The 57671-nt window shown below is 41.4% G+C and carries 44 protein-coding genes and 1 other RNA gene (2 of these 45 cut by a window edge); 27 read left to right on the top strand and 18 right to left on the bottom strand.

The features are described from left to right. The 6 genes from H6G41_RS09910 to H6G41_RS09885 all read right to left on the bottom strand — a co-directional run. Positions 1-1037 carry the 5' end (the start) of a PAS domain-containing protein gene (locus H6G41_RS09910; RefSeq protein ID WP_190745953.1) on the bottom strand. It extends 2611 nt beyond the left edge of the window, so 1037 of the gene's 3648 nt are visible here — the first part of the coding sequence; its start codon is at positions 1035-1037; its stop codon lies beyond the left edge, outside the window. A 208-nt stretch (positions 1038-1245) separates the two neighbouring features. Next, a complete protein-coding gene (gene radC, locus H6G41_RS09905; RefSeq protein WP_190745951.1) occupies positions 1246-1974 on the bottom strand; it encodes a DNA repair protein RadC in 729 nt (242 codons plus the stop codon). Positions 1975-2311: 337 nt separating this feature from the next. Further along, entirely contained in the window at positions 2312-4879 is a 2568-nt protein-coding gene (locus tag H6G41_RS09900; RefSeq protein ID WP_190745949.1) for a CHAT domain-containing tetratricopeptide repeat protein, read from the bottom strand. Between the two features lie 334 nt (positions 4880-5213). Beyond that, complete coding sequence (locus H6G41_RS09895; RefSeq protein ID WP_190745947.1) at positions 5214-5417, bottom strand: hypothetical protein; 204 nt, start codon at positions 5415-5417, stop codon at positions 5214-5216. A 2-nt stretch (positions 5418-5419) separates the two neighbouring features. After that, on the bottom strand, positions 5420-5665 hold the full coding sequence (locus tag H6G41_RS09890; RefSeq protein ID WP_190745945.1) for a hypothetical protein: 246 nt from the start codon (positions 5663-5665) through the stop codon (positions 5420-5422). Between the two features lie 201 nt (positions 5666-5866). Continuing rightward, complete coding sequence (locus H6G41_RS09885) at positions 5867-8311, bottom strand: tetratricopeptide repeat protein (protein ID WP_190745943.1); 2445 nt, start codon at positions 8309-8311, stop codon at positions 5867-5869. A gap of 566 nt (positions 8312-8877) precedes the next feature. On the opposite strand from H6G41_RS09885, the gene H6G41_RS09880 reads away from it, so the two are divergent. From H6G41_RS09880 to H6G41_RS09840, 9 genes are all read left to right on the top strand, one after another. Continuing rightward, complete coding sequence (locus tag H6G41_RS09880) at positions 8878-9324, top strand: hypothetical protein (protein WP_190745941.1); 447 nt, start codon at positions 8878-8880, stop codon at positions 9322-9324. Between the two features lie 43 nt (positions 9325-9367). Further along, entirely contained in the window at positions 9368-9856 is a 489-nt protein-coding gene (locus tag H6G41_RS09875) for a pentapeptide repeat-containing protein (protein ID WP_190745939.1), read from the top strand. Then, entirely contained in the window at positions 9853-11013 is a 1161-nt protein-coding gene (locus tag H6G41_RS09870; RefSeq protein WP_190745937.1) for a 5-(carboxyamino)imidazole ribonucleotide synthase, read from the top strand. Before H6G41_RS09875 ends, H6G41_RS09870 begins: the two co-directional genes overlap by 4 nt. A 59-nt stretch (positions 11014-11072) precedes the next feature. Beyond that, positions 11073-11254, top strand: a non-coding RNA gene (gene ssrS, locus H6G41_RS09865) — 6S RNA. A 391-nt stretch (positions 11255-11645) separates the two neighbouring features. Next, positions 11646-12887: a pitrilysin family protein gene (locus tag H6G41_RS09860; RefSeq protein WP_190745984.1), complete on the top strand. Its 1242-nt coding sequence runs from the start codon at positions 11646-11648 to the stop codon at positions 12885-12887. Positions 12888-13093: 206 nt separating this feature from the next. Then, positions 13094-14377, top strand: a complete 1284-nt coding sequence (locus H6G41_RS09855) for a pitrilysin family protein (RefSeq protein WP_190745935.1) — start codon at positions 13094-13096, stop codon at positions 14375-14377. A gap of 180 nt (positions 14378-14557) precedes the next feature. Continuing rightward, positions 14558-15376, top strand: coding sequence for a peptidoglycan-binding protein (locus H6G41_RS09850; RefSeq protein ID WP_308796173.1), 819 nt, complete (start codon positions 14558-14560; stop codon positions 15374-15376). Between the two features lie 25 nt (positions 15377-15401). After that, the gene (locus H6G41_RS09845) at positions 15402-15527 is read left to right on the top strand and encodes a histidine kinase (protein WP_190745931.1); all 126 of its coding nucleotides are present in this window, start codon (positions 15402-15404) and stop codon (positions 15525-15527) included. A gap of 13 nt (positions 15528-15540) precedes the next feature. Continuing rightward, positions 15541-15894, top strand: a complete 354-nt coding sequence (locus H6G41_RS09840; protein WP_190745929.1) for a phage holin family protein — start codon at positions 15541-15543, stop codon at positions 15892-15894. 73 nt (positions 15895-15967) lie between these two features. Here H6G41_RS09840 and H6G41_RS09835 read toward each other — a convergent pair whose 3' ends face one another. From H6G41_RS09835 to H6G41_RS09820, 4 genes are all read right to left on the bottom strand, one after another. Beyond that, positions 15968-16483: a cobalamin biosynthesis protein gene (locus H6G41_RS09835; protein WP_308796171.1), complete on the bottom strand. Its 516-nt coding sequence runs from the start codon at positions 16481-16483 to the stop codon at positions 15968-15970. A 752-nt stretch (positions 16484-17235) separates the two neighbouring features. After that, a complete protein-coding gene (locus H6G41_RS09830; RefSeq protein ID WP_190745927.1) occupies positions 17236-17898 on the bottom strand; it encodes a class I SAM-dependent methyltransferase in 663 nt (220 codons plus the stop codon). A gap of 66 nt (positions 17899-17964) precedes the next feature. After that, a complete protein-coding gene (locus H6G41_RS09825; protein WP_374939417.1) occupies positions 17965-18306 on the bottom strand; it encodes a hypothetical protein in 342 nt (113 codons plus the stop codon). Positions 18307-18380: 74 nt separating this feature from the next. Next, on the bottom strand, positions 18381-18593 hold the full coding sequence (locus H6G41_RS09820; RefSeq protein WP_190745923.1) for a hypothetical protein: 213 nt from the start codon (positions 18591-18593) through the stop codon (positions 18381-18383). A 132-nt stretch (positions 18594-18725) separates the two neighbouring features. Between H6G41_RS09820 and H6G41_RS09815 the strand changes: the two genes are divergently transcribed. The 9 genes from H6G41_RS09815 (at position 18726) to H6G41_RS09775 (ending at position 31021) form a co-directional block, all read left to right on the top strand. Continuing rightward, complete coding sequence (locus tag H6G41_RS09815; protein ID WP_190745920.1) at positions 18726-19148, top strand: CoA-binding protein; 423 nt, start codon at positions 18726-18728, stop codon at positions 19146-19148. Positions 19149-19582: 434 nt separating this feature from the next. Further along, positions 19583-20521 (top strand): phosphoribulokinase, encoded by a 939-nt coding sequence (locus H6G41_RS09810; RefSeq protein ID WP_190745980.1) that lies wholly within the window; start codon positions 19583-19585, stop codon positions 20519-20521. A gap of 505 nt (positions 20522-21026) precedes the next feature. Continuing rightward, positions 21027-23219, top strand: coding sequence for an Hsp70 family protein (locus H6G41_RS09805; RefSeq protein ID WP_190745918.1), 2193 nt, complete (start codon positions 21027-21029; stop codon positions 23217-23219). 2 nt (positions 23220-23221) lie between these two features. Next, positions 23222-23731: a LysM peptidoglycan-binding domain-containing protein gene (locus H6G41_RS09800; protein ID WP_242037862.1), complete on the top strand. Its 510-nt coding sequence runs from the start codon at positions 23222-23224 to the stop codon at positions 23729-23731. Next, the gene (locus H6G41_RS09795; protein ID WP_190745914.1) at positions 23728-26457 is read left to right on the top strand and encodes a peptidase M, neutral zinc metallopeptidase site; all 2730 of its coding nucleotides are present in this window, start codon (positions 23728-23730) and stop codon (positions 26455-26457) included. The genes H6G41_RS09800 and H6G41_RS09795 overlap by 4 nt, the downstream gene beginning before the upstream one ends. A gap of 226 nt (positions 26458-26683) precedes the next feature. Further along, positions 26684-27298 (top strand): molecular chaperone DnaJ, encoded by a 615-nt coding sequence (locus H6G41_RS09790; RefSeq protein WP_190745912.1) that lies wholly within the window; start codon positions 26684-26686, stop codon positions 27296-27298. Beyond that, positions 27291-27872: a nucleotide exchange factor GrpE gene (locus H6G41_RS09785; RefSeq protein WP_190745910.1), complete on the top strand. Its 582-nt coding sequence runs from the start codon at positions 27291-27293 to the stop codon at positions 27870-27872. Before H6G41_RS09790 ends, H6G41_RS09785 begins: the two co-directional genes overlap by 8 nt. Positions 27873-28493: 621 nt before the next feature. After that, the gene (locus H6G41_RS09780; protein WP_190745908.1) at positions 28494-28817 is read left to right on the top strand and encodes a hypothetical protein; all 324 of its coding nucleotides are present in this window, start codon (positions 28494-28496) and stop codon (positions 28815-28817) included. Positions 28818-29428: 611 nt separating this feature from the next. Then, entirely contained in the window at positions 29429-31021 is a 1593-nt protein-coding gene (locus H6G41_RS09775) for an alkaline phosphatase (RefSeq protein ID WP_190745906.1), read from the top strand. A 297-nt stretch (positions 31022-31318) separates the two neighbouring features. On the opposite strand, the gene H6G41_RS09770 is transcribed toward H6G41_RS09775, so the two are convergent. Together H6G41_RS09770 and H6G41_RS09765 are read right to left on the bottom strand one after the other, a co-directional pair. Beyond that, positions 31319-33997, bottom strand: a complete 2679-nt coding sequence (locus H6G41_RS09770) for a DUF4114 domain-containing protein (protein WP_190745904.1) — start codon at positions 33995-33997, stop codon at positions 31319-31321. 612 nt (positions 33998-34609) lie between these two features. Continuing rightward, positions 34610-36526, bottom strand: a complete 1917-nt coding sequence (locus tag H6G41_RS09765) for a GTPase family protein (RefSeq protein ID WP_190745902.1) — start codon at positions 36524-36526, stop codon at positions 34610-34612. Between the two features lie 193 nt (positions 36527-36719). On the opposite strand from H6G41_RS09765, the gene H6G41_RS09760 reads away from it, so the two are divergent. The 3 genes from H6G41_RS09760 to H6G41_RS09750 all read left to right on the top strand — a co-directional run bounded on the left by H6G41_RS09760 (position 36720) and on the right by H6G41_RS09750 (position 38582). Then, a complete protein-coding gene (locus H6G41_RS09760) occupies positions 36720-37082 on the top strand; it encodes a hypothetical protein (RefSeq protein ID WP_190745900.1) in 363 nt (120 codons plus the stop codon). Continuing rightward, the gene (locus tag H6G41_RS09755; protein WP_190745899.1) at positions 37079-37480 is read left to right on the top strand and encodes an HNH endonuclease; all 402 of its coding nucleotides are present in this window, start codon (positions 37079-37081) and stop codon (positions 37478-37480) included. Before H6G41_RS09760 ends, H6G41_RS09755 begins: the two co-directional genes overlap by 4 nt. 121 nt (positions 37481-37601) lie before the next feature. Then, the gene (locus H6G41_RS09750) at positions 37602-38582 is read left to right on the top strand and encodes an aldo/keto reductase (RefSeq protein WP_190745897.1); all 981 of its coding nucleotides are present in this window, start codon (positions 37602-37604) and stop codon (positions 38580-38582) included. A gap of 64 nt (positions 38583-38646) precedes the next feature. Here the strand turns inward: H6G41_RS09750 and H6G41_RS09745 are convergent, their stop codons facing one another. Then, positions 38647-40026, bottom strand: a complete 1380-nt coding sequence (locus H6G41_RS09745; protein ID WP_190745895.1) for a GTPase — start codon at positions 40024-40026, stop codon at positions 38647-38649. 687 nt (positions 40027-40713) lie between these two features. Here H6G41_RS09745 and H6G41_RS09740 point away from each other — a divergent pair. Beyond that, entirely contained in the window at positions 40714-41922 is a 1209-nt protein-coding gene (locus H6G41_RS09740) for a GUN4 domain-containing protein (RefSeq protein ID WP_190745893.1), read from the top strand. Positions 41923-42223: 301 nt separating this feature from the next. Further along, positions 42224-42802: a hypothetical protein gene (locus H6G41_RS09735; RefSeq protein WP_190745891.1), complete on the top strand. Its 579-nt coding sequence runs from the start codon at positions 42224-42226 to the stop codon at positions 42800-42802. Between the two features lie 251 nt (positions 42803-43053). On the opposite strand, the gene H6G41_RS09730 is transcribed toward H6G41_RS09735, so the two are convergent. Then, the gene (locus H6G41_RS09730; protein ID WP_190745889.1) at positions 43054-45048 is read right to left on the bottom strand and encodes a tetratricopeptide repeat protein; all 1995 of its coding nucleotides are present in this window, start codon (positions 45046-45048) and stop codon (positions 43054-43056) included. Positions 45049-45628: 580 nt separating this feature from the next. On the opposite strand from H6G41_RS09730, the gene H6G41_RS09725 reads away from it, so the two are divergent. After that, positions 45629-45991 carry a hypothetical protein gene (locus tag H6G41_RS09725; RefSeq protein WP_190745887.1) on the top strand — a complete coding sequence of 121 codons (363 nt, stop codon included), beginning with the start codon at positions 45629-45631 and terminating at the stop codon, positions 45989-45991. A gap of 80 nt (positions 45992-46071) precedes the next feature. On the opposite strand, the gene H6G41_RS09720 is transcribed toward H6G41_RS09725, so the two are convergent. Then, complete coding sequence (locus H6G41_RS09720) at positions 46072-47634, bottom strand: glycerol-3-phosphate dehydrogenase/oxidase (RefSeq protein ID WP_199316109.1); 1563 nt, start codon at positions 47632-47634, stop codon at positions 46072-46074. Between the two features lie 86 nt (positions 47635-47720). Next, positions 47721-49205: a glycerol kinase GlpK gene (glpK, locus tag H6G41_RS09715; protein WP_190745885.1), complete on the bottom strand. Its 1485-nt coding sequence runs from the start codon at positions 49203-49205 to the stop codon at positions 47721-47723. Positions 49206-49283: 78 nt separating this feature from the next. Here glpK and H6G41_RS09710 point away from each other — a divergent pair, with 78 nt between their 5' ends. After that, a complete protein-coding gene (locus H6G41_RS09710; protein ID WP_190745883.1) occupies positions 49284-49475 on the top strand; it encodes a hypothetical protein in 192 nt (63 codons plus the stop codon). Here the strand turns inward: H6G41_RS09710 and H6G41_RS09705 are convergent. Further along, entirely contained in the window at positions 49448-51700 is a 2253-nt protein-coding gene (locus H6G41_RS09705; protein ID WP_308796165.1) for an HDIG domain-containing metalloprotein, read from the bottom strand. The genes H6G41_RS09710 and H6G41_RS09705 overlap by 28 nt on opposite strands. A 291-nt stretch (positions 51701-51991) precedes the next feature. On the opposite strand from H6G41_RS09705, the gene H6G41_RS09700 reads away from it, so the two are divergent. Next, positions 51992-52897 carry a DUF3267 domain-containing protein gene (locus tag H6G41_RS09700; protein ID WP_242037861.1) on the top strand — a complete coding sequence of 302 codons (906 nt, stop codon included), beginning with the start codon at positions 51992-51994 and terminating at the stop codon, positions 52895-52897. A gap of 549 nt (positions 52898-53446) precedes the next feature. Here the strand turns inward: H6G41_RS09700 and H6G41_RS09695 are convergent. After that, positions 53447-53821, bottom strand: coding sequence for a hypothetical protein (locus H6G41_RS09695; RefSeq protein WP_190745881.1), 375 nt, complete (start codon positions 53819-53821; stop codon positions 53447-53449). An 844-nt stretch (positions 53822-54665) separates the two neighbouring features. On the opposite strand from H6G41_RS09695, the gene H6G41_RS09690 reads away from it, so the two are divergent. Further along, positions 54666-57671, top strand: the 5' portion of a protein-coding gene (locus tag H6G41_RS09690; protein WP_190745879.1) for a tetratricopeptide repeat protein. Its footprint extends 2574 nt past the window's final position; the window shows 3006 of its 5580 coding nt (coding positions 1-3006); its start codon is at positions 54666-54668; its stop codon lies beyond the right edge, outside the window.

Here is a 57671-nt window from a genome sequence, read left to right as displayed (position 1 = left end):
TAAATATCTGATTTGGCTGTTACTAGACCTTGTTGAAAGGGTTCAATGTATTTTTCGCTAAAGCAAGGATCGGAGATATTCGTAGATAATATGGCTCTCAAATTAGCGGTAACCGATTCGACAACTACAGTACCGCTGCCATTGGGCTGTAACTGAAAGATAATAACGCGATCGCACTCCAAAAATTGCCGGACTTCATCGACAGTAGTTTGCAAGATATCTGCTAAATTTAGCGATCGCCGGATGCGCTGGGTGATATCCATGACTAAGCGTTGTTGCTCAAATTGCTGTTGCAATGTGATTTGCGCTTGTTTGCGTTCGTCAATCGCCATCACAGTTCCCACCATGCGCACAGGCTCGCCGACAGTGTTAGAAAATACATCCCCTCTGCCTTCTAGCCAGTGGATGCTACCATCTGCCCAAACTGCTCGAAACTCGCAATGGAAGGGGCTATGAGTTTGTAGCGCTTGTTCTATGGTGCGGTGAATCAAAGCGCGATCGTCAGGATGCAAGCAAGCTATAAAAGTTTCCTGTTTGCCATCAAAACTACCAACCCTAAATCCAAATAACTCCTCATGCTCTGGCGACAATTTAATTTTTGCTGCTGCTATATCCCAGTCCCACATTCCCATGCGCGCCGCCGCTAAAGCCATTCTCAGTTGCTCGGCATTCTCCTGAGCCAATTTTTGGCTAAGTTGCACAATCTTTTGTCTGCTGTGGTAAAAATTGGTAGTAATCAGGTTAATCGTCAACGCCACCAGCAAGAAAAGACCGATCCGCAATAAATCTTCTGGTTGGGGAATCGCAATTTGATAGCGAGGGTAAATCAAGAAATAATCTATTGCCAGGGTTGACAGAATAATTGTCACTATCCCCGGTTTGAAGCCACCATACCAAGTACTGACAATGACAGCTATATAGAAAAGCGCACCAATTGGTTGAGACAGCACAAGTTCTAGCCAAAGCGACAGCAACAGAGCGATCGCTGTTGAGCCAATTGCCAAACAGTAGGGTAATAACCGCCGATAAATCCTCATAATGCTTTACTTCTCCCTGGCTGTAACTCCCTGGAACTGCAAGCTTACTTGCTTCATGGGGCTGAGTACCTGTGCCACAACTTTTCAACATAAGCATTTCTCAATCTAGCACCACTCAATTTAAGGATGTTCCTATAATTACTTTGCACAGTTGCTGTAGCTACCACACAAGTGCGCTCTCTAGATTTTTCGCAACAACAAAGAATTTTTAATCACCTTGAGGATACTCATCCCATAAAGTAGTGATTTCTCGTAAACTTTGATGATTGCCATTGCCTAAAATCAGATGATCTAGCAGGGGAATTCCTAAAAACTGCGCTCCTGCTAATAACTGGCGTGTCAATTCGATATCTTCTTGACTGGGTTCAATATTTCCTGAAGGATGATTATGGGCGACAATCACCCGCGTTGCACCTTGACGAATCACTTCGCGAAAAATTTCCCGGGGAGAAGCTAAGGTTTCCGTCGCCGTACCAATTGTAATCACCTTGGTTCCTAGCAAACGATTCTTCACATCTAAAAGCAAAACCCCAAAATGTTCTTGGGTTTGCCACATTAAATTTTGACTCAGCGCCGCCGCCGCCGCCATTGGACTATCGATAGTTGCACCTTCGGGACGAGATTGAAAAGCACGTTTACCTAATTCTATTGCCGCTAAGATAGTAGTTGCTTTCGCCGGGCCGATACCGGGAATTTGCATTAATTCCGCAGGTGTCAGCTCGCGCAACGCTGTCAAAGGATCGCGCTGATGTTTGCTGAGTTCACTTAAAATATATTGTCCTAATCCTACAGCAGATAATTTCCCCGGCCCTTGACCAGTACCTAACAAAATTGCAATTAACTCAGCCGTAGCTAAAATCTTCGGGCCATGAGCCATTAACCGTTCGCGCGGACGCTCAGTCTCAGGCATGTCAGCAATTCTGAGGCAATATGTCATAGAGTAACTGCGAAAATATCTACCATAGTTGGAACTATATTTAGTTATCCCTTGTTTACTCGCCAAATTATGCTGACTAGAAAAAATCTTTAATTTTGTGGCGATGAGGCGATCTATATTGTTCTCTCATTTACCCGATATACCGCCCGCAGGCTCAAAGCCTGGGGCTAATTGAACATGAGCTTACTTACGTGGGCTGAATTTTCTGATACCAATTGGCAAAAAGAATGCGACAGATTGTAGGGGCACTGGCACCGCCATGCCCTCTAGAATATTTTGATGTATCGCTATTAGCCGCACCCGGAGGTGACAGCGTTAGATTGGGGTAAATAAACCATCACCGTTCCCCAATCAGCGTAAACGCCGCCCAATTCACAGGGTTCGGAAATTTCTCCTTCGTCTTCAACATCGCCTGACGCAAAGCCAACGCCTTATCAGGCTGAGTTTGCAAACTCTGATAAAACTCCACCATTAAATATTGTGTCGGTTCATCCGGTACTTGCCACAACGACACCAACACGCTAGGAACCCCCGCAGAAATCAACGAACGCGACAACCCAATCACCCCATCACCGGAAAGTTTACCTTTCCCCGTTTCACAAGCACTTAAAACTACTAATTGCGCTTTTAATTTTAAATCTAAAATTTCCTCAGCCTTGAGTAAACCATCATCTTTAAGAGATGGTGCAAAAGCAATCCAGCTACCCAAACCCCGGTTATCATCCGCCCAACCATGTGTAGCTAGGTGAATTACATCGAATGAAGATAAGCGTTGTAATATATTGGCTTTCGTCGCATCCTTACCCACAATCGGCTGAATTTTTAACATCTGAGCGATCGTCTTTGCTTCCAGTTCCGCCCCTGGTAGTGAACTTAACTGTGTTGCAGGTTTGCCCGGTTCAGTAGACACTAAAGGCATGGTAGGATTACCGACAATCAAAGCGTTATTATAATTAATTTGTCTCCCAGACCCTAATTTATTAGTAAAATCTAACACCTGAATTGCTGGGGCAGTCATGATGGTATGTTTTTCAATTAAATACTTACCTTGTTCATCGCGCAAAGCTGGAAAAGGTGCAAGAAATAAAGAACTTTGGGGAATGAAAATAACTCTATCGCTCTTGTTTTTTGGGAGCAAATCGGCGATATCTTTAATTAAAATGTCATGCAGTTTTTGTAATGGTTTTTGAACGTTTGCAGCATCAGGATTTTGCTGAGCGATAATACCACCAGCACGCGCACCTCTAACCACACCAATACCTAGACGGCTTTGAGTGACTAATTCTGCTAAAGTTGTATTATCTTTTTGCCACAGGGGTTTAAGGTCAACTTTGCGGAATGTGACTTCACCCGTAGGTTTGACAACCCAAATATAAAGGTCTGATTCTTTAGTTTGTTGTTTACCAGCAACTTTGAAATCATCATAAATAAGAGAATATTGCACGAGAGTGGCATTTTGCTGTTTAGCAATTTGTTTAATCTCAGCAATTGTTGGTGGTTGCGGTGATTTATCCGCCTGTTTATTATTAGTAGATACGCGAGATGCTAACAACTCAACAAATGCCCTAGCGCGACCGCGTTCGGCAATTTCTAAAGCAGCATCAGTTTTATTTTGAGCAATGAGGACTTTTTGTAAAGTTATGTAGATGCTGCGTTGGGTGTCAAAAAGAGAGACTTTGTTAGTATCAGCTAAGTTTTTACCTCGCAGAGATTCATAAACCTTAATTCCTTCATATAGGGTTTTCTCTGCGGCGCTCTTATTACCTTGTTTGTAGAAAGCCGCTCCTAGATTGTTTAAAGACTGTCCCTCCCCTAATTTATCTTTAATTTCACGGGCGATCGCTAATCTTTTTGAGTAGTACTCAATGGCTTTTGGGTAGTCTCCTAATGCATAGTAAGCAACACCGAGATTACCCAAAGACTGTCCCTCTCCGAGTCTATCTTTGATTTCACGGGCGATCGCTAAGTGCTGCTGCTGGTACTCAATGGCTTTTGGGTAGTCTCCTAAAGAATAGTAAGCATTACCAAGATTACCCAAAGACTGTCCCTCCCCTAATTTATCTTTGATTTCACGGGCGATCGCTAATCTCTGTTGGAGGTACTCAATCGCTTTTGTGTAGTCTCCCAAAGAATAGTAAGCAATACCAAGATTACCCAGAGACAATCCCACCTCTAATGGGTTTTTACTTTCTTTGGCGATCGCTAATGTCTGTTGGAGGTACTCAATGGCTTTTGGGTAGTCTCCTAAAGCTAAGTAAGCATTACCAAGATTACCCAAAGACTGTCCCTCCCCGAGTCTATCTTTGATTTCACGGGCGATCGCTAATCTTTGCTGATGGTACTCAATGGCTTTTGGGTAGTCTCCCAATGCATCGTAAGCAATACCGAGATTACCCAGGGACAGTCCCTCCCCTAATCTATCTTTAATTTCACGGGCGATCGCTAAGTGCTGCTGGTGGTAATCAATTGCTTTTGGGTAGTCTCCCAAAGAATAGTAAGCAAGACCGAGATTACCCAGCGCCGTTCCCTCCCCGAGTCTATCTTTAATTTCACGGGCGATCGCTAATCTCTGCTGCTGGTAATCAATCGCTTTTGGGTAGTCTCCCAAATAATAGTAAGCTCCTCCGAGATTACCCAGCGCCGCACCCTCGCCTTGACGGTCTTTAATTTCTCGGTAAATAATCAGTGCTTGTTGCCACGATCGCAATGCTGCTTCAAATTGACTAGTATCAAACTGCTGAATACCTTGCTTAAACAGTCTATCAGCTTCGGCTTTCCTAGCTTGTGGTGTTTGCGCCAGTACTCGTAACTCTCCTGGCGTTCCCCAAAGGTTGAAAGTTATCGGTGTGGAAGCTGTGGCGATAACTAGGGCGAGGAAACTTAGACCAATTTTGTGAAAACGCATAAGGAATTATGAATGATGAATTATGAAGTTAGGACTGGATGGGGCTTAAGTAATTAAGTTATGCTTTTTGGCTAGGTAAAAATGCTAAAGATTTGATGAATTTGCCTAAGTTTTGGCATAAATTAACTGCAATCCCCCCCTTATTTGATAGCTTACTGTTATGTAGCTCTCAGCACGGTAGGGGTATGCAGTTTTCCAGTGAAGCCAAGGTAATATAGTTACAGCGAATTGCAAGTTGGCGAGGTACAGATCATCGTTGATTGTAGGGGCATTGGCACTGCCATGCCCCGAAGCGCTCTCAGGGGTCAGGGAGTATGCAATCAGAAAAATATTTTCAAATTTCCAGCGCAGCTAAAACTAAAATCCGCAACTCTGTTACTCGTTGTAACGCCACATCATTAGTTAAAAATGCATCACAACCCGCTACTAAAGCGGTTGCTACCTGCAATGCATCTAGTAACTTTAAACCATAGTAAATGACTGGAGCCGTATCCAAAAAAACTTTATTTATCCCTTGGAAAGCATCAGCAATCTTCATAGTTATTGTCTGAACATACCTTCACGTTCATCCCATTCAGAACGCAGTTGGTCAACCCAAACTTGAGCATCAATTCCCGATAATAAATTGGGCGCAACTCCATAAAACTCAGTTACTTTACGCTTTGGTTTGGCTGGAGTTTCTGGCTGGGTAGAAACTTGCTCTGTTAAATGTTGAATTAACTCTAGCTGTTCCTCTCGTGACAACCCTTGGGCTTGCTTTAATATTGCTTCTAACAGAGAACTCATCAGCATTTTCCCATAATGACCAAGATGAATATCAATATTTTACGTTAGATATACAGTGTATTTCAGATAAATCGGGTACGCAGTTAGGGGCATGGCAATGCCATGACCTCTAAAATATATTGTCAGGACACAGCAAAACCCCGTCTCCTCACAAAAAATCTATCGATATTAGAGATTCCTTAAATAAGGACAAATTACGAATTATCTTTCCCCAATTAATGTAAACGCCGCCCAATTCACAGGGTTCGGAAACTTCTGTTTCGTCTTCAACATCGCCTGACGCAACGCCAACGCCTTATCAGGCTGAGTTTGCAAACTCCGATAAAACTCCACCATTAAATATTGTGTCGGTTCATCCGGTACTTGCCACAGGGAAACCAACACACTCGGAACACCCGCAGAAATCAAAGAACGCGACAACCCAATCACCCCATCACCGGAAAGTTTACCTTTCCCCGTTTCACAAGCACTTAAAACTACTAATTGCGCTTTTAATTTTAAATCTAAAATTTCCTCAGCCTTGAGTAAACCATCATCTTTAAGAGATGGTGCAAAAGCAATCCAGCTACCCAAACCCCGGTTATCATCCGCCCAACCGTGTGTAGCTAGGTGAATTACATCGACTGAAGATAAGCGTTGCAATATATTGGCTTTCGTCGCATCTTTACCCACAATCGGCTGAGTTTTTAACATCTTAGCAATAGTCTTTGCTTCTAGTTCCGCCCCTGGTAGTGAACTTAACTGTGTTGCAGGTTTGCCTGGTTCCGTAGACACTACAGGCATAGTAGGATTACCGACAATCAAAGCGTTATTATAATTAGTCTGTCTCCCAGCGCCTAATTTATGAGTAAAATCTAACACCTGAATTGCTGGGGCGGTGAGAATGGTATGTTTTTCAATTAAATACTTACCTTGTTCATCGCGCAAAGCTGGGAAGGGTGCAAGAAATAAAGAACTTTGAGGAATGAAAATAACTCTGTCATTAGGGTTTTTTGGTAATAGATCGGTGATATCTTTAATTAAAATGTCATGCAGTTTTTGTAATGGTTTTTGAACTTTTGCAGCATCAGGATTTAGACTGGAGATAATACCACCAGCACGCCCGCTTCTAACCACACCAATACCTAGACGGCTTTGATTGACTAATTTATCTAAAGTTGTATTATCTTTTTGCCACAGGGATTTAAGGTCAACTTTGCGGAAAGTGACTTCACCTGTAGGTTTGACAACCCAGATATAGAGGTCTGATTCTTGCCATTGTTGTTTATTAGCAACTTTGAAATCATCATAAATAATAGAATATTGCACGAGAGTAGCATTTTGCTGTTTGGCGATTTGTTTAATTTTGGCAATTGTCGGTGGTTCGAGTGATTTATCCGCTTGTTTATTATTAGTAGATACACGAGATGCTAACAACTCAACAAACGCCCTAGCGCGACCACGTTCAGCTATTTCTAAAGCTGCATCAGTTTTATTTTGAGCAATGAGGACTTTTTGTAAAATTCTGTAGATGCTGCGTTGGGTGTCAAAAAAAGAGACTTTGTTAATATCAGCTAACTTTTTATCTCGCAGAGATTCCCAAACCTGAATTCCCTCATACAGGGTTTTCTCTGCGGCGCGGAAATTTCCTTGTTTGTAGAAAGCATTTCCTAGATTGTTTAAAGAGATACCCTCACCTGGTCTATCTTGAATTTCACGGGCGATCGCTAATGTCTGTTGTAGGTACTCAATGGCTTTTGGGTAGTCTCCCAGTGCATCGTAAGCAATACCGAGATTACCCAGCGCCGCACCCTCACCTAATCTATCTTTCATTTCTTTGGCGATCGCTAATGTCTGTTGAAGGTACTCAATCGCTTTTGGGTAGTCTCCCAAAGAATAGTAAGCAATACCGAGATTACCCAGCGCCTTTCCTTCCCCTAATCTATCTTGAATTTCACGGGCGATCGCTAATGTCTGTTGAAGGTACTCAATGGCTTTTGGGTAGTCTCCCAAAGAAAGGTAAGCAATACCGAGATTACCCAGCGCCTTTCCCTCCCCTAATCTATCTTGAATTTCACGGGCGATCGCTAAGTGCTGCTGCTGGTACTCAATGGCTTTTGGGTAGTCTCCCAAAGAAAGGTACGCATTACCGAGATTACCCAGCGCGTTTCCCTCCCCTAATCTATCTTTAATTTCTTTGGCGATCGCTAATCTCTGCTGCTGGTACTCAATCGCTTTTGGGTAGTCTCCCAATGCATCGTAAGCAATACCGAGATTACCCAGGGACTGTCCCTCCCCTAATCTATCTTTAATTTCTTTGGCGATCGCTAATGTCTGTTGGAGGTACTCAATGGCTTTTGGGTAGTCTCCCAATGCATGGTAAGCATTACCAAGATTACCCAGTGCCCAACTCTCGCCTTGACGGTCTTTAATTTCTCGATAAATAATCAGTGCTTGTTGCCACGATTGCAATGCTGCTTCAAATTGACTGGTTTGAAACTGCTGATTACCTTGCTCCAACAATCTATCAGCTTCGGCTTTCCTAGCTTGTGGTGTTTGCGCCAGTACTCGTAACTCTCCTGGCGTTCCTGGGCTGAAAGTTATCGGTGTGGAAGTTGTGGCGATAACTAAGGCGAGGAAACTTAGAGCAATTTTGTGAAACCGCATAAGGAATTATGAATTATGAATTATGAAGTTAAGAGTGGATGGGGCTTACAGCAGTTTTGGTGATAATTGAACCACAGATTCACAGTAGGGGCACGGCATTAGTAGGATTATTATATGTACCAGCAAATTGTCGGTGCCGTGCCCCTACCGCGTGGACTTAAAAACATCTGTCAGTAATTAAGTTATGCTTTTTAGCTGGGTAAAAATGCTAAAGATTTGATGAATTTGGCTAAGTTTTGCCATATATTAACCACAATACCCCCGTTATTTGATGGCTTACTCTTACATAGCTCTCAGCAGGGTGGGGGTATGCAACTTTCAAACACCTTTGACTGGCGATCTATATTGTTCTCTCGCTTACCCGATATATCGCCCGCAGGCTATAAGCCACTGGCTCACGCTACAAAGCTCACATGCGTGGGCTGAATTTTCTTAGCCTGCGGAGGCAGGCTTTGTTCAATTAGCCGCACCCTTCTAGGGTGACGGCGATATTTCGGCACAGCTACCGTGTATGCACAAGCCTTATAACTTAACTCGTCGCAGGTATCGCAAAAGCCACTATTGTATTGTCAAAAGCCACTATTGTATTGTCAAAAGCCACTATTGTATTTTCAAAAGCCACTATTGTATTGTCGAAAGCCGCTATCGTATTATCAAAAGCCGCTATTGTATTTTCAAAAGCCACTATTGTATTGTCGAAAGCCACTATTGTATTGTCGAAAGCCACTATTGTAGTATCAAAAGCCACTATTGTATTATCAAAAGCCGCTATTGTATTATCAAAAGCCGCTATTGTATTATCAAAAGCCGCTATTGTATTATCAAAAGCCACTATTGTATTATCAAAAGCCGCTATTGTATTATCAAAAGCCGCTATTGTATTATCAAAAACAGCAAACCTTTGTAGAGTAACAGCAAGATTTCAGGATAAATCAGAATTTCTCACCCTTGGCTTTACTTCGCTCAAAGCTTCATCCATAAGTAGCATGAGGATTTTTACTGAAATGGGATAAGCTAAAAGGCAGTGACATAGACACTACATTGAGCTAAGTAAATATGTTTTGGCGGCAAGGGTTGGCATTAATTTTGGGGATTGTTGTATTATTCACAGCTTCCCCTGCACTTGCAGACTGGACTCATCCCATGTCTTTTAGCAATGCACAATTAACTAGAAGGGATTTTTCGGGACAAAGTTTGCAAGCAGCAGAGTTTTCTAATGCCAATTTAGAATTGACTAATTTTACAGGTGCAGATTTGCGGGGAGCAGTTTTGAGTGCTTCGACGATGACAAAATCAAATTTGCACGGGGCAGATTTAACAAATGCCTTAATGGATCAGGTAAACTTATCTGGAGCTGATCTGAGCGATGCCGTTTTAAAAGAAAGTCTTTTATTACGTACTATATTTACTGATGTGAACATCAGCAATGCGGATTTCACTGATGCAGTTTTGGATGGGGTACAAGTTAAAGAACTCTGCAAAAAAGCCAGTGGTGTTAATTCTCACACTGGTGTCGAAACTCGTTATTCTCTAGGGTGTAAATGAAGCGTGTTGGTATAATTGGTGGCGGGCAACTTGCCTGGATGATGGCGGATGGTGCAAGGAAGTTAGGGGTGGAGTTAATTGTACAAACTCCCAGTCAACAAGATCCCGCCGTCAATATTGCCCAAGAAACAGTTTTTGCTGTGGTGGATGATGCAAAGGCTACAGAGATGTTAGCCCAAAAATGTGATGTCATCACTTTTGAAAATGAATTTGTCAATCTCGAAGCTTTATCTGTTTTAGAAAACCAAGGTGTGTGTTTTCGCCCCAGATTAGCGGCTTTAGCTCCCCTATTAGATAAATATCACCAGCGTTGCTATTTACAAGAATTGGGCGTACCTGTTCCTCAGTTTTTTGCTGTGGATGAGTCTTTAATTCAGCAACCGGAAGCACTGCAAGAGAAAATTGCGCATTTAGGCTTTCCCCAGAATAACCCAATAGTTCTCAAATCTCGCCGTCATGGTTATGACGGTCAGGGTACATTTATTATTAAAGATTGGGAGAGTTTACAGCAAAAGCTAGCTAGCAAGAACCAACTTTATTTAATAGAAGAATTTATTCCCTTTGAACGAGAATTGGCAATTATCGCCGCCCGTTCTGTCGATGGCGAAGTGGTGACATATCCAGTTGTGGAAACCCAACAAGAACAACAGGTATGTCGCCGGGTAATCGCACCAGCAGAGATTACAGCTAATTTAGCAGATGAAATAGAAGCGATCGCTCGCACGTTATTAAATAATCTCGAAGTCGTGGGTGTATTTGGCATTGAGCTATTCCTCACCCCAGATGGAAGAGTCCTCGTCAACGAAATTGCTCCCCGCACCCATAATTCTGGACATTTTTCTCTAGACGCTTGTGAAACTTCCCAATTTGAACAACTCCTGAGAGCCGTTTGTGGTTTACCTTTAGGCGATACTACACTGCAAAGTCAAGGCGCTGTCATGGTAAACCTGCTGGGTTACGAAACTTCTCACAGCGACTACCAAAGCCAACGCCAACAAATCGCCGCTATCTCCCAAGCTCACATTCACTGGTACGGGAAAACAGAATCGCGCCCAGGGCGAAAACTAGGACACGTAACGGTTTTAGTTGATAGTCATAACCGAGATGAAGTAATAGCGATCGCTCGTACCATAGAGTCTATCTGGTATCCCAGGTAAATTTACGAGAAAATTTTTATAGGAAACACACAACAACTTTTGAAGGCTATAATGAGTGAGTTGCACTACGACGTTGGTGACTGCCATCAAGTTTTTTGATCTATGTCTTTAAAGAAAAGGGAATCGACAGTTCTCGTGGCAGTAGACCGGGCAAGTACTCGGAAACTTTAAACGAGGCAAAAGATACCCACCTGGTTTTACCAGGTCATAAACTTAGGTAAAACGGCGTCGCGGTGAACTTAAAAATTTTTAGCTCCCAAAGTAAAATTTTCACCTTGGGAGCTTTAATTATTATGGGGCATGGGGCATGGGGCATGGGGCATGGGGTAGAGGAAACAGCTAAATAGGTAAAAGGAAATAGTTTTAAATTTATTTTTTATGTAAATTAAGTTCTGAAACTTGTGTGATTTCCTAATTTTCAGGAAAATTTACAGCCTCTTAGATGATCAGAGACGATTTCAATTCACATCCCGCTAAATTTTAACTCCCCAATGCCCAATGCCCAATGCCCATTTCCCAATTCTGTATAAATTGATTCTGAATTAGGCCCCTTTCAGAGTTAAGATTGCAAAATTGCGTTAAATTGTGGTTAAAGCTACAAAAAATTGTCACAACAACAACTTACTCGTACCGTGTTTCCAGCCTCGGTTGTCAATCTAGACAATGGTTTAACGTTGATTCATCAAGAGATTCCAACTACCCCTGTAGTTGTGGCGGATGTGTGGGTGCGTGCTGGAGCAACCCGCGAGCCTGAACCTTGGTTTGGCATGGCTCACTTTCTCGAACACATGATCTTTAAAGGGACAACAAACCTACCACCTGGGGTCTTTGATTATAACATCGAAAATCAAGGTGGCGTGAGTAATGCGGCGACAAGTTACGATTATGCTCATTATTCCCTGACAACGGCTGCTACTTACCTGAAAGATACGTTGCCTCATTTAGGGGAAATGTTGCTGAATGCAGCCATTCCTGAAGATGAATTTAGCCGGGAACGGGATGTAGTCTTAGAGGAAATTCGCTCTTACCATGATGATCCTGATTGGTTAGGATTTCAGTCTCTAATTCAGACTATTTATAAAAATCATCCTTATGGGCGTTCGGTGCTGGGAACAGAGCAAGAACTCATGCTACATTCCCCAGAAGCTATGCGCTGTTTTCACCGCGCTTATTATCAACCAGAAAATATGACGGTGGTGATTGTGGGCGGAATTGATCGAGATTCCGCCTTAGATTTAGTTAATAGTTCTTTTGGAAATTTTGCCGATCGCTTAGATTGTCCCATATCCCAACCTAGCCAAGAGCCAATTATTCAGGGAATTCACCGTCAAGAACTGCATTTACCCAGATTGGAACAAGGGCGCTTACTCATGGCTTGGCTTGCACCAGGTGTAGAACAACTCCGTACCGCCTATGGGTTAGATATGTTATCGGTGTTACTTGCAGAAGGCAGAACTTCGCGTTTAGTGCGCGATTTGCGGGAAGAACGGCAATTAGTCCAAGGAATTTGCAGTAATTTTTCTTTACAACAGGACTCGAGTTTATTTACCATCACTGCTTGGGTGGAACCAGAACATCTAGAAAAGGTAGAGTTCTTGATTCGCAATCATTTAGAAGAATTACAAAATACCCCAATCACCCAGCAGGAACTGGCGCGCACTCGTAGACTGCTATGTAATGAATATGCTTTTTCTACAGAAACACCAAATCAACTGACTGGGCTGTATGGCTACTACAATACAATTGCCAAGGCAGAATTAGCAGTTACCTATCCGCAACAAGTTCTATCTTTTGATGGCGAAGAACTGCAACAATTAGCTAAAAACTATATTTCACCTGAAAATTACGCTATTACTGTTCTAAAACCTCGTTAGTCATATTAATTCGTAATTCGTAATACCCTGCGGGAAGGCTTGCGCCTACGTAATTCGTAATTCGTAATTAATAAGGTACAGAGCAACTACTAAATTAAAGATAATTGTGCTGGTGGTGAATGGAGGGTGCAAAGTAAACACTGGTGAAAACTAGGAATTCTGAATTATCAATTACGAATTATTGTAACGGCTGCATTTTTTGACTAATGACTCAAACTGTGAACAAATCGATTTCTAATTCCCCAATCCACCGGACTGTATTAAGCAATGGTATTGTCCTCTTAGTTGCAGAAAATCAGGCGGCTGATATTATTGCAGCGCGGATTTTTGTCCGTGCTGGTAGTTGTGTTGAAAGCCGGGAACAAGCCGGACTGGCACATTTATTGTCGGCTGTGATGACAAAAGGCTGCGCTGGACTTTCTAGCTTAGAAATTGCGGAAAGGGTGGAATCTGTCGGGGCGAGTTTAAGTACTGATACTGCTAATGATTATTTTCTGCTGTCGCTGAAGACGGTAACAGCAGATTTTCCGGAGATATTGGAATTAGCGGGGCTGATTTTGCGATCGCCTACATTCCCAGAAACACAAGTAGAATTAGAACGGCGTTTAGCACTCCAAGACATTCGCTCGCAAAAAGAGCAGCCGTTTACCATTGCTTACGATCAATTACGCCAAGCAATGTATCAAAATCATCCCTATGCTATGTCTGTATTAGGGAATGAAACCACTATGAGCAGCTTAACTCAAGCGGATTTAGTGGCATATCACCAAACTCATTTTCGTCCCGATAATGTAGTCATTAGTATTGCGGGAAGAATTAAACCAGAAGAAGCGGTGAAATTAATTACCCAAGTATTTGGTGATTGGCGATCGCCAAATAGCAAACCGCACAGCTTAAATGTACCAGAAATTCCCGTCCAACCCCAGCAAAAGCTCCAGCCCTTACAAACACAGCAATCTATTGTCATGCTTGGGTATTTGGGGCCTGCTGTGAATTCTGCTGATTATGCGGCGTTGAAATTATTAGCTACTTATTTAGGTAATGGGCTTTCTAGCCGCTTATTTGTGGAATTGCGGGAAAAGCAAGGCTTGGCTTATGAAGTTTCCGCACTGTTTCCCACCAGGCTATATGCTGGCGCGTTTGTCGTATATATGGGTACAGCACCAGAAAATACAACAATTGCCTTGCAAGGCTTGTGTAAAGAAGTTGACTTACTTTCAACAACAGAAATATCTACCAACGCACTGCAAGCAGCGAAAAATAAAATATTAGGACAGTACGCCCTTGGTAAACAAACTAACGGACAAATTGCGCAAATCTATGGTTGGTATGAAACCTTGGGATTAGGAATTGAATTTGACCAAACATTCCAAGAGTTAATTACTAATGTAGAAGTAGGAGATGCGATCGCAGTTGCACGCCGATATTTACAGCAACCCTACTTATCTTTAGTCGGCCCAGAAGCCGCAATTAATAGTGCAATTACTTAATTTGCCGTGACAAAATAAATGCACTAGCTTTTCTCTTAGCTCAAGCGGCCGTACTATTAGCATCAGAAGATTACGGTGGCACATACCATGAAAGGCGGCCTATCATTCAGTATCTTGAGCTACTTCAATGCAATTAAATTTTCTCCCTCTTCCAGTACCAACAAATTGAACTGGTTATTTGTGTTTGCTTCTGTGCCGGTGTTGATTGCTGCCTCTACAGTGGTAACAAATGCAGCCCCACAGAAAATTGCCCAAGCAAATCCTAATGTCAACCTCAACCGCCCGACTTTAGGGATTGGCAGTCAAGGCGAACGTGTATCTGAACTGCAAGCAGCGCTGAAACTTTTGGGTTTTTATACTGGCCCCGTGGATGGCAATTATAACGCTAATACCGCTAGTGCCGTTTCTCGCTTTAAGCAAGCAGCCGGCTTAAATCCAGATGGAATTGTTGATACTGCGACTTGGCAAAAATTGTTTCCAGGACAAGCAGTAGCAACATCACCCAATCCTGCACCAAAGCCAACCCCTGCAAAACCAACAGCAGTTGCACCAGCCCAAGCAAACAACATCAGGCGAGTTACTAATCCCCAACCAGAACCAAAACCTGCCCAGCCGAGACAGAATACAACACCAAAGCCACAACCTAGAAGTACCACTCGTCCCGCAACTACCCGCCCTGCAACTACCCGCCCTGCAACTAATAGAACTACACAACCGCGTACTCCACAAATTCCGCGTTTTGAACGTACTCCTGGTATTCAATACACCCCAGAAGGATTGCCAATTTTACGTTTAGGCAATCGTGGCTCAGAAGTTGGGAGATTGCAAGAAATTTTAAAAAGGCTAGGTTTTTTAAGCGGTGATGTCGATGGAGACTTTGGCCCCACAACCGAAGCCGCAGTCAAAGCCGCCCAAAAACGCTACGGTTTGGAAGCCGATGGTGTCGCTGGTGGCGGTACTTGGTATGTACTGCTAGAGCGATCGCAGCGTCAGCGCTAAACTCATAGATAGGGCAGGGGGTAGGGTGCAGGAGGCAGGGAGCAAGGGAGAAAAACTTACCCAATGCCCAATGCCCAATACCCAATGCCCAATACCCAATGCCCAATGCCCAATACCCAATGCCCAATGCCCAATTACAACTGACAACTGACAATTGACCATTCATGAAACACTTTTTCTTAACTTGGCTTGGTACTGCCATAGCTTTAATAATCACCTCGAACATTGTTTATGGGTTCGAGATCAAGAGTTTTGTCGCGGCGCTAGTTGCTGCTATTGTAATTGGGCTAGTTAATGCCTTTATTCGCCCGATTTTGCGGTTTTTCGCCTTTCCAATTACTTTACTCACCTTTGGTTTATTTACACTTGTCATCAATGCTTTAACTCTTTGGTTAGCAAGTGCGCTGACTCCGGGTTCGGGTTTTGAAATCAAGGGCTTTTTCCCGGCTTTGTTGGGATCGATTGTGTTGGCGATTGTCTCTAGTGTGATTAACTATTTTCTGCGGGTAGTGGAATAATACCAATTCAAAATTCAAAATTAAGAAATCCATATTTTGCTAGGGTTTCTGGATTTGGATCTGTTTCATGATTTTAGTGAATTGGGATAACACTTGTTATCTTCGTTAATCCTTGAGCAATGGCGACTGTAACGGCTCCTGGCTCGCCTGGTAAGCGAAAAATTTGTTTAGGAACTAAGCACCTTACTCCTACAAGCGTTAAAGTCGGAGTAAGGTGAGATGAATTTGGGTTGAGTGGGAGAATCTCATCTACTATTTTGGTGAGCCAGTTAATATCAACGGCTGCAAGCATCGCTGCGGCTTCGGCTACACTGGGAGTTCCCACAGTTTGCTCAATCAGTTTCGCAGGATTGGGAACGCTGACAAGACGCAGAACTTCAGGCGGAAAGGTTTTGAACGTTAAATTATGTAATTGACAAAATTCAACTAAAGCTGGTTCTTTAGCTTTATTGTCGATAGTAGCAAGACCAGCGATCGCACTTTGATGAAGTTGATTTTCTCGAAACACTTGCTCTATTGCCTTTTCTAGCAACTGTGTTGATGTCCCTCGCTGACAACCAATTCCTACCCACAAATCTTTTCGATTCACTACCAGCTTTTTTCCCAGTCAAGTGCAAATTTTTATTTTTTCTATAATTACAGCAATCAGCGCAAATCAACCTATTTGTATGAGTTGTATACTTTTAGGTTCATTATTATACATAAAAACTGATCTTTAGAATACTTTTACTGAAAAATAAAAACTATATATTGTGTACATCTAGCACAGTAGGAAACGCCGAGGCAGAGAACAGGTAAAAGGTAAATGTCCTGATTCATTTTGAATTCATTGGTATGCTTGAGGCGCAAGCATTTTACCTTCTCTATCTTGGTGTTTCAATTTCTTCCTTCTTCGTTGCAGCAATGGTTGAATAGTTGCGACGGAGTTTTGCTCTCTTCATTATTGCTTGAATTTTTTTTAAAAGGTGTGAAGTTTACATTTCTTTTATTTCCGATTTTAAAATCTATTTAAAAAAACATAAAGTTCAGCTTTGAAAGTGGAAAATCTTTTATTCTGAAAACTCGCAATTTTTCTGCCAAATACAGACATATTGGCAATTATTTAGATACCAAAATCATAAATTTAATTACACAGTAAATCTTGAGATTAGCAGTAGATAAACCTTGTAGGGACTTTCAAGTAAAAAAATATCCCATTGCTATTGTTGTAGGGGCGGGTTTAACCGACATATCTGCTAGGAGCGTGAATATCTCACAAAACCCGCCCCTACATACAGTTCACGGTTAACAGTCAACAGTCAACAGTCAACAGAATAATTTATTGTTTGGAGTTCCCGTAGTTTATTTCTTCAGCGCTAATGTCAAGCCATCGGCAATTGGAACTAAACTCAGGGTAATCCGTTGGTCTTGATGTAGCTTTTCATTAAAGGCGCGAATTTTGCGAGTTCTATTATCTTGTACTTGCGTATCAGCAACTCTACCCGACCAGAGAACATTATCGATCGCCATCAGCCCACCCGGACGAATTAATTCTAGCGATCGCTCATAATAAACATCGTAGTTGCTCTTATCTGCATCGATAAACGCAAAATCAAAGGTTTCCGCTTCCCCTGCGGCGAGTAAATTATCTAAAGTCTCTAAAGCTGGGGCGATATGTAGGTCAATTTTATTGGCTACCCCTGCTTGCTGCCAATAACGACGAGCGATCGCGGTAAACTCTTCACTGACATCACAAGCTACCACTTTACCATCGCTAGGCAATGCCAACGCCACTATCAGCGTGCTATAGCCTGTAAATACACCTAACTCTAATGTTTTCTTAGCACCAATTAATTGCACCAACAAAGCCATAAACTGTCCTTGTTCCGGCGCAATTTGCATCATCGCCATTGAGTGTTGGGCTGTTTCTTGTCGCAATTGCGTTAATATTTCTGGTTCTCGCAACGAAACAGACAGTAAATAATTATAAAGATTGGGTTCTAGTCCTAGTGTTTGGTTTGTCAATGACGGCTATCATCCTTAGTTGATTTCAATATCGGGATTTGAGAAAAGTTAAAAGCTGTGAAGTGTTTATTCCTCCTTTGGCTTGACCTCAAATTCGAGTTTGGAGCGATAGAAACAAACATCAAATTCTAAAAAAAAGTTTGTCTGTCCTAAGATTAAAGGTACATTCATACTTTTTACCCAAGCAAATGCTAATCTAACTGGAGTGAACTGTCCTATTTCAGCAATAGCAAAAAATGGCATCGCTGGCTGATTGCTCAAGTTTCCTGCTAATCGAAGAATTGCTTTGCGCTCGTCCCAAACTCCACTAAGCTGGATACCAATTTCATAAGGTAAAACACTAATTGTTGCACCACTATCTACCAACCCAACCACTTCAATTGATTGATTATTGTTGTGAAGAGTCAACGGAAGCCTTGGTAAACTGTCAAACTCGTTTTGAGAAGGGTTGTTGGTTGAGTATCTAAACCGCATTTTCGTGATTAATCACCAGGCTCTACTTGTGGCATTGTTGCCATCAAAACTTCTGCAACACCAAAATTATCATAGGGAGTTGGCAAATAGTAAGTTTTATATGGCTCTAGAGGAGAAATATTGTCTTGAGTATCCAGTTCTTCAGCTAGGATACGGATTAACTTCAGCTTTTCTTGTGCCGACAGTTGTTGAATCGCGGGAAGTAGTTCCGTTAAAGTCATTTTTAGTTTATCGTTTTGCCAAGGCTCGACTTTCTTCTACATCATATCTAAATTTTCGATTCTTCCTGAGTATTGCGTTCTCTAAAGATGTTGCTGCTGGATGTGTAACTTGATTGAGGGGATGTTTCAACTATGCCAAACCTGAAAAATGATCGCAATGCTTTACGCGAGGTCTTAACCCAAGCTCAAACAATCGCAGTTGTCGGACATTCTGATAAACCCAATCGCGTTAGCTATCAAATCGCCCAGTTTTTGCAGCAAGCAGGTTACATAGTTTATCCTGTCAACCCCCTAGTGAAAGAAATTGATGGAAAACCTTGCTATGCATCACTCAGAGAAATTCCTGCTACTGTAGATATTGTCAACATTTTTCGCCGGGCTGAGTATTTAAGCGAGATTATCGAAGATGCGATCGCAATTCAAGCCAAAACAGTCTGGGCACAATTAGGTATAGCCCATGAAGCTAGCGCACAGCAAGCATTAGATGCAGGCTTAAACGTCATCATGGATGCTTGTATCAAAATTGAGTATTTGCACTTGGGAATAGCTAGATAAAAAAAGCTACATTATTCCCTAACCCAACCCATGATCATCTGATGAATGTCTGATTTTGCTGACAAAATTTCTGTGAGAAATTCACAACAAAATAAAATTTTTCGGCTTTGGATAGAGTTAAAACGATAGAAAAATACATGATTATCTAATTCAATTTGACTTTAGCAAAAATCTCCGTCTCTGTAAGCTAGGTAATACTTACCACAACCTAGATATGGTAGTCATTGTGCAGCCTGGGTGTATTTTAAAAATCAAATATGAATCTTATCCAATTAGCAAGGGTTGTATATTTTGCCATAAATTAACTGAGAAATAATATTGTGTAGAGATGTTGCATAAAAGCGCTAATTTCAGTTAATTGTCAATTTCCCTTCTAAAATTAAGAATATTGTTAATCATGAACAGACTTACTTAACTCTTTGTGGGGGGGTATGATGAGCCGTCCAATTATTCTTGGTATTGTTGGTGACAGTGCAGCCGGAAAAACAACATTAACTAGAGGGATTGCTCAAGTACTTGGGCCTGAGAATGTCACGATTATTTGTACAGATGATTATCATCGCTACGATCGCGTACAACGTGCAGAGATTGGTATTACCGCCCTCCACCCAGATTGTAACTATTTAGATGTCATGCAGCAGCATTTGTCACTGCTGCGCACCGGACAGTCAATTCTCAAACCAGTATATAGCCACAAAACTGGGACATTTGAGCCACCACAGTATATAAAACCAAGTAAATTTGTGATTATTGAGGGATTACTTGGTTATTCTACCAGGGCTGCCCGTGATGCTTATGATGTGAAAGTTTATCTCGCACCCCCCGAAGAGTTACGCGCTCAATGGAAAGTCAAACGTGATACCCAAAAACGGGGTTACACTCCCGAACAAGTCTTAGCAGAATTAGAAAAGCGCGAACCAGACTCAGAACAATATATTCGTCCCCAGCGCCAATGGTCTGATATTGTCATTAGTTTTTATCCGCCAGAAGGGGAAAAAGATGAAACTAATGGACATTTAAATGTGCGGCTGGTATTGCGTCCCACAATCCCCCATCCAGATTTTACATCGATTATTCAATCAACTAACGGTAATTCTGATTCAGCCATCCGCCTGGGATTAGATAGAGATATGGGTAAACCAGTGGATGTGTTAGAAGTTGACGGTCACGCGACTTTAGAACAAGTGAATAAACTAGAGCAGATTATCTGTTCTGATATGCCCCATCTTAAGAGTATCTGCGATCGCGAAAGTAACCCCGAACTTGGTAAGGTTGCAGGTACAACAGGGGAAACATTGCAAAGCTATCCCTTAGCCTTGACACAGTTAATTATTACTTACCACATGCTGAAAGCAACGCAAATACATTTATAAAAGATTGTTTTCAAAGTATGGGATTGTAGAGGCAATTTTTCGATAAATTACGAAATAATGCTGAGGCTAAACTTTCCCAGGCAGGATGTAATTGTAATGATGATTGTGATGGCGTTAGCAAATATTGGGAAATATATTTGTATCTCCATCTGACGGCATACAGTTTAAGTTTGTAGTCAGGACTTTAGTCTTTCATTTGAGGGCTAAAGTCCTGACTACGAATAATATTTATGTGGGAATATCTAGGGAATTATTCTTACATTAAAAAATTAAAAATCGGAATCTAGTTTTTGTAGACACCGATTTTTTTTATGCCAAAAATTACTTAAGTGTAAAAGTAAAAAATTACCTGTTTTACGTACTTACTCTGTGGGATTTTGCCAATTTCATCTGTAATAGTCGAAATAAGCTATTAGCTTCTGCTGGGTAATATTTATTTCCGACAGCAGTTAACTAGAGGTATTGAGAAGGCAATTGATACAAGTCGTAAGGGTAACAATTAGCAATGGGCAAAGCAATAGGTATTGATCTGGGGACGACTAATTCTGTCGCTGCTTTTAAATTGGCAGATGTGGAAGTGGTAACAGCAGATGATAACACGCCTCCAGATAGAAAACTAACGCGATCGCTCGTTGCTGACGAGCAAGGTAAATTTTTGGTGGGTGAGCAAGCATATAACCAGCTACGTGCTGACCCAGAAAATGTGATTATTTCGATTAAACGTCTGATAGGTAGGGGTTTTGCAGATTCTTCAGTACAAAAACAACAGGCAGAATTTGCTTACAAAATTACTCCCCCAACTCAGGGAACAGATAACGGTATCGCGGTTTGGTTAGGGGGTAAAGAATATCAGCCTGAGGAGATTTCGGCGGAAATTCTCAAGAAAGTGGTGCAAAATGCCCAAGTTTATCGTCAAGGAATTGGTAAAACTGACGAAGTTATCGACCAAGCTGTGATTACTGTCCCGGCTTATTTTAACGACCAACAACGCCACGCTACCCAGACAGCTGCCCATAAAGCTGGACTGACACTTTTAGAATTGCTTCCTGAACCTACAGCCGCAGCTATATCTTACGGTTTTTCTCCCAACGGCGACGATTTTAAAACGATTTTGGTTTTTGATTTTGGTGGTGGTACATTTGATGCTTCTTTAATTCAAGCTGCGGGAACTTCGTTTATTGAATCGGGGAAAGCTGGGGATTTATGGTTAGGTGGTGATGATATAGATTCGCGGATAATTAAGTTTGTCAAACAGCAAGTTTCCCAAGCAGAAAAAATTACTGATATTGATGGCTTAATTGGGAAAATGCCCCACTATCAACGAGTCAGATTTAATGCTGATTTAAAAATAGCAGTAGAACGGGCAAAAGTTGAATTAAGCACAGCGACGGTAGCAGAAATTGCACCTGCAACACCATTATTAGATGAATTAGGAATTGCTATCCCCATCGAAGTTAGCATCACTCGCGAACAATTTGAGGTGATAATTGCTGATTTAGTAGACTGTTCCATTCATATTTGTCGCAAGGCTCTAGAAGAAGCACAACATCATATGGAAATGGTGGATGTGGTGTTAATGGTGGGGGGTTCTTCTCTCATTCCCTTAGTCCAACGTAAAGTTAAAGAAGCTTTTGGTAATAAGAAAGTATTGGTACATCCCCGACCGATGTATGCTGTAGCTGAGGGTGCGGCGATTGTAGCGGCGGGACAAACAGATAAAGTCACTACAGTTCCCCGTGATTATTATATTAAGTTACTAGAGGGACAATATAAGGTAATTAGTCGGGGCGATATTCTCCCAGTCGCCACATCCCACACTTTTAGAACTACGGCTGATGGACAGAGGTTGATTCATTTTAAGTTTTTCAGTCCGGATGAAAATGAATATTTTGAAAGTATTGGGGATATGTGGTTAGGTTTAAATCATTACTATCCACATGGAACAGAAATTCTCGTCAATTTGGCGTTGGATGAGAAAAATAGTGTTTTGAAAATGACGGCTACGTTAAAAAATGACCCTTCAGAAAGAGTGAGTTGTACTTTCTCTAGGGGAGGGTCAGATGAAAAAATATATCAGGAATTAGAAACTGCGATCGCAGAACTCAACGATCAAGATTTAACCGATCTCGGCGTTCAAGAAGCACTGAAGTTAGCTTTACCAGTTGTTCAGTTAAGCAATGAGATTGTCGATAAGTACACAGGAGAAGAACGCTGCGACATCCGCGATCGCGCTGCGCTAAACTTGCAAAGATTCCAAGTATCCATGTCTAAGGAACGGCTAGAGGCTGATTACTTGGTACATGAATGCGATCGCATAGTCCAACTGTGCGGCTTTATGATTCCCCAACCCCAACAAGAACGCTTACAAGGATTGAGTCAAGATTTACAAGTGGCGATAAATACTAACGATCTGTCAAGAATGGAGTATTACAGCGAAAATGCAGAAAGGGAACTGAACAATCTCCCCGATCGAGTCAAAATTATTCAAGCTAGTTTAGCAGGGATTCGCCAAGCAAATTCAGTTGCACCCACCCAAGCCAACGGGATGTATGACAAGCTGTTGCGGATGGTGGACGCAATGGAACGGGATGAGAAATATGAAGCTGAACGCCTGTGGAGTGAACTCCAACCAGATGTTAGGCGTTGGCTGAGTGAAGAATTTACTGGTAAAACCATTGTCACAGGACTGACAAAATGAATATGACACTTAACTGTCCTGTGTGTGGTTATCAAGAAGTTACCAGTCATAGTTGTCCGAATTGCGATACAGATCTATCTGTAATTCGGATGCTGCAAGAATTACCAACTGTGGAAACTACAGTTACAACGGTAAAATTTAAAACTTCCCCCTTGGTGATCGCTTTGTTAAGCTTGCTTGTGGCTATTTGTTTGGGAGTGGGAAGCAGGTTAATCTTTCAACCACCCCAATTACATGCATTAGCTGTTGCTTCTCCCCAGCCAGTTGTCAACAGTCGTGTTAGTTCCGAACCACCAATTGATTATCAGCCTGCGGTAGTCCAGGAACCTGCAAAACCAACTACCTATACTGTCCAATCTGGAGATTATCTGAGTGCGATCGCCCAAAAATTTTGCGGTCGCGGGACTTCATGGGAAATTATTGTCAAGGCTAATCCCCAACTCCAAGGACGAGAGAACTATATAGATGTCGGTGAGGTATTAAATATTCCCAACTGTAAGGAGCAAGCATGAGTTTCCTGAATAGTTTCAATACCTTCAGTAAAATTTTGCTGGGTGTGGGGATAGTTGATGGCTGGAAATATGCAGCACAAACTAAACAAGCCGAGCAAAAATCACAAAAACTGGCGCAAAACAAGCAATTAAGGGAAGCAGTCAAGGTTGTGGAACAATCCCTGGCTGTATGGTCGAGAAAGCCAGGTTTTGGCGAGCGGTTGCTGTGTAAATTGCTGTTAGGTAATTTATTAGACAACTTATCTCAGGAATTACAACAGTGGCGTAAACAAATTACCGCAGCAGATAAACTAGCTTTACAAGGGGATATGCTGTTAAAGCAAGATAATGGCGATCCTTTAGCAACGCAAACTATAGTCAATGCGATCGCTATTTATCAAAGCTGTAGCCAAATTCTTCATGATGAGCGTGTATTAGAGCTAATCAACCGATGTCAGCAGGAAATACAACAACGACAGCTTTTTCAAACATTGGTAAACAAAGCGCGATCGCACGCGGAGAATAGATATTTTCAAAATGCGATCGCAGTTTACCAAAAAGCCGAACAACTGTATTCCACTGAAGCTTTACAAGAGGCGATAAAGGCGGCGAAATCTCAAGTAGCACAGGAAAAAATCTATACTTCGGCATTACAAAGAGCGCAACAAGCCCAAAATCAGGGAAGATTAAGAGGAGCGATCGCCGTTTTAGAAACGGCTTTGAGTCGTTTTCCCCGTGACGATGGACGAGAATTATTACAAGAATTACAACAAACAATCAAAGGTAGAGAACAATTCCGTCAAGGGTTAGCAGCAGAGAAACTCAACGATTTTCCAGCTGCGACATCGCTGTATGAAACGGCGAAAACACTGCTACCCAACCCTCTAGACTGTCAAATCAGGTTAGGAATCGTTGCAATTAAAACAGAAAATTGGGCGATCGCATTATCTCATCTGTTCAACTTACCAGGAGAACAAGCGGCTTATCTGCGGGGATTTGTCTACGCTCAACAAGAGAATTTACAACAAGCTTATCGAGAATGGCAAGGACTATCTAGTAATGCAATTAGCGCACAGCGGGAAATTCTCAACAGTTTAGCGCAACGTCATCGCCTACTTTATCTCCAAAATATTGAAAAATTTATTCATACAGAAAATTTAGAGTTGGCGAAAGCTGCGACTGAAGAGTTTAATCACACATTTGGCTTCGATCCTTTAGTAGCAAGCAATCTTAAAGAACATATTCAGCCGAGGATAGATGTTAAAATCTGGCAAAATTCTGACCGTAGTGCGATCGTTAAGCAAATCGAAAAAGATTGGCTAAGCCAACCTAATATTACCAATTTACATAATTTAGTAGTGGCGATTTATTACAGTCAACATCAAGATTTTTTGCAACTCTCCCATTTGATAATTACCTTATTTACAGCATTAGCAAATTTCACGGAAAATCCCATTCTTCAAGATATACCTTGGTTAGGTAATCAACCCATTGATTTTAACTTAATATCTTTAGAATTAAAACGTCGCCTAGAAGCAGCAATTGATAGCTATAAAGATAGAGATGTTCAAATTTATTTAAGTTTACGCGATAAATATCGTTTAGAATTAGTCGCTCTGAAATTAATGGACGAACCTGCTCAAAGAGGAATGAAAATAAATAATATCTTGATTACCCCAGGCTGTTATCAGCATTATAGCAATCGCTGGCGAAATAAAGTAGTTGAATGGATAGATTCTCATCACCAAACTCTCCGTTCTCTTTATACTCCTTGGGGGTTAGCGATAGCTGCTTGTTTAGAAGCAGATATTCAAAGAGCAATGCAACTTAAACCCACAACAAAAACTACAAATAACATCGAGGAATTTGCCCAAAAATTTATGGCATATCATGAAGGTTGTTATTATCTGAGTCAAAAAAACTGGACTCAAGCAATTACTCCTTTAACGGAAGCTAAATCTGAAATTACAAATAATCCAGATTGGCAACAAGAAATAGATAGACTAGCTGGATTGCAGCGTCAAGCTATATCAGGAATTACTGAACATGTAGAATTTGCTCAATTTTGGTATGAAATTTTAGGTAGTCAACCAGCGAGGAGTTATCTAGCAGAATACAAAGCCGAGAAAATTCGCGAGCAAATTCATCAACAAAAAATCTCCTTAAGTCAGGCTTTAAAAGACTTGCAAGAAATCAAAAAAATCGATGCTCAAAATCCCATTGTTCTGGATTTAATGGAGATGATTGAATTTCAGCAAGAAATCCAAGTAATTGAGAAATTACTCAAAAATAATCAATTTGAAAAAGCAGTTAAGCTAGCTAAACACTCTCAGCAGCAACGCATACGTCATCTTGTGGCTGATATTTGTCTAGATATATTACTGAAAGGATTTCAAAATGGAGATTTAAATATTGAAGATATTGCCAATTTAGGACAATGGGCTTACGAACTCTGTCCCGATGCAGAGAATGTACAAAAAATTTATAAATTTAGTCAAGAACTTAAGGAAATTCAGAGTTTAATGAAGCGCAATCGCTTTGAAGAAGCAATCCAGAAAGCGAAATATTCACAACACGCATCAACTCGTCACCATGTTGCCGAATTATTGATTATGACTTTAGTTAAAGGGATGCAAAAAAAAGATTTATCTTGGGAAGTAATCAAGCAGTTAGGAAGTTGGGCTTACGAACTTTGTCCCGATGAACCTGCGTTTCAAGAAATTTTTTATAGTCTGAAATTACGTTAAATATAAGTTATAAAATTTGTAATTCAGCAAGCCAAATATCACTAAAATTTAGGAGTTTAATAAGTGTATACAAAAATATATTATTCAACATAAATCAACTTCAACTCCTGACAACTGTACGGGCGGGTTCACAGATATCCTCAAATATTTATAACGATCTCCCATAAACCCGCCCCTACTGACAACGGACAACGGACAACGGACAACTGACAACTAACTACTAACTATGGAACATAACCCCTATGATATTTTAGGCGTCACCCCCGCCTCATCCAAAGCAGAAATTACCAAAGCTGTAGCGGTAGCAATGAAGCGCAAGCAATATCCTGTAGATGCGATCGCCAAAGCGCAAAAAAGCTTAATGAAGCCAGAAGAACGGATTATAGCCGACTATTTACGTCCAATATTACCGCCAATTAAGCGTTTCAAATATAGCGATTTATCGGCTTTGGAACAGCCAGCACCAAAATTGGTATTATTACCTCAGTTAGATGGATTAGAGCCAGCGATCGCTCAAGCTAGCCAACAGGAGCGTTTAGAAAGAGAGCCTTTACCCATGAGCTTATCAGAATTAATGACTGAAGGCATCACAGCTTGCAAAGAAGGCCGTTACCCTAAAGCTATTAAATATTTAGAAGACTATACTCAAGACTGTACAGATAAAAATCATAAAGATTATCTTCAAGCCCAAATGTGGCTAATCAGAGCTTATCAGATGGGCGGACAGTTACAAAGAGCGATCGCTCTTTGTCAACTTTTAAGCAACCATCCCCATTCTCAAGTACAAACTTGGGTACAAAAAACTTTATCTATGCTATCTAAAGAGGTTTCTCATGTCTGAATCACCCCAAAACGCCCTAAAATTTTGGGATTGGATTAAATCTAAATTTATTGGCGATAATTCTTCAGCATCTTTATCTAATCTCGATACATTACCAGCAAATACAAACCACTATCTGATTACCCAAGAAAAACGCGATTTACTGATTCAAGAAATTGGCACAATTCAAAAAGAAAATATTTTATTACAGCAATCCTTGCGAGAACAACAAACCAAAACCGCAGCTAAAACCGAAGATTTATTCTTAGAACTTTTAGAAGTTTCTGATGCTTTAGAAAATTTACTAGAATATTTAGAAAATAATACTGAACCCAATCAAGAATTTCTCCAACGCTTACCCAAATCAGTTGGCGCAGTACATCGCAAGTTTTTGAGCATCTTAAAAAAGCGCCAAGTTTTACCGATAGAACTACAAGATACCCAACCAGATTTTAACTTATGTCGAGTCGTAGATCGCGAAGTCCGCAATGACCTCGAAGACCAAACAATTACGAAAATTGTCCGTCAAGGGTTTCGTTTACAAGAAAAAATTCTTCGCCCTACAGAGGTAATTACATCTAAATCGGATAAATAAAGGAGTTGGTTTCTCTGCGAGAGGCTGCGTCAACGACTCTGCTCAGCTAATGGGGTTAGAGACAGTAGAGATGAACAAGAAGAATCAAGAAATATTAACAAGCGATCGCTTAATCTTTCGTTACATAATTTAGGTGATGCCTGCGGCGGGTTAAGCCTACGCTAAAATATGTCTGCAAGCAGATAACTGCATTCTAGCAAAATGTTTAGGATAAAAAGTGTTGAATTGATTGGGATTGCTGACAAGTTGCATGATTAACATTAACTGACTATTATTTACAATTCTTGATGTTAAAAAGAGATTTTTAGCATATATATTTTCTTTAGGTCTACTTGAGAAATCAACCACATATCCAAAGAACCATTTACATTACTTTACTTGTTTTATTTCTGGTTAAGTTTATTGTATTTTGATCTAACCAGCCTCAATAGGCTGTTAGCCTTGTAATCAAGCTAAGGATTGTTTGAGTTGATTGATATATGGGTTTCAAATGCTGACAAAGCTGTAATATAAGCGAAAAATTAGCCTTAAGTTTATGCAGTTAGGCAGCTACTCTTGATTCTAGTTAAGTATTTATATTCAGAGAACTACACCAATTCTACAAATTACACTAGCAACCAGATGATGAATCATTACGCTATCGAATGGATTGAGGCTTGGTGCCTAGAAAATGGCTGGACAGATTTATTTGTCGAACGGCGCGATAACTACTGGGCTTTTCCGCCAGGCTGTGTAATGCCTGAACCAATTCCCGTAAACGTCCTCAGATTAATTAAAGCGGAAAATGGGCTAACTTCCGAAGAAAAGTGGTGGTCAATCTCAGCAATAATGGGCACAGCCCTAGCTATCTTATCTACAGTTGTATTAAAGTGCCCTATGCCATTAGTATTCGCTTTTGCATTTAACGCGATTACGGTGGCTCAATTTGAAATGGAAGATGCCTAAATCTTTATTTTGGCGATCGCTAATTATTAGGCATAATATTTTAATTAAAAACTGCTCTTGATTCTACATTCAGCAAGAGCAGTTTTTAATTGATAATTGTAAATAAAATATAAAAATATTTGTTGATAGTTGACGGTTGACGGTTGACTGTTAAAAGTGATATCAATTGCAATTTAAATAGAATTTTTTGGAAGAATTAATTAAGCCTGGATGCACGAGCTTTGGCAACTTGTTATTAAACTTGCTACACTTATTATTGTGTTTTTGTGCCATGAAGCATAATCTTTTAATATCCAAAAATTAAGTTGATATTAACTCCTCCTTGGTACAGAATTAATATCTTCCCTGTATTTGTGAGAACATCAAAGTAATACAGCAATCCTAAATGAGTTGTGAAATATTACAAACAAGGTTGTTGACTGTTAACCTTTAACAGTCAACCGTCAACAGCCAAAACCGATATTTTTCGCAACTGAAATAGGATTGCTATACATGACACATTCTAATTAATAGAGTTATCCTTGGGAGCATTTACCGATTGTTGCTCTATTTTTACGGTGTCAGATATTTCTCTACTTTGATTTAGTTATATAATCAGGGATCGAGTAAGGATGTTCAAGTACGAGAATTTTGAGCGTTTGCTGCACAGTTCCATCAAGCGACGCAATCTGATTATCGGGGCAGGAGCATTTACTGGTTTGGCGATCGCTAGCCAATTTTCTCATCAAAGAGCGATCGCTAAAACTAAATTTTCTACTAATCCTTTTACGCTAGGTGTAGCCTCTGGTGAACCTGATGATAACAGCGTAGTCATCTGGACTCGTCTCGCGCCCGAACCCCTAAATGGTGGTGGAATGCCTGCGATGAATGTACCAGTTCGCTGGGAAGTAGCAATTGACCGCAATATGAAGCGGATATTGTCTAGAGGTACAGTCATGGCCCGGCCAGAACTAGGCCATTCAGTTCGGGTGGTAGTTGAAGGACTCTCACCAGATACTTGGTATTGGTATCGCTTTAGTGCCGGTAAAGAAGCTAGCCCAATTGGTCGGACTCGTACTACTCCAGCAATGGGTAGAGGTAGATACACCAATAGCTTGAAGTTTGCCCTAGCATCCTGCCAGAACTATCAGCAGGGATACTATACTGCTTACAAATACATGGCTGAGGATGACCTAGATTTAGTAGTCCATGTTGGCGACTACATCTATGAGGGAGGAATCAGTACTACTGGGCCTAGACAGCATAATAGTGCCGAAATTCTCACATTGGCAGATTACCGCAACCGTCACGCCCTCTATAAATTAGATACCAATCTCCAAGCTGCCCATGCAGCCTTTCCTTGGATTGTCACCTGGGACGATCACGAAGTAGAAAATAACTACGCCAACTTTATTTCTGAGATTGATACTGAACCAGATCAAGATCCGGCAGTTTTTCTCCAACGGCGAGCAGTTGCTTATCAAGCGTACTACGAACATATGCCACTGCGTCCTTTCTCGCGACCAGTCGGCCCTGATATGCAACTTTATCGTCGGGTGAATTATGGTAATCTGGCGACATTTCATGTTTTAGATACTCGCCAATATCGTACAGATCAACCCTGTGGAGATGGGACTAAAGAACGTTGTCCAGAAGTCTTCGATCCGCAAGCAACAATTCTCGGACAAGCACAAGAAGATTGGTTATACAAAGGTTTAAGTCGCTCAAAAGGTCAATGGAATATCCTGGCTCAACAGGTTCCGATTGCCCAAAGAGACACGAGACTAGGTGAAGGGCAAACCTTTAGTATGGATAAATGGGATGCTTATTTAGCAGATCGCGATCGCTTAATGAATTTCTTCGCTGAGCGAAAACCTTCTAATCCAGTATCTTTGGCAGGGGATGTACATTCTCATTGGGCAATGGATCTCAAAGCAGATTTTAACGATCCAAAATCTGCCATAGTCGGTAGTGAATTTGTCTGTTCCTCAATTAGTTCTGGTGGAGATGGCAACGACAATATACCCGCCTACATCAATGATGCTGATAATCCACACATTAAGTTCTATAACAATCGTCGTGGGTATGTTCGCTGTACATTGACTCCTACTCTCTGGAGGTCAGACTATTTGGCAATGTCAGAAGTAACAACCCCATCTGGTACGATTAGTACCAAAGCTTCATTTATAGTTGAAAACGGTCGTCCTGGGGTGCAGCGCATCTAATTTGACTAGTACACTGCGACGTGAATCAACTACCCATCCTTAACTAAAAACAATGCTGACGCTGTATTCATTTTGAATTTCCCAAAACGGTAGCTGTTAGCGCTGTAAATAAACTTTGCTTTTTGTGTTTTTCGGAGTTAGAACTCAAGTCCTAACTCCGAAAAAAAATCACAAGGCTAATGTTTGATTCAGATATTATTTGGTATTGCACATTTTAGATTATTGAAAAGATTAGTCGAACCTGACCACAAACAAAGCCGCCTTTCGTACCACAAGTCTAAAGTCAAACACAGATGTTTAAAATAGGTTGGTTGATGGATTTGTCATTTCTTCAAAGTATTTGGTAATTGCCGTACCTATTTCTGTATTTGTCCAATTGTGATTGGAAATCGCTACATCTTGGATACTGGGGAGACCGACAGTCTTAATTCCACCCAGACTAATCACAAAATCGTTGTAGTCGCGATTAGAACCATTATCAATAGCCACATCTTCAAAACCGATAACCGCGCTTTTATCTCCTGTCAAGAATTCTGCTACTTGTACAGTATCGTTTAAATTAGCAGCAGACATCGAGAAGAAAAGTTTATTGCTGGCTGCACCTTGTCCAGTCAAAGCATCTTGAAGAGTTCCATTAGCGGCGAAAACAAAACCAAAAGTATCTCCTCCTTGCATCTGATAAATTTTCTCGCCTTTATACTCCTCATTATTGAAATTCGGTTCCCAGTTAAGAATGGCACTATTATCAGTGAACCGCGCGCCTTCTACAGGATCTTGCACCACAATATAGCCATATATATCTTCATTTAAATTTTTATTGCCAGTAGCACGGCTAATTGCTTCTGTCATGAAAGCTGTAGAGCCGATTTCGTACATATCCATTCCCCGAAGGCTAAAGATACCTAATTCCCCTTGATGATAATTACCGCCGTCGTAGAGGAAGTCAACTTTAACTTGGCCAGTTTGATCGGCAATAAAGATTCCTTCATCGAAAATCGCCCGGTTAGCATATTCAAGTAATTGTTGTCCCACATTTGTGGTGCGCCAATTCCGCTCAAAATTGGAGAAAGTATCTATGGATTGGGTAATTCCTGTAGCGCCTTTGATTTGGAAAATAAAATCGTTATAATCGCGATCGGAAGTAGAAGAACCAGTAGGAATATCCTCAAAGGCAAAGGTTCCATTACTATCTACATTGACAATCTGTCCGACTGCAACATTTGGATTAGCTTCGGGGATGGAGAACAAAGGAACCTTACCATATTGCCACATGTGACTGTCTTTGTTGAGTCCTTTAGCTTGATTGATGTCCTTAACACTAGTATTGGGTATCAGCATAAAGGCAAATTTATCTCCTGGATTCATCTCGAAGGTTTTTACCCCTAGATAGTTTCCAGAATTAAAATTAGGTTCCCAAGGCATTTTTTCCGTAAATTTTGCCCCTTCAGAAGAGTCTTTAGCCAAAACGTAACCTAATTTAGAATTGCTGAGAGCGCGTTTAGTTGCTTCTTTAATAAAAGCCTGAGAACCAGGTTGATAATTTTCCATACCTGTGAGGCTAAATAAAGCAAACTCTCCTTGATACCAGCCGCCATCATAGAGAAAGTCAAAAGTTAGCTTACCAGTTTCACCAACTTGAAATACTCCTTCGCTATATCTAGAGCGGTCAGTGTATTTGAGTAACTCTTGTCCGCTAGCAGTAGTTCGCCAATCTCGATCAGGATTAATCTCAGCGTCTATTTTGGCAACATTATTACTTTTAAGTCCTTTGGTTTGGAAGACAAGGTCATTGAAATCTTTGTCTGATTTACCAGAGCTAACGCTGAGATCTTCAAATGCTAGGGTTCCATTATTATCTACTGCAACTATCTGCTGTTTGTCGGTAGAAAAAATAACTTGTTTGCCTGATTGAGATGTAACATAGGGTTGGCTATAAACTTCATTAAAGGTGGTATTTTGTACTAACATAAATGCCACCTCATCGCCAGTGTTCATCTGGAACGACTTAACTCCTTGGTAATTACCAGCATTGAAGTTAGGCTCCCAACTAGTATTGCTGTTAAAACGCGCGCCTTCTTTGCGATCGCTAATGAGAATATGACCTTCTGTGGAGTTACTTAAAGCGCGCTTTGTAGCTTCGCGAATAAACTCTAAGGAGCCTGGTTGGTAGTTTTCCATCCCTTTGAGGCTAAAAACAGCTACTTCTCCTTGATACGAACCGCCGTCATAGAGATAGTCAAATTGCACTTTACCTGTACCATCGACTATAAAAGTACCTGTTTCAAACTGAGGACGGTTGGCATATTGTACTAATTCTTGTCCGACTTGGGTATTTAACCAATTGCGGTTAGCGTAGACAGAATCTTGAAGAGATGATGCGGTTGCTGTTGCACCCAACACCTGAACTACCATATCGTTAAAATCGCGATCGTTGGATTTTAAGGTATTAATATCTTCCCAACCGAAGGTAGTTCCTTCACCAGTGATATCTGCGATTTGGGGTGCAACTTTTCCTGTAGTCTTATCTACTGAACCGAAAGAAAATAGAACGTTAGTGGTGCTAGGTGTGGAACTTTGAGCAATCTTCGCAACTGTACTATTGGAAACTAACATCATTGCGAACTTAGTTCCCGCTTTCATCTGAAACTGTTGCGGCCCTTGGTATACACCGCTGTTAAAATCTTTTTCCCAAGACAACTCATTTTTGAGATCGCTGAAGCGTGCGCGATCGCTTTCATCCCGCACTACTACATAACCAGAATTAGAATTGCTGAGAGCGCGTTTGCTAGCTTCCAGAATAAATTCTGTAGAGCCTACCTCCAGATTTTCCATACCTTCAAGGCTGAAAATTGCTATCTCTCCCTTATTCAGCCCGCCATCATAGAGAAAATCGACGCTAACTGTACCGATTGAACCTACAGTAAAAATTCCGTTGTTTGCGTTGTTTGAATTGTTTAAGTGAGAAATTGTAGTCATGTCTTTCGGCTCTTAAGTTTCGTAACAAACCTTCATACTGAATATTGTGTAACTTAGACTACTGAAATCAGAACTGTATTTGTACGTGTTTTTATATAAAACTTGACTTAAGAGATGTGTGTTTTATTTAAAGAACTTCTTGATAGAAAGACAAAAAAATCATTAAGTAATTCTTGGATGTAATTGGCTTTCAACCTGTTTTAGATGAATAACTTTAATTTTGCTTTATCTGATTTAAATAAATTTTTTACATATCAGCCTGACTTTAGATAAACTAGTCGTAAAACATCTGGCAAAAACCTATTACATTCGTTGTTTAGAGCTATGTAAGAATATTGATTAAACTATTAGGAAAATTCACCACTTTTCCTTAATCACCACAGCTTGAATGAAGACATAAAACTTGCATTACTGTGATGAATTGCCTACATTACACCCAGGAAAATACCAGTGATTGAGATCACTGACCAGGAAAAAATTAGGCAGTAATGTCACTCTTATAATCAAAAAGTGTATACAGCAATACTTTAATGTAAATATTAATGTGCTAAAGCGAAAAAATTATTAGTCAACAGTCAAGGCTGAGCGTAGCCGAAGCCTTGACACTGCACCTTATTTGCTCACAGACATATTGAGATAATAATTAAACCGCTCTCGCAATTGTTCAACTGTGAGATTCTGAGTCCAGTATTCAACTAAAGCATGACCAAAAGCCCAGGTATCGCTGGCGGCTGTATTTTCTACCAATAACGGCCAAAGGGTTAATAAATCAAAATTGCTTGATTTACCAGTATTTAAGAGAGAGAAAAGGTCATAAGCCATTTGCAACTTCCCAATGACAACAGGTAACTGTTCCACGGGAATTCTTTCTGCTAGCAAGTATGCCAGAGTGGGCGAACCGGTTGATAGGGTGGAAATGAACTGGAGAACGGGACTTTTCAGCAGCGATGTCAGTCCTTGGGTTGTCGCCATCTGGAAGGTGTAATTATCAATAATCTTGGCAGCTTCAACGGTACGGGCTTCTAAGTTACGTAAAAAACGCGCCAGACGCAGTTGTTTTGCAGGTGCGATCGCTGCTACTAATCCTAAAGATAAAGCTTCAATTCCCCAAGCAGCACGATTAGTTTTGCTGTCGCTAGTTACCACAGGTAAAACTAACTTCGAGAAATCCCCCAACAATTGCGCCCGATATTGTGTAGCTTCGCGGATGGAAATTTCCTTGGCGCGATCGCCCCATTCCCAATCATAAGGCGGTTCCCACTCGCGAATCGGACGCAGGCGATCGACTTGGGTAACTATAGTTATTACAGGTAAATCTTTAACTTCCGCCTGTATATCTTTGAGAAAATCTACATCCATTTGCAAGGCGGGATCTAAAGCTGGGGTAACTAATAATAGTAAATCTGCCTTTGTAGCATAGTCTAAAACTAAATCGCGGAAATCTGCGCGGTTGACTTGCTCATACCCTGGAGTATCCCATAGTGTTAGGGTTTCTTTATTGGAAGTCTGCCATTGATAATTTTGAATTTTATCGGTACTAGGTAAGACATCAACAGCAGCTAATTCTGAGGAAAATAAACTGTTAATTAAGCTGCTTTTTCCCGAACCGGTGCGCCCTACCAACAGAATATTTACAGGTTTTTGCGCTACAGTTTCTACTGGTTCAACTTGGGCGAGGATTTCTTTTAACGTTTGCGTTTTCGCCTTGGGTAGGCTGGGAGTAGTAGTGACAGCCGAAAATTCTCCAGCAGGTAAAGTACTACCACTATAAAGAGCGATCGCTTGACGGCACAAATTGCGTAAAGCCGCTTCTCGGAGCATTTGGCTTAAATTCACCAATAATTGCTGATTTGCTTGGCTATTATATCTCTGACTCGCTTTTTTAGCCACAGCCGCCGCCGGATTCAATAACCATTGTGCCCAATTCCAAGCTTGAAAGAGTTTACGGGCGGATGGTTCTAACTTGCGATAGACTTCATAAGCTTGGTAAGCTTGCCCAACTGTTACTTGATTTAAAGCAGGTGATAGCTTTTGCATCCATTGATCCAAATCATCCACCGTTCCCCGAATTAACCCATAGGCTTGGGTAACGTAAATATTTAATAGGGGATATTTCACCTCAGGATGGTAAATATGAGCGATCGCTACCACTAAATTTTGGCATCGCGTCCAGAAAGTTGCCCAATCTTCCCAAATCGGGCGATCGCTTTGAGATGCTTGCAAAACTTCATTTAAAACTGCTTGAGCTTGAGTAGTAGCGTCATTTCCTGCTGGTAATTGATTATAATCTACAGTAGCGGCTAATTCTTCATTAACCTGAGCTAATACCGCCTCTAATTGTTCTACCTCTGGTCGAGTCCACTTAACCAGCAACCAACGCCACCCAACAAATAATAGGGTAAATACAGCCCAAATCCAATTAATTCCCCACGTATGGATCTGGGAACCTGCGGCTACCAGCAAGAAAGTGACGATTAACGCGATCGGCGCTGCTAATATAAGCCATTGCCACAATTTTAAACGCACCATTACCTGATACCTACCTCAATCACAAATTATTTATAATCAGCTTCTTTGATAAAAATTACGCTTGTCTCAAGTCTATCGTTTCTATATTTGGACAGAATTCTCAGATCTGGTCACAGGATTTTAGCCCTTCAGTTAAAAACTAAAAGGTGAATCAAACTATAATAATTAAGCAGAAAGCTCTCATGTTAAGGGTATGACCACAGTCGCAATCCTGCCCATATCGGATGCTAGTGGAAAGAAAATTTATCGAGCGATCGCAGGTGATAAGCAATCAACAGGTAGAACTGCGGGTGAAGCGTTGGATGCTTTGACAGCACAACTCGAAGATGAAGAATTTAGCACTCTGTTGGTACTACAGAGTTTTCGTCCCGATTGGTTTTTTAGCGCCCAACAGCAACAGCGTTTAGCAGAGTTGATGAGTCTGTGGCGAACAGCACGCGATCGCGGACAAGAATTAACTCCAATGGAACAAGCAGAGTTAAATAGCCTTGTTGAGGCTGAATTAAAAGCTGCAACAGCTCGTTCAGCAGTCTTGCTACAACAGATCGGCCAATGAATCCTTTTTATACCCTAGTTGCCGATCGCGCTGCTCATTGCTGTGAATATTGTCATGCACCAGAAATGGTATTCAATTTCCCATTTGAAGTTGAACATATTGTTCCCATTTCCAAAGGCGGTGCTAATGCTGAGTACAACTTAGCCCTTGCTTGTCGTTCCTGTAATCTTCGTAAAGGTACTCGTAGCAGTGGAATCGATCCAGAATCTAATACAGAAGCTCGTCTGTTTAATCCTAGACAAAATGAGTGGAAAGATCATTTTCAAGTAGAAACCGAATCCGCCACAATTAAGGGTAAAACAATAATTGGAAGAGTAACCATTGCTTGTTTGGAAATGAATAGCCAAACACAAATTATGGCGCGAGGGCTTTGGATTCGCTTAGGGTTGTTTTCATAAACTAGTCAGTAGAGATTTACCCTCAACTAAAACCTGTTAAGCAAAGTGGCTATTAATTGCCTGATAATGAAATTTTAGAGAGGCGATCGCAAGCTAATCAGGAAATCTACAGCGAGTGAGTATGCAAATTAGTCGGGAACTATCACTACCAACAATGGGCTGTGGAACTTGGGCATGGGGAAACCAACTGCTCTGGGGATACGATCGCAGTATGGACGATCAGTTGCAAGCCGTTTTTAACCTTTGTGTCAGCAACGGTGTAACTTTATTCGATACAGGCGATTCTTACGGTACTGGTAAACTCAAAGGGCGCAGTGAGACACTTCTCGGCCAGTTTTCTCGAGAATATCAGGGTATCAACACAGAAAAAATTTGCATTGCTACCAAGCTAGCGGCTTATCCTTGGCGATGGACTCGTCAATCAATGGTACAAGCTTGCAAAGCTTCAGCCCAAAGGTTAGGCAGAAATGTAGACTTGGTACAAATGCATTGGTCTACAGCTAACTATGCACCTTGGCAAGAGGAAAGGTTATGGGATGGACTAGCTGACCTTTACGAGCAAGGATTAGTTAAAGCTGTAGGATTATCTAATTACGGGCCGAAACGTCTGCAAAGGGTGTATAAAAAGTTTAAGGAAAGGGGAGTTGCGATCGCAACCCTGCAAGTGCAATACTCTCTACTCTCCACATATCCAGTAACGCAATTACAGCTTAAGCAAGTTTGCGACGACATGGGTATAAAATTAATTGCTTATAGTCCTTTGGGATTAGGGCTATTAACAGGAAAATACTCAAAAACCGGCCCTTTCCCCAAAGGAATTCGTGGTTTATTATTTAGGCAACTGTTACCAGGAATTGACCCACTTTTAGACTGTTTACGAGAAGTGGCACAGTCAAGAAACAAAACTATGTCACAGGTAGCAATTAACTGGTGTATTTGTAAAGGAACAATTCCTATCCCAGGTGCGAAGACTGTGAAACAGGCGCAAGAGAATATTGGTGCTTTAGGTTGGCTGTTAGATTCTGGCGAGATAGCCGCCTTGGATCGGGCTGCTAATAGTGTAGATAAAAAAATGGTACAAAATATCTTTCAGACTAAGTAAAATCACGAAAAATCGGGTTTTAGCCTAGCGTGAGTAACGCTTAATTCTAATATGTTGAACTACGCTAACGCTTAATACCCTTAAACCGTTCTTGTGCAGCTTTGAAAGCTTCTTGCATCACAGATTGAATCTTCTTCGGGTCTGGTTTTTTCCCACCCATTAAGTCACCAAAGTAGACACAGGCTGTTTCCCCAAGTGACCAGGTGTAAGCAGCAGCCCAAGAAGCAGCAATTACGCTACCAAAACCAGGAACAAATTTGATTAATTCCCTTGCTATGGCCTGGGCGAGAAAACCACCTGCGATCGCACTCACAACTCCACCGGCTTGAGATGGTGTCAATTTCTGCCCGTATAAATTCCCCAATGCAGTTACCATAGATACTTGTAAAGCAGTCAGCACGGGCATGGTTGCAAAAGGTAATGGTACAGCCGCAAGTGTAGCTGCCATGATTGCAAAAGGTAAAATGTAACGCCGTCCTGCATCTCGGTAGAGATTACCTAATTGCTTACCCGCTTCCTCCCGATCTAATAATTGATAAATTGCTTTGGCTTCAGCCTCGGGAAGTAGTTCGGCTAAGTTGTCTCGCAGTGCTTCTAGTCCGTAGAATACTGGGTTGTAACCATCTTCTTCTAAGGTAAAGTCGATGAGGACAGAACGAGTCTCCTTCGGAGAGGCTTCGCCAACGCAAACTTTAGCAAAGTCTTCTTGAATGGCGTTAAAGGCGCGATTAATTTCCTCGTAATCAGGCGGGTAAGCTGGATGATCCATTGTCTGTGGCGGATAAACTTCGTGCAAGCAGGTAACCGCTAGTAGACAAGGAATGTCTGGATACTGCTGACGCAACTGCTGGGCAATTTGACGCAATGTGTCAGTAGCAAAATCGTTAATTTTCACAGTCAAAATCAAAATCCTGGCGCTGCGAGTTGATTGTTCTAAATCGCCAACTAACTCCTGAATAATTTCTTGGGTATCCTGTTTAACATCTCCCAATCCCACTGTATCAGTAAAAATTAGCAAAGGCAGATCATCAGAAGGATAGGCGTAGCGCTGAGTATGTTGGGTGTGAGGGCGAAATCCTTGACCAACAATATCGGCAGAAACTCCTGTCAATCCCCGCACAATCGAACTTTTACCTGCTTGGGGTTTACCAATTAACAACGCTTCCGTAGTTGGTAGTTCGGCGCGAACTGTCTGCAAAATCTCGGCAATTTGACTTTCGCTGACACTGAACCATTGCACAACCGTCTGTGCTAATTGATCCACGGGTAGTAGTTGCCCTAGACGTGGTGTTGTCTTGTGCCAAATATTCGCAATCCGATTTTTCCAAGAATCGTCAGCAGGTAGCGCCGGAGGTAGATTTTCCGATTCCAGGCGATCGCCTGGAGTTTGACTTAACTGCTGAGAATCTGCTGATAGTGAATCAGCATCACGTTGCTCAGTCATTGGTATCAAAACGGCAGATAGATGCCACACTAAATCCTGTCTCTTATTTTAAGATGATTTGTCAGGCAACAGCTTCACGGATAGATAAACCCACAATTAGCGATCGCCTTTACTCCATCTTCCTCAAGCAAGCTTATTGCTGGCGATCGACCCAAATCTTACAACATTAAGCTATTCTGCTTTTAAGTTGCACAATCCATCGTGAAGGCTGTTGACCGTGCCGCACTGAAGTTGACAGTAGGGGCGGGTTCACCGATATCCGCGTTGAGCAACAAAGATCTAAATAAACCCGCCCCTACACCCGTTCGTACAACAGTTAATAGCCCTTATTAGTAGTTGTGCAATTTAGATGCGCATTAGCTTACCACACAAGATAAATATAAGTAATCTTTACAATTTCCTTACAAAACTATGTATAATTTGGTTACAATAAAGTCAATCTAGCAAAACAACATTTCATGGAGTTAAACTCTGTCAAGGCTTATGAAAATATTTAAAATATATTCACTTAGTCACTTTAGATAATTTAGATACATGACCTTCCTATCTTGGCTGGTAAAATGAGCGGTAATTGCAACTATCCAGCAACCCAGAAATAATTATGTGTCACAACCTGGGACTACTAAATGCCGATGTGTTGATTTAGGGAAAGACTTCAAAGAAACTATGATAACGGAACAATAAAATATGCTAGTGGTTATTAACTCTTTACCACTAAGAAAAATTCACTACAAAATTCTCGCCTTACTCATAGCTACAGTAATTATCCTGTCAAATTCACATGTAGCCAAGGCAATATGTAGTAATGGATTAGTAGATAAAATTGCTGAAAAAATCACTGTATTAATTGATAGTCCAAACCCAGGTTCTGGAGTAATTATTCAAAAAAAAGGTAATATTTATACTGTTCTGACGGCTTATCATGTAGTTAAAAACCGTAATCTTAAATATCAAATACTCGCTCCAGATAATCAACGTTATCAACTTAATTATCAAACCGTCAGACCGCTAACTAATAATATAGATTTAGCAATTTTACAATTTACTAGTGCCAAAAACTATCAAGTTGCGAAAATTGTTAACTCCAGTAATGTTCAAAGACAGACAAGTGTTTATGTCTCAGGTTTTCCTCTCAAGACAGCAGGCGTGCGAGCATCTGTTTATGATTGCCGTGATGGTAAAGTCATTGGCAATGCTAATACAGCATCAGTGAATACTGGCTATACTTTAATTTATGATAATCCTACCTTACCGGGAATGAGTGGCGGCCCGGTACTCAATCACCAAGGACAAGTCATAGGTATTCATGGACAAGGGGAAGAATTTATTATTAATTCTGATGATATAAATCCTGATATTGGCACTGTGAAATCAGGTAGAAACGTTGGTATCCCTAGCAGTCTTTTTTTGCCATTGTTAGACAAATTAGGAGTAAATATAACTGCGCCAAGTCATACCGAAAACTTATTACCTACTTCTAGATTAGAGGAATTATTATCTCAAGGTAATTGGAAAGAAGCTGACGAAGAAACCAAATCTTTAATGTTAAATCTCAGTCAAGCGCCTAGCGTACTCAATCAATCGGCAATTTCTCGACTATCTTGCCAAAGCCTAAGTAGTATTAATCAAATTTGGCAAACTAAAAGTGAAGGTCGTTTTGGTTTTTCAATCCAAGTACAGAAATGGAAGAATTTATTTGGAAATAAATTTGAACCCACTAATGAAAATTTTGAAAATTTCGCTAATGAATTAGGCTGGCGTTCTCGCGGAATTTTTCTTTATAATCATCAGATTAACTATTCTTTGAGTGCGCCTTCAGGACATCTGCCAAGAGCATTTTTAGATGGGCCGATTTGGGGAAAATTTATTGCCTATTTAGATGCTTGCAGGATATAATTAATTTAAGCAATTTAATGACCGTATAAGCTGGCATAAAACTGTCAGTATTTAATTCTCACTCACGTACTCATTCAGGTTTTGACTGCATATATAAAACTGAATGGGTGTTTACTCATCAATAATCAAAAATATTTGCTAGACATCTATTGTTTGGTAGTTGCATATTGCATGACTACCTAATATTGCTGTCATCTGGTTTAAATTGCGCTCAATTGTAATTTACAAATCGTTGAATCTTTTTTGGCAGAAAATGTTCAAAACAATTTCTTGTGTCTCTAACTTTCTGAAAATTTTTGTATTGTCTACCCCACTATTAGTCATGCAGACTTTACCGAGTTGGGGACAATCTCTACCTACTAATTCGGAAGTCGGTTTTGAAATTGAAGGACAATCACAACTTAATCAAATAGTTATACCTTTGTTTAGGTATGTGGGTGAATGTCCTAGTTCGGCTGTTTATGCCACAAAAGTAACAGCTTGGTTTACATCCTCAACTGAACCACCTTCTAAGGGTAGAAGGGTAATTATCAGAAATATTTCTCGCGGGATGTCTCCTGATAAATTTCCTTTCACTGACCGGGACTATAGCAAAGGTAGAGCCTCAGAATCAACTGATATCATTTTTGGAACTAAACATTCTAATAATATATTTGTTGTTAGAGAAAACACAAATGAGTTTGAATACGAGATTAGGCAAGATAATTCTGTAGTGGAAAGGGGACAATTTTCTGCTTTTGTCAGCAGCAGTTCTACAATCCAAGAAGTGCCCAGGAACAGAAGAGAAGTAGATAAGGGCTACTGTAGAGTAACTGCTTTGTTCTGTCCTAAGGATCAGTGGGTATCGAAGAAAGTGAGAGTGTGTCCTGGAGAAGAATAGATTTCTGGGAATTCTCGATACTTGGTGAGGGACAGATAATTGTCAAGAACAGTGCCGTACCTCATTTACCGGAAATAAGCGACAAATAAATATATTCTAGAGGGCAAGGTAATGCCCTTACCCCTAAAATTTGTCGCATTCTTTTTTCAAATGGGGATAGAATCATCTAATGTTTAAGAATCTCCTATTACATCAGCAAGGTGTAGTAGGAGATTTTTGGTTTATTTATGCGATCGCATTTATCGAAAACGTTAATTCATCCCCCGCCAATTGCCCGAAGGAATAAAACTCGCCCAAAAATAAGGATGCTGATATTGGGGATTATTTAATAACTCTAACTGCACCTCTCGCAACGCTTCATGTCTACCTTTACCCCCTCGCAATTTCTCATAATATTTCACCATTAAATCTTTCGTGCCATCATCAGCAACTTGCCATAAACTTAACAGTTGAGTTTGCGCCCCTGCTATTACCAAAGCCCGCCGCAATCCATAAACACCGCCGCCTATTTTCACATCACCCAGTCCAGTCTCACAAGCAGATAAAACTACTAATTCTGTACCGCGTAAATTTAACCCAGCTACTTCTAAAGCTGTGAAAACGCCATCATCTGTATCGGTTGTTTGTTTGTTTTGACGGTTATTAAAACCAGCTAAAGCTAAACCAGAACGTAATAAGGGATTTTCGACATTTAAAACTGGGGCTTGATCTAATTGCTGATTAAAATTATTAGTTGGGGGTTTAACTTCTTCATCTGGTAAAAAGAACCCGTGAGTAGCTAAATGTAAAATCCTCGGTGCGTTTAATTGTTTAATCGCGGCTTCTGTGGCTTGTTTTCCTAATATGAGGCTTGTTTGGGGGAGAATCTTTTTAATTTGTTGCCCTTCGGCTAAAGTTGCGAGGTAAAGCGGTTCGGCTTTGGCATAACTCCCCTGTACCCGGTAAAGTGTTGCTAAATTGTTCAGGCTAGTAGCCACATCGGGATGTTCTTTACCCAGTACCTTCTCCCGAATCGCCAGAGAGCGGAGGTAAAGCGGTTCGGCTTTGGCATAACTCCCCTGTACCCGGTAAAGTGTTGCTAAATTGTTCAGGCTAGTAGCTACATCGGGATGTTCTTTACCCAGTACCTTCTCCCGAATCGCCAGAGAGCGGAGGTAAAGCGGTTCGGCTTTGGCATAATTCCCCTGTGATTCGTAAAGTAGTGCTAAATTGTTCAGGCTTTGTGCCACATTGGGATGTTCTTTACCCAGTACCTTCTCCCAAATCGCCAAAGAGCGGAGGTAAAGGGATTTGGCTTTGGCATAATTCCCCTGTGATTTGTAAAGTACTGCTAAATTGTTCAGGCTAGTAGCCACATTGGGATGTTCTTTACCCAGTACCTTCTCCCAAATCGCCAGAGAGCGGAGGTAAAGGGATTCGGCTTTGGCATAATTTCCCTGTAAGGAGTAAAGTTCTGCTAAATTGTTCAGGCTTTGTGCCACATCGGGATGTTCTTTACCCAGTACCTTCTCCCGAATCGCCAGAGAGCGGAGGTACAGGGGTTCGGCTTTGGCATAATTCCCCTGTGAGGAGTAAAGTCCTGCTAAATTGTTTAGGCTAGTAGCCACATCGGGATGTTCTTTACCCAGTACCTTCTCCCGAATCGCCAGAGAGCGGAGGTACAGGGGTTCAGCTTTGGCATAACTCCCCTGTAATTCGTAAAGTAGTGCTAAATTGTTTAGGCTTTCTGCCACATTGGGGTGTTCTTTACCCAGTACCTTCTCTCGAATCGCCAGAGAGCGCAGGTGCAGGGGTTCGGCTTTGGCATAATTCCCCTGTGATTCGTAAAGTACTGCTAAATTGTTCAGGCTAGTAGCCACATCGGGATGTTCTTTACCCAGTAATTTCTCCCGAATTGCTAAGGCTCTTTCTGCCAAGGGAATAGCTTCACTATATTTGCCTTGCCGATACAACTGCACCACTTGTTGACTCAGTCGCTTGGCTTCGGCTAACTCTGCGGATTGTTGAGCTGATAGTGGTGGTTGGGTTTGTCCTGCAACTTCCCTAGGTATACTCACCAGTAGTCCTAATGTCATTGCTGTAGCGATTGACCAAGTTAGTAATTTCACAGGCTTATGCTTGGGGAAGGTGTAACTCGTAATTTGTGACTGGAAAAGCTTGCTTTTAGTTGCTTTAGTTAGTATGGCAGGGTTGATTGGGAGTTTTTTGCTGATTTTTTCAAGATTTAATAAAGTCTGTCGGAGCATAGGAATCGGCTGACGCTGTTGGTGCTGAGTTTTTTGGCGTTGCGATTATATATATCTCTGAGGCTTCAGGGGTTATGCAGTTGGGAATTTTTACCTTTGTACTTCATTTACTTAAAAAAATAGGCTGTATTTTGCTCAAGCTGTAGCAACTTCTGCTTTCCCTGTAAGAGGTTCAGCTTGAACGTTTGCGTATTTTGCTCAAGCTGTAGCAACTTCCGCTTTCTTTGTTAGAGGTTCAGCTTGAACGTTTGCGTATTTTGCTTAAGCTGTAGCAACTTCGGCTTTCTTTGTTAGAGGTTCAGCTTGAACGTTTGCGTATTTTGCTCAAGCTGTAGCAACTTCCGCTTTAACATGATCAACTACAGACATGCATTAAACGAATTTTTACTTAAATAGAATATCCTTTTTCCAGACAGTTATGCTTCCTATTGGCAATAAATCTGCTGCAAAGGACTTAAAAATAGTGTAAATTACCTAAATTTTATGTTTTTTAAGAAAAATCAACAATTTTACGTATGACAAATTTTTCCTTCATTGTCCACTATAGAGTTATCCGAAGTTTAGAGAATGGGTATTAATTATGGCAAGAAGAAAACGCAGTTCACGTACTTTAGAAAAAGCAGAGATTCGCCTAGCAAGCATTAAATCTATCAGTCCAACTTTAAATATCGGAGATGGTTTGACGGTTCAAGATTATACTGAAAGAATTGACAGCCTCCGGCATTCGCTAGAAGCATACAATATGACCCTTTCGACTATTGATGTTTTATTAACCCAAATTATCGAAACAGAAAAAGATTTGGCAGACTATTCCGAACAAATTTTGCGTGGTATTGCTTTTAAGTTTGGGAATAATAGCCACGAATATCAGATGGCGGGGGGTACAAGGAAAAACGATCGCAAGCGAATTATGCGTCAAAATGTGGTTGTGCCTACTAGCTAAAGCTAGGGCAAAAGGGCACACCGAAACTGCAATCTAGTGGATAGTGCCCACTCTACAAGATGTGAAAGCCAGTTTCTCAATTAACTTTGATGATTTAGCAAGTATCCCTCAGCCAGGGAATGATACTCTGCAATTTGCTGTTGCTGCCAAGTTAGATCTTTACCTAGTTCTTCAGCCAAAATTGCGGCTACACGAGGCGCGGCTTTGATACTGGCGATCGCATCGAGAAAAAGCGATCGCGTCCGGCGTGCTAGGATATCTTCTACTGTGCGGGCTAGTTCGTAACGCGCCGCCCAGCGTACTTGAGCTTCTAAATAAGGTAATCGCGGATGCAAGACTATATCTGCACCTGGTAATTCTTGAATTTTGGCTGCATCACTACCGTAAACATCAAGGGGTGATGTTATAGGCTGTTGAGTCCAGCCGTGTAAATGCAAATTAGCAGTAACCGAGGGATGGGGCGAGAGATTAGCAAGTTGCACAGCTTGGTCTACCACATCCTCACCCATTTTGCGGTATGTTGTCCACTTGCCGCCAGTAATGGTTAACAATCCAGAATCAGCAATATTAATTACATGTTCGCGAGAAAGGGCGGCGGTTGACTGGGTTGTTTCTGCTTTCACCAATGGCCGCTGTCCCACAAATACGCTTAATACATCCTCACGGATAGGTGCAGGTGTGAGATATTGCCCAGCTGTGTGCAAAATAAACTCAATTTCCGCTGCTAATGGACGGGGTTCATATTCCGCATTTTCTACAGGTGTGTCAGTAGTGCCAATCACAACTTTATCATGCCAAGGTAGAGCAAACAGTACCCGCCCATCCTCAGTTTTAGGAATCATCATGGCACTGTCACCGGGTAAAAAGCGCCGCTCTACAACAATATGCGCCCCTTGGCTGGGAGAAAGCACAGATGCAGCCTTGGGGTTATCCATGCGCCGCACGTCATCCACAAATACGCCTGTAGCATTTACCACTACTTTGGCTGGAATTTCCCAAGTTTCCCCTGTTTCCCCATCGCGCGCCATCACCCCTGTTATCTGTTCTCTAAGTTTGCGCAAACCAATAACGGGAAAATAATTCAATGCCACACCGTTATAATCAAGTAGCGTTTGCCACAAGGTAATAGCAAGGCGAGCGTCATCAAACTGCCCGTCATGATAGACAACTCCGCCTCTTAACCCCGCAGTTTTGAGAGTTGGTAGGCGCGAGATTGTCCCTTGTTCGCTGAGAAACTGACTGTGTCCGAAGCTGAGACGACCAGATAGTAAATCATAAATTTGTAACCCAGCACCGTAGAACAGCTGAGACCACCAAGTATATCCAGGTACAACAAACTGCAAATCATGTACTAAGTGAGGAGCATTGCGGCGCAACAATCCCCGTTCGTGCAATGCTTCCCTGACTAAATGAATGTTTCCCTGTGCTAGATACCGCACTCCCCCATGTATCAGTTTTGTTGAGCGGCTAGAGGTGCCTTTGGCAAAGTCATATTTTTCTAAAAGTAGAGTTCGGTAGCCCCGCGTGACTGCTTCTACAGCCGTTCCCAAACCCGTCGCCCCACCGCCAATGACAATCAAATCCCACTCTTGACATTGGTGTATTTGCCTAATTAAATTTTCACGGGTTATTGGTGTATTCACAATTATTCCCCTGAATTAATTTAGAGGGGTTCCCCCCGCCCCCTGCTCCCTGCTCCCTGCCCCCCTGCTGCCTATGTGTATCATTTTTAAAGTGAAACCGTATGAGCGATCGCTTGTCGCCATGAGTGCAATAATGTTAAGCGCTGGTCGGTGCTCATTGTTGGCTCAAATTGTTTTTCAACTTGCCATTGCTGGACAATTTCGGCTTCGCTTTGCCAATAACCAACGGCTAAACCTGCTAAATAAGCAGCTCCTAAGGCTGTGGTTTCGGTAATTTTGGGACGCACAACCGGGACACCAAGAATATCGGCTTGAAACTGCATTAATAGATCGTTGCGCGATGCGCCGCCATCTACCCGCAGTTGGGAAAGTGTTAATTGAGAATCTTGACCCATAGCATCAATCACATCAGCGGTTTGATAAGCTATGCTTTCTAAGGCTGCACGGGCAATATGGGCACTGGTGGAACCGCGAGTTAAACCAACAATTGTACCGCGAGCGTAACTATCCCAATAAGGTGTGCCCAAGCCGACAAAGGCAGGGACAAAATACACGCCACCGTTATCGGGTACGCTGGTAGCTAGAGCTTCCACATCTGCACTGTGTTTAATAATGCCGAGTCCGTCACGCAGCCATTGCACAACAGCCCCAGCAATGAAGATGCTACCTTCTAAAGCATAAGTGGTGCGTCCTTTAATTGACCAGGCGATCGTTGTCAGTAGCTTATGCTGAGATAGCATCGGGCGATCGCCAATATTCAGTAGCATAAAGCAACCTGTACCGTAAGTATTTTTTGCCATGCCACATTCCAAGGATACTTGCCCAAAGGTTGCAGCTTGCTGGTCTCCAGCAATGCCAGCAATAGCAATGCGGCTACCTAAAAGACCTTCGGATGTATAGCCATATACTTCTGATGAACTTTGCACTTGGGGCAACAGAGAACGGGGAATATCGAGAATGGATAATAATTCATCGTCCCATTGTTGAGTGTGAATATTGAACAGCAAAGTGCGGCTAGCATTAGTCACATCTGTAATATGCAGTTCCCCTTGGGTTAGCTTCCAAACTAACCAACTATCAACAGTGCCAAAAGCCAATTCTCCACGTTCGGCTTTTTGGCGCGCATCGGGTACATTGTCCAGCAACCACTTGATTTTTGTGCCGCTAAAGTAAGCATCGATGACTAATCCTGTTTTCTGCTGGAATATTGTCTCATAACCAGCAGCCTTGAGGCGATCGCATTCTGTGGCAGTGCGTCTATCTTGCCAAACAATCGCATTATAAATGGGTTTGCCTGTGGTTCGCTCCCAAACTACCGTAGTTTCTCGTTGATTAGTAATACCAATAGCCGCGATATCACTCGCTTTAATACCAATCCGCGCCAAAGCTTCATTGGCCACGCCAATTTGCGAAGACCAAATTTCCTCAGGATTATGCTCTACCCAGCCTGGTTGGGGAAAGATTTGCGGAAATTCTTTCTGGGCAATAGTCAGGATATCGCCATTGCGGTTAAATATAATCGAGCGCGAACTGGTAGTACCTTGGTCAAATGCCAGAATATATTTAGTCATGGAATTTATCTCAAATTTCTAGGTTACATGGGGTAAAAATCTTGATTGAATAATTGAAATAATCTTGGCGACACATCAATGATTTACCAGGGCACAACATTGTTGTGCCCCTACCCATCTTTTACAATCTTTGGGCAAATTGGTATAAATCGAAAATTAAAATTTACCCACGAAAACCCTTACATGGTGAGCAATGCCCAATGCCCAATGCCCAATGCCCCATGCCCAATGCCCCATGCCCATCACTTAGAATATGGTATGCGTTTGTGATGGAACTGTTGCCAAACCTGGACAAAAATATGGGCAATTTGAGACATTTCTTGTCTTGTTAATCCTGAATCTATTAACTGATTATCTTGCCAACGTGCTTTGAGGATTTTATTTACCATTGCTAAGGCTGCTTCTGGGGTAGTATCTTTTTGCGAACGTAACGCCGCTTCACAAGCATCAGCTAGCATGGCTATTCCTGTTTCTTTGGATTGGGGAATCGGCCCGTCATAGCGAAAATCTGCTTGGGATACTTCTATTGCTGGATTTTGTTGCTGTTGCTGCTTGGCTTGCTGGTAGAAATACTCGATTAATATAGTTCCTTGGTGTTCGGGAATAAAAGCTTGAATGGCGCTAGGTAAATTGTAATGACGAGCTATTACCAGACCTTCACTGACATGCTTTTTGATAATTTCTGCACTTTTCCAAGGATCATTAATGGCATCATGTTTATTTGGCTCTCCCATTTGATTTTCAATAAATCCCAAGGGGTCATGCATTTTGCCAATGTCATGATAAAGAATCCCCGCTCTCACCAATTCCACATGACAATTTAATGCTCTAGCTGCGGCTTCTGCGAGAGTGGCAACAAATAGCGTATGCTGGAAAGTCCCCGGAGTTTCATGGGCGAGGCGTTTTAATAAAGGTCGGTTGGGATTGGATAATTCCGCCAGCCGAATTGGGGTGACTAAGTCAAAGTAAGCTTCTAGGTAGGGGCTTAAACCTAGTGCTAAGATGCTCCAAAGCAAGCCAGCTAAACCATTGAGGGCTGCTGTACCTAAGACACTATACCAAAGGGGTGCGATCGCAGTGTTGACTAATAAATAAACAAGTCCCTGGGTTAAACCAATTAAAATACCCAGGGTAGCTAATTCTTCTCGCGTTCGCAGTCCTTCTCTACCGGGAAATCGCCATTGTCCCGCCATTAAGCCGCCGAGAATACCGCCAGCCGCACCAGGGATTAAATCGTACCATCTCAATTCTGTGCCAATTGTCAGCAAGATTGTCAGCAACCCCATGACAGTACCGCCAATTGCTGTACCGTAGAAGCTACCAATTAATAAACCAATGGCAGGTAAACCTGTAAATGATTTGCTCAAGAATAACAGCAGCGGCGCGCTGAGGGTCAAAAGCAAAATTAAGATATAATCTTTACGTCGCAACTTAGCGTAAAACCGTCTTTCTACTAGGCGAAAAATAACCACCGTCAAGGCGACAATAACGGTAAAACGTGTCAGACGTAGCCAATCAATACCGCGTTGACTTAACTTAAAGTGATCTAAAAGTACAAAATCAGCTTGAGTAATTGTTTCCCCAGCCTTAATAATTACTTCGCCTTTTTGAATGCTGACTATTGTCGGTTCTACTGCTTGCGCTGCTTGTTCTGCAATCAGCTTAGTTTGCTCGATGTCTTTAATTAAATTGGTGGTGATGACAGCTGATAGCAATCGCCTGGCTAAAGGTTGTGCTGTTTGGGGAATAGAAGCACTCACCTGTAAACTAATTGCAGAGTTCAAGTTATCCGAGGATAAACCGGGATAAATACCCTGTGCTAGCATTCGCTCTAAAGTTTGACGCAATTGGACTTGAGTGGTTTGCCAATCTGCATCAGATAGGTTTAAAAAAGTTGCATCGTAAATAGTTTGGGGTTGAGTCTGCGGATTTGCTTTGAGGATAGCTAGAGTCAGATTATAACGCTGACGAGCTTGAGCGATCGCTTTTAATAGTTGAGATAAAGCTTGGGAAGAGGTAGCATTTCGATAATTCCGCAGGTTAATGATAGCTCGCTGTTGCTCAAAACTTAAGCCAGACAAAGTAGCATTTTGCTCCAAGATTCGCAATAATGTCTGCCATTGCTGTTCTGGTGCTTCTCGCAAATAAGTTTGCGTTGAGGTGGACAATATAGAAGTCTTGACAAAGGGAAAATTACCCAACTGTTCGCGGATTTCTGCGCCTTTGAGCAATAATTCCTGAAGATTTTGGTGAATTTGCTCATTTACCTGTGGATTGACAACCCAAACCGCAGTAGCACCGCTGCGTGCTTCCCGGCGTTTTTCCTCTGTTGTTGTCACATCTTCAACATTAGCTGAACTAGGCGCAATCAGCGTTTGCGGAGCAATCTTTCCGACATCTAGTAGTGGTTGGTTATAAAAACGATAGCCTATTCCACTAGAGAGAGATAGTACAACCAATACAAACATCCCAGTAGAATAGAGACGGTTTTTCACATGCCATTGCCTACTCTTGGGTGCAGTTTGCCTGTAAGACCGATGAAATAAACTCAAGCATTACCCCCAAAAACTACACCAAAAACAGTGCTTGTCCAGTCTACTTGGGCAATATCGATATCACTGACCAATATATTTTATCTACAATTTTGAGAACTGTTGATGGTTAACTGTTGACTGATAATAATTTCTTTGGTTTGCGATCGCGTGGGCGACAATATAAACCTACAGAGTGAGGAAATAAACGCTGTAAATCATTAGCCTGTAAGGTAAGGGTAACACATAACAATAATGATGAATGTTACAAATCGCCACCAGAAGATTTACGTATTTCACCTAACTCCAGAAATCTCACTGATTTGGACTACCTTAGGTTCGTTACTGTTAATACTTGCAGCCGCAGTTGCGAGTTGGTATTACTCTCTTATTCACGACGAAACACTGATTTTCACTGTAGAAAATTCTCAAGCTGGAATTTGGGGAGGAATTATCCCCTTTGTGATTTTCTTCATGATTACTTTTGCAACTATTATTGTCCATGAATTAGTGCATGGAGTTGCATTTGCTGCTTTTGGTGGTTCGCCCCGTTATGGATTAAAAGTTAAATATTTATTACCTCTAGCTTATGCAACTGCACCAGGCAATTTATTCCACCGCAATACTTTTATTTTCATTGCGCTAGCGCCATTAGTAGTTATTGATATTATCTGTTTGTTACTACTAGCAATTTTTCCCCAAGCACCTTGGTTAATTTGGGTAATTGCATTGAATACAGGCGGCGCAATTGGTGATATTTGGATGGCGGTGCAATTATTACGTTGTCCCCAGTCAGTTGCAGTGGAAGATAGGGAAGAAGGTATGGCAATTTATGCACCTCCTGATGTTTCTCGCCGCCAGCTTCCATTTACTAGTAATGATAAAAATAGACCGCGTTCGCTAGCAAAGTCGCTGTTAAATATCGCCTTGATGGCTGTGGCGTTGCTGTTTATTTCTAGTTTGTTGCTGATACCATTGTTAAAAAGTTTAGAAGTGCCTTCATTTATTATTGGTAATAATGACTTCTGGATTTTCCGCTGGGAAAATACTGCCAAAGGATTTGGTCTGGGGTTTAACTGGATATCGGTTTTGTGGCTAATTGTGAGTTTAGCGCTACTAGGATTTTTAATTAGTATGCTTCGCCAAAGACGCATTGAATAGCTATTGAAAACAAAGCCGCGAAAATGTTGGGTATTGGTCTTAAGCTCTTGCATGTACGATAAATTTAAAAAACCCTGAATGAAAATTCAGGGTTTTGCTGTATCTAAATATTTATTAAATAGCCGGCTTAAAAAGCTTTGCCAGCGATCATTTATATAATTTATTATCACTCAATCCCTCTGTTTCAGATAGGGGGAAACTACCCATATTCTACCCAGTTACTACCCAATTTTACTGAGGTATTGCTTTAATCATTTCTTAATATTTAGCGATCGCCTAGGAGCAGATTTATTAATAAAGGCAGAGGTTAGCACTTCCACAAGCTCAATCACCAAGCAGGAGCCAGTATTCTGGGTATCATCCCCAATTCCAGTGCGTTACTGGTTTCCAGCGTTGTGCAAACTGGCGTTGTGTTGTCGCGCAGCGCAACGCATCAAAGCCGAGAATACGGTGCGTTACACTTCGTGATAACCCACCCTACACATACTTACACATACTGAGATTTTTTCAATAATCAAATCGGATTCCTATACACCCTTGATATCTCGCTTAGTCTACTATCCATTGCGAGAACAAGTGAGTAAGAAATGCCATCCAAAGAAAGCTAAATAGTAATATCCATCCCAATACCAACAGCATCAAACGCAACCATTGATGATTTTTGTTAACAACCCATTTTTGCCAAGTAATCAGCGTGATATTGCTAGAAAGCGCAAAAGCTAAAATATTCGCTCCCCATAACCAATGGGTTTCTGTTACCCCTTTCATCCAAGGAAGTAAGGAACCTGCATTAGCGCTATTAGGTTGAAATGTTGGATCTCTTAATGGTGAAACTAGATAGACAAAAATTCCATTAGCTACAGTTAAAAGTAGCAATAATAGTAAGCTAACAATATAAAAGCGTTGAATTCTTTGAAAAACCACTGTTTAAATCTCTGCTCAATTCGGCTATCTTGACTGGGCTTTACATTACTATGTTCCGCAGATTTTATAACAATTTAAATACTGTTGATGCAATCTCAATTATTCTTGAGGGCACAACAATTGTCATTGGTGTCAATCACTCTTTCTCAGTAGAATCGTGGAAATTATGAAAGGCTGGTAGTGAGGACTTCAGTCCTTATTTGAAGACTGAAGTCCTTTTGCTAATGGTTACACGGAGTTAGGGAAGATATTGAAAACTCTACATTGATGAAAATTTCAATGTAGACACTACTAAAGTTTCCATCCCCTTGACGGGGAAGATATTGAAAACTTCTATTGGTATTGTGGTTATGCGATTTGCTTTCTCATAACGCGATTTGCTTTCTCATAACGCGATTTGTTTTCTCATAACGCGATTTGTTTTCTCATTTCAGTATATTCAGCAAGCAAAAGCTGATATTGCTTTCTCAAACTGCGGTTTGCTTTCTCATTTCGGTATATTTAGCAAGCAAAAGCTGATATTGCTTTCTCAAACCGGGGTTTGCTTTCTCATTTCGGTATATTTAGCAAACAAAAGCTGATATTGCTTTCTCAAACTGCGGTTTGCTTTCTCATTTCCGTAATTCCATCATCACACACTAAGTAGGTACGCAACAATATCTATATGATTGCGATCGCGCGCTAAACTACAAAAACCCTCAATCCCCTGCTGCTTTCAAGATATAACATGCCTTGTTGAGATTGTATCAATAATTATGTATTTTTTCGTAATTCTAAGTGTTATTAGTGAAGATTTAATTGTTAAAACTGATAAGTCTGGTTAACAAAGATGGGGAATTTTTCGATGCTAACCCCAAAAATGGGATTGACTGCGCTGACTACTTTCTTGGCTAGTTTTTTGATTGATGGCGGATTGGTAAGCTTTGGCTTGGCTGAAGATTCAGTTTTTACAGCGCAAGTAGTTGCAAATACCCAAGTGTTAGCTCAAACCCCTAACCCGACGAAAACGAAAGCGGATCAGTTTTTTACGGTGGGGAGTAAACAACTAGAAACTAGTCAATTTGCTGCTGCGTTGGAGTCTTTGCAAACTGCATTAGAAATTTATCGTCAAGTTAGCGATCGCTCTATTATACGCATTCCCGAAGCTGAAACTCTCAATAAGCTAGGAGAAGTTTACCGGAATCTGGGGGAAACGCAAACAGCGCTGAAACAGCACGAACAAGCTTTAGCAATTTTCCGAGAATTGAGTAATCTTCCGGGGGAAGGCGTATCTTTGCATCATATCGCCGCAGTTTACGAAACTCAAGGCAAGTATGAAACTGCCCTCAAATATTACCAGGAAGCTTTATTAATTCGGCGTACTGTTAAGGATAAAGTCGGGGAAGCAAATACGCTGATTGGGTTGGGAAATACTTATTTAAGTTATATTCAGTTGCAGCTATACTACCAGAAAATTAAGAAACCAGAAGAAATTAAGCCATATAACGATGTTCTCAAGTATTACGAGCAAGCTTTAGCTATTATGCGTGCTGCTAGTAACGATGCGGGGGTTGGCTGGAGTCTCAACGGTATGGGGATGAGTTACGCTGCTTTGGGTAAGAAGGAAGATGCTTTAGATTTTTACAAGCAAGCTTTAGCAAAGATGCGTGAAGTAGGTAGTCGCTCTGGGGAAGCAACTGTTATCTTTAATTTAGGGAAAGATTACAACTGGAAAGTAGATCCACAAAGAGATTCTCGACCGATTGCGTTGGATTTCTACGAACAAGCTTTAACTATAGCGCGAGAAATTAAGCATCGTCCTTTAGAAGGGAAAATCCTGACTGCGATGGGGTTTACTTATAAAAATGAAGGACGCAAACAGCCGGATGCTGCTATAGATTATTTTAAACAAGCTTTACCTGTAGTGCGACAAATAGGCGATCGCTTTTTGGAAGAAAAGATACTGAATAGTACTGGCTATATTTACTACTTCGACAAGGGAGAACCGCAAACCGCACAGGAATATCAAGAACAAGCATTAGCGATTAGGCGAGATATGGGTATCCATATTTTCTGGCCTACGCATATTGTCAAACAAGGGATTCTGGTTACTTATCATACACCCAACAAAAGACCAACTTTAATTACTTTTTTGGAAGGAGAAGCCTTAACTCATTACAGAAATGGTGACGCTCACGCCTTCCAAGGAAGATATCAAGCCGCTTTAGCATCTTATCAGCAAGCCTTAGCCATTGTCCGCCAGCAAAAGAATCGTCCTTGGGAATGGGTAATTCTCAATCAGATGGGGAGAATGTACGAAATCCAGGGATTGTTGCGAGTTGCTTTCCAGCATTACCAGGAAAGTCTAGCAATGAGGCGCGAGGTGGGGGAACAAGCAGCAAAAGCGCCAATACCTTATACTATCCGCGTCGCATACGGTACAAAAGTCAATGTTGATTCCACAGAGGGAATTAAACTCACAGATGCAATTAGTAATGGTTTAATTAAGGTAGGTTCAGGAGAACCAATTACTCAGGCGATTACTACAGTTGAAACTTTTAAGACTCCTGAAGAAATCTCTGCAATGGAGAAACGGGGACAAAGAATCCAGGTAGTCGCGGGAACTGCGTCTTGGGAAAGTTTTGCGGAAAATGAAGTAGAAGATACCCTGACTAATATGGGGGATATCTACCAAGCACTCGGACAATATCAAAATGCGTTGGATTCCTACAAGGAAGCTTTAGCAATTCTCCGCGCAGAGATGGAAACCAAAAAAACTGAGCGCAGAGAAGCTTTGGAAGGTGCTGATAATCATCAGGAACAGCGCATTAAACGCAGCATGGGAGCAGCTTACGCCGCATTGGGACAACATCAAGCTGCTTTACAGATTTACCAGGAATTGCTGGCGATCGCAAGTCAGTCAAATAGTCCTAATCATCTTGCTATCCAAGTACCGCATTTGCTCATACAGATTGGGAAAGCTTACGAAAATTTAGGACAATACCCTGCTGCTTTAGAAGCTTACCAAAAAGCATTGGCGATCGCGCGCGATTCTCAATATCAAAGTTCCCTTTCTTCAGCAGAATTTCTCTGGCGTCAGTATGGTAAATCCGCATATTTTCGCCGCTATAAAATTGCGGAATTTCAGCCAAACCGCGAAGCAATTCTCAAAAGTATCGCCACAATTTACGATAAACTAGGACAACCCCAAGCCGCAGAATCATATCGTCAGCAAGCAGTTGTATTTAAGCAGGAAATTACTAACAATACTGTAGAAGAAATCGCTGGTAAACAAGCCATCCTGATTACAGAAGTGGGGAGAGATGAAACCAAAAAACCACTGGTGCAAATCGACAGGCTAGAAGGTGACGCTGTTGTGCTATTTGCGGCGGGAAATAGTTACACTTCTCAAGGACAATACCTCCAAGAAAGATATCAATTGGCTTTGCAAGCTTACCAGCAAGCTTTAGCAATTGTCCGCCAGCAAAAAAATCGTCCTTGGGAAGCGGTAATTCTCACGCAAATGGGATTAGTTTACGAAAAATTAGGACAAACTCCAGCCGCTTTAGCCGCATCGCAACAAGCCTTAGCGATGCAACAAGAAATTGTTAAAAGCGCCAATAATCAAGCAACTCTCCTCAGTAAACCTCCCCTGAGTGGTGCGGTAAATTATCAAGATGTAAAAATTCAGTTTGCATCTGGTAAAGTTACGACTTTTAAGCCAGAAGGTGGAGTTATATTTTTTTCGCAGACGCAAGATAAACTTAAAGGCGATCGCTTATTTCAAGAAGGTGACAGACAATCTAGAAATCAGGAATACTCTAGAGCGATTAAAACCCTAGAAGCAGCTTTAGCAAAGTATCAGCAGCTA

It is taken from the genome of Tolypothrix sp. FACHB-123 (assembly GCF_014697075.1).
GTDB lineage: Bacteria > Cyanobacteriota > Cyanobacteriia > Cyanobacteriales > Nostocaceae > Aulosira.
The sequence above is the reverse complement of the archived record's forward strand: the minus strand, read 5'-3'. Positions and strand labels throughout refer to the sequence as shown.

Excerpts from the sequence above, each read along its gene's own strand:
- H6G41_RS09760 (WP_190745900.1), top strand. The coding sequence starts at position 36,720 with ATGACCACAGTCGCAATCCTGCCCATATCGGATGCTAGTGGAAAGAAA.
- H6G41_RS09785 (WP_190745910.1), top strand. The coding sequence starts at position 27,291 with ATGTCTGAATCACCCCAAAACGCCCTAAAATTTTGGGATTGGATTAAA.
- H6G41_RS09750 (WP_190745897.1), top strand. The coding sequence starts at position 37,602 with ATGCAAATTAGTCGGGAACTATCACTACCAACAATGGGCTGTGGAACT.
- H6G41_RS09740 (WP_190745893.1), top strand. The coding sequence starts at position 40,714 with ATGCTAGTGGTTATTAACTCTTTACCACTAAGAAAAATTCACTACAAA.
- H6G41_RS09795 (WP_190745914.1), top strand. The coding sequence starts at position 23,728 with ATGAGTTTCCTGAATAGTTTCAATACCTTCAGTAAAATTTTGCTGGGT.
- H6G41_RS09775 (WP_190745906.1), top strand. The coding sequence starts at position 29,429 with ATGTTCAAGTACGAGAATTTTGAGCGTTTGCTGCACAGTTCCATCAAG.
- H6G41_RS09895 (WP_190745947.1), bottom strand. The coding sequence starts at position 5,417 with ATGAAGATTGCTGATGCTTTCCAAGGGATAAATAAAGTTTTTTTGGAT.
- H6G41_RS09885 (WP_190745943.1), bottom strand. The coding sequence starts at position 8,311 with ATGCGGTTTCACAAAATTGCTCTAAGTTTCCTCGCCTTAGTTATCGCC.
- H6G41_RS09820 (WP_190745923.1), bottom strand. The coding sequence starts at position 18,593 with ATGACTTTAACGGAACTACTTCCCGCGATTCAACAACTGTCGGCACAA.
- H6G41_RS09870 (WP_190745937.1), top strand. The coding sequence starts at position 9,853 with ATGAAGCGTGTTGGTATAATTGGTGGCGGGCAACTTGCCTGGATGATG.
- H6G41_RS09730 (WP_190745889.1), bottom strand. The coding sequence starts at position 45,048 with ATGCTCCGACAGACTTTATTAAATCTTGAAAAAATCAGCAAAAAACTC.
- H6G41_RS09805 (WP_190745918.1), top strand. The coding sequence starts at position 21,027 with ATGGGCAAAGCAATAGGTATTGATCTGGGGACGACTAATTCTGTCGCT.
- H6G41_RS09855 (WP_190745935.1), top strand. The coding sequence starts at position 13,094 with ATGACTCAAACTGTGAACAAATCGATTTCTAATTCCCCAATCCACCGG.
- H6G41_RS09745 (WP_190745895.1), bottom strand. The coding sequence starts at position 40,026 with ATGACTGAGCAACGTGATGCTGATTCACTATCAGCAGATTCTCAGCAG.
- H6G41_RS09810 (WP_190745980.1), top strand. The coding sequence starts at position 19,583 with ATGAGCCGTCCAATTATTCTTGGTATTGTTGGTGACAGTGCAGCCGGA.
- H6G41_RS09710 (WP_190745883.1), top strand. The coding sequence starts at position 49,284 with ATGATTTACCAGGGCACAACATTGTTGTGCCCCTACCCATCTTTTACA.
- radC (WP_190745951.1), bottom strand. The coding sequence starts at position 1,974 with ATGACATATTGCCTCAGAATTGCTGACATGCCTGAGACTGAGCGTCCG.
- H6G41_RS09765 (WP_190745902.1), bottom strand. The coding sequence starts at position 36,526 with ATGGTGCGTTTAAAATTGTGGCAATGGCTTATATTAGCAGCGCCGATC.
- H6G41_RS09790 (WP_190745912.1), top strand. The coding sequence starts at position 26,684 with ATGGAACATAACCCCTATGATATTTTAGGCGTCACCCCCGCCTCATCC.
- H6G41_RS09725 (WP_190745887.1), top strand. The coding sequence starts at position 45,629 with ATGGCAAGAAGAAAACGCAGTTCACGTACTTTAGAAAAAGCAGAGATT.
- H6G41_RS09800 (WP_242037862.1), top strand. The coding sequence starts at position 23,222 with ATGACACTTAACTGTCCTGTGTGTGGTTATCAAGAAGTTACCAGTCAT.
- H6G41_RS09875 (WP_190745939.1), top strand. The coding sequence starts at position 9,368 with ATGTTTTGGCGGCAAGGGTTGGCATTAATTTTGGGGATTGTTGTATTA.
- H6G41_RS09815 (WP_190745920.1), top strand. The coding sequence starts at position 18,726 with ATGCCAAACCTGAAAAATGATCGCAATGCTTTACGCGAGGTCTTAACC.
- glpK (WP_190745885.1), bottom strand. The coding sequence starts at position 49,205 with ATGACTAAATATATTCTGGCATTTGACCAAGGTACTACCAGTTCGCGC.
- H6G41_RS09890 (WP_190745945.1), bottom strand. The coding sequence starts at position 5,665 with ATGAGTTCTCTGTTAGAAGCAATATTAAAGCAAGCCCAAGGGTTGTCA.
- H6G41_RS09770 (WP_190745904.1), bottom strand. The coding sequence starts at position 33,997 with ATGACTACAATTTCTCACTTAAACAATTCAAACAACGCAAACAACGGA.
- H6G41_RS09780 (WP_190745908.1), top strand. The coding sequence starts at position 28,494 with ATGATGAATCATTACGCTATCGAATGGATTGAGGCTTGGTGCCTAGAA.
- H6G41_RS09755 (WP_190745899.1), top strand. The coding sequence starts at position 37,079 with ATGAATCCTTTTTATACCCTAGTTGCCGATCGCGCTGCTCATTGCTGT.
- H6G41_RS09840 (WP_190745929.1), top strand. The coding sequence starts at position 15,541 with ATGAAACACTTTTTCTTAACTTGGCTTGGTACTGCCATAGCTTTAATA.
- H6G41_RS09700 (WP_242037861.1), top strand. The coding sequence starts at position 51,992 with ATGATGAATGTTACAAATCGCCACCAGAAGATTTACGTATTTCACCTA.
- H6G41_RS09900 (WP_190745949.1), bottom strand. The coding sequence starts at position 4,879 with ATGCGTTTTCACAAAATTGGTCTAAGTTTCCTCGCCCTAGTTATCGCC.